Source organism: Pseudomonas sp. SST3, assembly GCF_003325755.1.
On record NZ_QORI02000005.1, the window covers coordinates 114,309 to 169,771 of the forward strand.

54 protein-coding genes, 1 pseudogene and 1 riboswitch (2 of these 56 cut by a window edge) are annotated in these 55,463 nt (G+C 60.8%); of the genes and pseudogenes, 29 read left to right on the forward strand and 26 right to left on the reverse strand.

Translation table 11 applies throughout. The features are described 5' to 3' along the window. On the reverse strand, positions 1 to 1,173 hold the 5' portion of the coding sequence (locus DQ405_RS06935) for a DUF1329 domain-containing protein (RefSeq protein WP_168423503.1). It extends 204 nt beyond the left edge of the window; only the first 1,173 of its 1,377 coding nucleotides appear in the window; its start codon is at positions 1,171 to 1,173; the stop codon falls past the left edge of the window. Between the two features lie 429 nt (positions 1,174 to 1,602). Between DQ405_RS06935 and DQ405_RS06940 the strand changes: the two genes are divergently transcribed. Further along, positions 1,603 to 1,881, forward strand: a complete 279-nt coding sequence (locus DQ405_RS06940; RefSeq protein WP_241729854.1) for a hypothetical protein — start codon at positions 1,603 to 1,605, stop codon at positions 1,879 to 1,881. 22 nt (positions 1,882 to 1,903) lie between these two features. On the opposite strand, the gene DQ405_RS06945 is transcribed toward DQ405_RS06940, so the two are convergent. Beyond that, a complete protein-coding gene (locus DQ405_RS06945) occupies positions 1,904 to 3,067 on the reverse strand; it encodes a 1-acyl-sn-glycerol-3-phosphate acyltransferase (RefSeq protein ID WP_174824656.1) in 1,164 nt (387 codons plus the stop codon). Between the two features lie 241 nt (positions 3,068 to 3,308). Between DQ405_RS06945 and DQ405_RS06950 the strand changes: the two genes are divergently transcribed. From DQ405_RS06950 to DQ405_RS06965, 4 genes are all read left to right on the forward strand, one after another. Continuing rightward, a complete protein-coding gene (locus DQ405_RS06950; RefSeq protein WP_168423505.1) occupies positions 3,309 to 3,491 on the forward strand; it encodes a CPXCG motif-containing cysteine-rich protein in 183 nt (60 codons plus the stop codon). Next, entirely contained in the window at positions 3,492 to 3,752 is a 261-nt protein-coding gene (locus DQ405_RS06955; protein ID WP_168423506.1) for a putative signal transducing protein, read from the forward strand. Positions 3,753 to 3,826: 74 nt separating this feature from the next. Next, the gene (locus tag DQ405_RS06960) at positions 3,827 to 4,447 is read left to right on the forward strand and encodes an SOS response-associated peptidase (RefSeq protein ID WP_168423507.1); all 621 of its coding nucleotides are present in this window, start codon (positions 3,827 to 3,829) and stop codon (positions 4,445 to 4,447) included. A gap of 181 nt (positions 4,448 to 4,628) precedes the next feature. Beyond that, positions 4,629 to 5,438, forward strand: a complete 810-nt coding sequence (locus DQ405_RS06965; RefSeq protein ID WP_168423508.1) for a M48 family metallopeptidase — start codon at positions 4,629 to 4,631, stop codon at positions 5,436 to 5,438. A 21-nt stretch (positions 5,439 to 5,459) separates the two neighbouring features. Here DQ405_RS06965 and DQ405_RS06970 read toward each other — a convergent pair whose 3' ends face one another. The 4 genes from DQ405_RS06970 to DQ405_RS06985 form a co-directional block, all read right to left on the reverse strand. After that, a complete protein-coding gene (locus DQ405_RS06970) occupies positions 5,460 to 5,903 on the reverse strand; it encodes an ester cyclase (RefSeq protein ID WP_168423509.1) in 444 nt (147 codons plus the stop codon). Between the two features lie 84 nt (positions 5,904 to 5,987). After that, positions 5,988 to 6,575, reverse strand: a complete 588-nt coding sequence (locus DQ405_RS06975) for a TMEM165/GDT1 family protein (RefSeq protein WP_168423510.1) — start codon at positions 6,573 to 6,575, stop codon at positions 5,988 to 5,990. 12 nt (positions 6,576 to 6,587) lie between these two features. Beyond that, positions 6,588 to 6,799: riboswitch (yybP-ykoY riboswitch) on the reverse strand. Positions 6,800 to 6,839: 40 nt separating this feature from the next. Next, the gene (locus DQ405_RS06980; protein WP_168423511.1) at positions 6,840 to 7,838 is read right to left on the reverse strand and encodes a class I SAM-dependent methyltransferase; all 999 of its coding nucleotides are present in this window, start codon (positions 7,836 to 7,838) and stop codon (positions 6,840 to 6,842) included. A gap of 48 nt (positions 7,839 to 7,886) precedes the next feature. Beyond that, positions 7,887 to 8,849, reverse strand: coding sequence for a 2-hydroxyacid dehydrogenase (locus DQ405_RS06985; protein WP_168423512.1), 963 nt, complete (start codon positions 8,847 to 8,849; stop codon positions 7,887 to 7,889). A 63-nt stretch (positions 8,850 to 8,912) separates the two neighbouring features. Here DQ405_RS06985 and DQ405_RS06990 point away from each other — a divergent pair, with 63 nt between their 5' ends. Together DQ405_RS06990 and DQ405_RS06995 are read left to right on the forward strand one after the other, a co-directional pair. After that, positions 8,913 to 9,542, forward strand: coding sequence for a LysE family transporter (locus DQ405_RS06990; RefSeq protein ID WP_168423513.1), 630 nt, complete (start codon positions 8,913 to 8,915; stop codon positions 9,540 to 9,542). A 159-nt stretch (positions 9,543 to 9,701) separates the two neighbouring features. Further along, a complete protein-coding gene (locus tag DQ405_RS06995) occupies positions 9,702 to 11,384 on the forward strand; it encodes a fatty acid--CoA ligase (protein WP_168423514.1) in 1,683 nt (560 codons plus the stop codon). A 13-nt stretch (positions 11,385 to 11,397) separates the two neighbouring features. Here DQ405_RS06995 and DQ405_RS07000 read toward each other — a convergent pair whose 3' ends face one another. Next, positions 11,398 to 13,503 (reverse strand): ATP-binding protein, encoded by a 2,106-nt coding sequence (locus tag DQ405_RS07000; RefSeq protein ID WP_342030401.1) that lies wholly within the window; start codon positions 13,501 to 13,503, stop codon positions 11,398 to 11,400. A 475-nt stretch (positions 13,504 to 13,978) separates the two neighbouring features. Here DQ405_RS07000 and DQ405_RS07005 point away from each other — a divergent pair, with 475 nt between their 5' ends. The 3 genes from DQ405_RS07005 to DQ405_RS07015 all read left to right on the forward strand — a co-directional run bounded on the left by DQ405_RS07005 (position 13,979) and on the right by DQ405_RS07015 (position 20,737). Beyond that, a complete protein-coding gene (locus DQ405_RS07005) occupies positions 13,979 to 14,635 on the forward strand; it encodes an OmpA family protein (protein ID WP_168423515.1) in 657 nt (218 codons plus the stop codon). Positions 14,636 to 14,787: 152 nt separating this feature from the next. Beyond that, the gene (locus tag DQ405_RS07010) at positions 14,788 to 18,498 is read left to right on the forward strand and encodes a CHASE domain-containing protein (RefSeq protein WP_168423516.1); all 3,711 of its coding nucleotides are present in this window, start codon (positions 14,788 to 14,790) and stop codon (positions 18,496 to 18,498) included. A 97-nt stretch (positions 18,499 to 18,595) separates the two neighbouring features. Then, a complete protein-coding gene (locus DQ405_RS07015) occupies positions 18,596 to 20,737 on the forward strand; it encodes a putative bifunctional diguanylate cyclase/phosphodiesterase (RefSeq protein ID WP_168423517.1) in 2,142 nt (713 codons plus the stop codon). Here the strand turns inward: DQ405_RS07015 and DQ405_RS07020 are convergent. The 3 genes from DQ405_RS07020 to DQ405_RS07030 form a co-directional block, all read right to left on the reverse strand. After that, complete coding sequence (locus tag DQ405_RS07020; protein WP_168423518.1) at positions 20,734 to 21,672, reverse strand: acyltransferase; 939 nt, start codon at positions 21,670 to 21,672, stop codon at positions 20,734 to 20,736. The genes DQ405_RS07015 and DQ405_RS07020 overlap by 4 nt on opposite strands. Positions 21,673 to 21,798: 126 nt before the next feature. Beyond that, on the reverse strand, positions 21,799 to 23,895 hold the full coding sequence (pta, locus tag DQ405_RS07025; RefSeq protein ID WP_168423519.1) for a phosphate acetyltransferase: 2,097 nt from the start codon (positions 23,893 to 23,895) through the stop codon (positions 21,799 to 21,801). A gap of 95 nt (positions 23,896 to 23,990) precedes the next feature. Continuing rightward, positions 23,991 to 25,178, reverse strand: a complete 1,188-nt coding sequence (locus DQ405_RS07030; protein ID WP_168423520.1) for an acetate kinase — start codon at positions 25,176 to 25,178, stop codon at positions 23,991 to 23,993. 237 nt (positions 25,179 to 25,415) lie between these two features. On the opposite strand from DQ405_RS07030, the gene DQ405_RS07035 reads away from it, so the two are divergent. From DQ405_RS07035 to DQ405_RS07050, 4 genes are all read left to right on the forward strand, one after another. After that, the gene (locus DQ405_RS07035) at positions 25,416 to 25,901 is read left to right on the forward strand and encodes an FKBP-type peptidyl-prolyl cis-trans isomerase (RefSeq protein ID WP_168423521.1); all 486 of its coding nucleotides are present in this window, start codon (positions 25,416 to 25,418) and stop codon (positions 25,899 to 25,901) included. 103 nt (positions 25,902 to 26,004) lie between these two features. Then, the gene (locus DQ405_RS07040; RefSeq protein WP_168423522.1) at positions 26,005 to 26,487 is read left to right on the forward strand and encodes a glutathione peroxidase; all 483 of its coding nucleotides are present in this window, start codon (positions 26,005 to 26,007) and stop codon (positions 26,485 to 26,487) included. Positions 26,488 to 26,642: 155 nt separating this feature from the next. Beyond that, entirely contained in the window at positions 26,643 to 27,239 is a 597-nt protein-coding gene (locus tag DQ405_RS07045) for a TetR/AcrR family transcriptional regulator (protein ID WP_174824657.1), read from the forward strand. 63 nt (positions 27,240 to 27,302) lie between these two features. After that, complete coding sequence (locus DQ405_RS07050; RefSeq protein ID WP_168423524.1) at positions 27,303 to 28,412, forward strand: NADH:flavin oxidoreductase; 1,110 nt, start codon at positions 27,303 to 27,305, stop codon at positions 28,410 to 28,412. Positions 28,413 to 28,527: 115 nt separating this feature from the next. On the opposite strand, the gene DQ405_RS07055 is transcribed toward DQ405_RS07050, so the two are convergent. From DQ405_RS07055 to DQ405_RS07070, 4 genes are all read right to left on the reverse strand, one after another. Beyond that, positions 28,528 to 29,139, reverse strand: a complete 612-nt coding sequence (locus DQ405_RS07055; RefSeq protein ID WP_168423525.1) for a flavodoxin family protein — start codon at positions 29,137 to 29,139, stop codon at positions 28,528 to 28,530. Positions 29,140 to 29,194: 55 nt separating this feature from the next. Next, positions 29,195 to 29,953: a sulfate transporter CysZ gene (gene cysZ, locus DQ405_RS07060; protein ID WP_168423526.1), complete on the reverse strand. Its 759-nt coding sequence runs from the start codon at positions 29,951 to 29,953 to the stop codon at positions 29,195 to 29,197. Between the two features lie 222 nt (positions 29,954 to 30,175). After that, entirely contained in the window at positions 30,176 to 30,535 is a 360-nt protein-coding gene (locus DQ405_RS07065) for a HopJ type III effector protein (protein ID WP_168423527.1), read from the reverse strand. Beyond that, positions 30,532 to 30,825 (reverse strand): DUF1244 domain-containing protein, encoded by a 294-nt coding sequence (locus DQ405_RS07070; protein ID WP_168423528.1) that lies wholly within the window; start codon positions 30,823 to 30,825, stop codon positions 30,532 to 30,534. The genes DQ405_RS07065 and DQ405_RS07070 overlap by 4 nt, the downstream gene beginning before the upstream one ends. A 148-nt stretch (positions 30,826 to 30,973) precedes the next feature. On the opposite strand from DQ405_RS07070, the gene DQ405_RS07075 reads away from it, so the two are divergent. After that, positions 30,974 to 31,345, forward strand: a complete 372-nt coding sequence (locus DQ405_RS07075) for a sensory rhodopsin transducer (RefSeq protein WP_168423529.1) — start codon at positions 30,974 to 30,976, stop codon at positions 31,343 to 31,345. Between the two features lie 9 nt (positions 31,346 to 31,354). On the opposite strand, the gene folX is transcribed toward DQ405_RS07075, so the two are convergent. The 3 genes from folX to DQ405_RS07090 all read right to left on the reverse strand — a co-directional run bounded on the left by folX (position 31,355) and on the right by DQ405_RS07090 (position 33,260). Beyond that, positions 31,355 to 31,729 (reverse strand): dihydroneopterin triphosphate 2'-epimerase, encoded by a 375-nt coding sequence (gene folX, locus DQ405_RS07080; protein ID WP_168423530.1) that lies wholly within the window; start codon positions 31,727 to 31,729, stop codon positions 31,355 to 31,357. A gap of 16 nt (positions 31,730 to 31,745) precedes the next feature. Then, on the reverse strand, positions 31,746 to 32,456 hold the full coding sequence (gene folM, locus DQ405_RS07085; RefSeq protein WP_168423531.1) for a dihydromonapterin reductase: 711 nt from the start codon (positions 32,454 to 32,456) through the stop codon (positions 31,746 to 31,748). A 156-nt stretch (positions 32,457 to 32,612) separates the two neighbouring features. After that, positions 32,613 to 33,260, reverse strand: a complete 648-nt coding sequence (locus DQ405_RS07090) for a PilZ domain-containing protein (protein ID WP_168423532.1) — start codon at positions 33,258 to 33,260, stop codon at positions 32,613 to 32,615. A 240-nt stretch (positions 33,261 to 33,500) separates the two neighbouring features. Between DQ405_RS07090 and DQ405_RS07095 the strand changes: the two genes are divergently transcribed. Continuing rightward, a complete protein-coding gene (locus DQ405_RS07095) occupies positions 33,501 to 33,953 on the forward strand; it encodes a flavodoxin (protein ID WP_168423533.1) in 453 nt (150 codons plus the stop codon). A gap of 22 nt (positions 33,954 to 33,975) precedes the next feature. Here DQ405_RS07095 and DQ405_RS07100 read toward each other — a convergent pair whose 3' ends face one another. The 3 genes from DQ405_RS07100 to olsB are packed head-to-tail and all read right to left on the reverse strand — an operon-like array spanning position 33,976 to position 36,132. Continuing rightward, complete coding sequence (locus DQ405_RS07100; RefSeq protein WP_168423534.1) at positions 33,976 to 34,578, reverse strand: acyl carrier protein phosphodiesterase; 603 nt, start codon at positions 34,576 to 34,578, stop codon at positions 33,976 to 33,978. 39 nt (positions 34,579 to 34,617) lie between these two features. Beyond that, a complete protein-coding gene (locus DQ405_RS07105) occupies positions 34,618 to 35,385 on the reverse strand; it encodes a lysophospholipid acyltransferase family protein (protein WP_168423535.1) in 768 nt (255 codons plus the stop codon). Beyond that, positions 35,386 to 36,132, reverse strand: coding sequence for an L-ornithine N(alpha)-acyltransferase (olsB, locus tag DQ405_RS07110; RefSeq protein ID WP_168423536.1), 747 nt, complete (start codon positions 36,130 to 36,132; stop codon positions 35,386 to 35,388). It abuts the gene before it with no gap. A gap of 192 nt (positions 36,133 to 36,324) precedes the next feature. On the opposite strand from olsB, the pseudogene DQ405_RS07115 reads away from it, so the two are divergent. The 4 genes and pseudogenes from DQ405_RS07115 (at position 36,325) to DQ405_RS07130 (ending at position 39,546) form a co-directional block, all read left to right on the forward strand. Then, positions 36,325 to 37,226: pseudogene (locus DQ405_RS07115) on the forward strand (acyl-CoA dehydrogenase). Between the two features lie 217 nt (positions 37,227 to 37,443). Further along, a complete protein-coding gene (locus DQ405_RS07120; protein WP_168423633.1) occupies positions 37,444 to 38,604 on the forward strand; it encodes a phospholipase D-like domain-containing protein in 1,161 nt (386 codons plus the stop codon). Positions 38,605 to 38,656: 52 nt separating this feature from the next. After that, positions 38,657 to 39,238: a DJ-1/PfpI family protein gene (locus DQ405_RS07125; protein WP_168423537.1), complete on the forward strand. Its 582-nt coding sequence runs from the start codon at positions 38,657 to 38,659 to the stop codon at positions 39,236 to 39,238. Positions 39,239 to 39,324: 86 nt separating this feature from the next. Further along, positions 39,325 to 39,546: a VF530 family protein gene (locus tag DQ405_RS07130; protein WP_168423538.1), complete on the forward strand. Its 222-nt coding sequence runs from the start codon at positions 39,325 to 39,327 to the stop codon at positions 39,544 to 39,546. A gap of 107 nt (positions 39,547 to 39,653) precedes the next feature. Here the strand turns inward: DQ405_RS07130 and DQ405_RS07135 are convergent, their stop codons facing one another. Further along, the gene (locus tag DQ405_RS07135) at positions 39,654 to 41,177 is read right to left on the reverse strand and encodes a fumarate hydratase (protein WP_168423539.1); all 1,524 of its coding nucleotides are present in this window, start codon (positions 41,175 to 41,177) and stop codon (positions 39,654 to 39,656) included. A gap of 345 nt (positions 41,178 to 41,522) precedes the next feature. Here DQ405_RS07135 and DQ405_RS07140 point away from each other — a divergent pair, with 345 nt between their 5' ends. After that, positions 41,523 to 42,653 carry a GGDEF domain-containing protein gene (locus DQ405_RS07140; RefSeq protein WP_168423540.1) on the forward strand — a complete coding sequence of 377 codons (1,131 nt, stop codon included), beginning with the start codon at positions 41,523 to 41,525 and terminating at the stop codon, positions 42,651 to 42,653. Then, on the forward strand, positions 42,646 to 43,587 hold the full coding sequence (locus DQ405_RS07145) for an iron-sulfur-binding ferredoxin reductase (protein ID WP_168423541.1): 942 nt from the start codon (positions 42,646 to 42,648) through the stop codon (positions 43,585 to 43,587). The genes DQ405_RS07140 and DQ405_RS07145 overlap by 8 nt, the downstream gene beginning before the upstream one ends. A gap of 106 nt (positions 43,588 to 43,693) precedes the next feature. Here the strand turns inward: DQ405_RS07145 and pyk are convergent, their stop codons facing one another. Beyond that, entirely contained in the window at positions 43,694 to 45,145 is a 1,452-nt protein-coding gene (gene pyk / locus DQ405_RS07150) for a pyruvate kinase (protein ID WP_168423542.1), read from the reverse strand. Between the two features lie 173 nt (positions 45,146 to 45,318). Between pyk and DQ405_RS07155 the strand changes: the two genes are divergently transcribed. From DQ405_RS07155 to sbcB, 4 genes are all read left to right on the forward strand, one after another. Further along, entirely contained in the window at positions 45,319 to 45,696 is a 378-nt protein-coding gene (locus DQ405_RS07155; protein ID WP_168423543.1) for a tetratricopeptide repeat protein, read from the forward strand. Positions 45,697 to 45,735: 39 nt separating this feature from the next. After that, a complete protein-coding gene (locus DQ405_RS07160; protein ID WP_168423544.1) occupies positions 45,736 to 46,164 on the forward strand; it encodes a DUF4124 domain-containing protein in 429 nt (142 codons plus the stop codon). 49 nt (positions 46,165 to 46,213) lie between these two features. Then, positions 46,214 to 46,648: a PilZ domain-containing protein gene (locus DQ405_RS07165; protein ID WP_168423545.1), complete on the forward strand. Its 435-nt coding sequence runs from the start codon at positions 46,214 to 46,216 to the stop codon at positions 46,646 to 46,648. Positions 46,649 to 47,029: 381 nt separating this feature from the next. Then, the gene (sbcB, locus tag DQ405_RS07170) at positions 47,030 to 48,457 is read left to right on the forward strand and encodes an exodeoxyribonuclease I (RefSeq protein WP_168423546.1); all 1,428 of its coding nucleotides are present in this window, start codon (positions 47,030 to 47,032) and stop codon (positions 48,455 to 48,457) included. An 84-nt stretch (positions 48,458 to 48,541) separates the two neighbouring features. Here the strand turns inward: sbcB and mvaT are convergent, their stop codons facing one another. Continuing rightward, positions 48,542 to 48,919 carry a histone-like nucleoid-structuring protein MvaT gene (gene mvaT, locus DQ405_RS07175; protein ID WP_168423547.1) on the reverse strand — a complete coding sequence of 126 codons (378 nt, stop codon included), beginning with the start codon at positions 48,917 to 48,919 and terminating at the stop codon, positions 48,542 to 48,544. A gap of 386 nt (positions 48,920 to 49,305) precedes the next feature. On the opposite strand from mvaT, the gene purU reads away from it, so the two are divergent. From purU to DQ405_RS07190, 3 genes are all read left to right on the forward strand, one after another. Next, a complete protein-coding gene (gene purU / locus DQ405_RS07180; RefSeq protein WP_168423548.1) occupies positions 49,306 to 50,157 on the forward strand; it encodes a formyltetrahydrofolate deformylase in 852 nt (283 codons plus the stop codon). A 25-nt stretch (positions 50,158 to 50,182) separates the two neighbouring features. Further along, positions 50,183 to 50,380, forward strand: a complete 198-nt coding sequence (locus DQ405_RS07185) for a hypothetical protein (protein ID WP_168423549.1) — start codon at positions 50,183 to 50,185, stop codon at positions 50,378 to 50,380. 71 nt (positions 50,381 to 50,451) lie between these two features. Further along, entirely contained in the window at positions 50,452 to 51,918 is a 1,467-nt protein-coding gene (locus DQ405_RS07190; protein WP_168423550.1) for a helicase HerA-like domain-containing protein, read from the forward strand. Between the two features lie 66 nt (positions 51,919 to 51,984). Here the strand turns inward: DQ405_RS07190 and DQ405_RS07195 are convergent, their stop codons facing one another. From DQ405_RS07195 to yaaA, 3 genes are all read right to left on the reverse strand, one after another. Further along, positions 51,985 to 52,194, reverse strand: coding sequence for a hypothetical protein (locus tag DQ405_RS07195; protein WP_168423551.1), 210 nt, complete (start codon positions 52,192 to 52,194; stop codon positions 51,985 to 51,987). 399 nt (positions 52,195 to 52,593) lie between these two features. After that, complete coding sequence (locus DQ405_RS07200) at positions 52,594 to 54,039, reverse strand: mannose-1-phosphate guanylyltransferase/mannose-6-phosphate isomerase (RefSeq protein WP_168423552.1); 1,446 nt, start codon at positions 54,037 to 54,039, stop codon at positions 52,594 to 52,596. Positions 54,040 to 54,733: 694 nt separating this feature from the next. Further along, positions 54,734 to 55,463 carry the 3' portion of a peroxide stress protein YaaA gene (yaaA, locus tag DQ405_RS07205; RefSeq protein ID WP_168423553.1) on the reverse strand. Its footprint extends 47 nt past the window's final position, so 730 of the gene's 777 nt are visible here — the last part of the coding sequence; the start codon falls outside the window, past its right edge; the stop codon is at positions 54,734 to 54,736.

The following is a 55,463-nucleotide window of genomic DNA, read 5'->3' on the forward strand; positions in this document are numbered from 1 at the left end:
CAGTGTGTCACGGCCGTCATAGTGGTCGATGACCGCAGCTTGCCAAGTGTCTTCGTCGATGAAGAAGTTGCGCTTGGCATAGATATGGCGCTCGCCGCTCTTCAAGGTCGCCTCGACTTCCCAGACGCGGTGCAGCTCGTAGCGGGTCAGGTCCTGATTGATGTGGCCCGCCTTGATGATGTCGTCATATTTCAGCTGCGGCGAATCCAGGCGGTAGGAGTTGTAGGGAATGTACATCTCCTTCTTGCCCACCAGTTTCCAGTCGTAGCGATCCGGTGCGCCGTTGAACATGTCCAGGTTGTCGGAGGTGCGCAGGCCATCGGCTGCGGTACCCGGGCCGTCGTAGGCTACCTGCGGGGCCCGGCGCACACGGCGCTGGCCTGCGTTGTAGATCCACGCCATGCGCGGCTCCTTCACCTGGTCCAGGGTTTCGTGGACCAGGAGGACGTTACCGGCCAGTCGCGACGGCTCGGTGACTTGCTGCTTGAAGTAGAACAGGACGTTGCCGTGTTTTTCGGCGTTGTAGTCGCGCAGAGTGTCGGTGTAGACCACCTCATCGACGAACTTGACCAGGTTGTAGCTGCCATTCACCTGTGGAGTGGCCTGGGCAACGATTCGACGGGCTGAGCCACCCCGGTAGCGGGTGATGTGGTTCCAAATCACTTCCAGGCCATCCTGGGGGAGCGGGAAAGCGACCGCAGTGTCGAAATTAGCCAGCCCGTTGCCGCCGCGGACCAACTCGGTGTGGGTCGCATTCTTTTTCGCCGCGTCGTAGATCCGCTGGGGTACGGCGGCACTGCGGCGGGTCTCGAAGACCGGCAGACGATAGGTTTCAGGGTAACGCTTGAGCATGGCGATCTGGCCGGGGCTCAGGTTGTCCTTGTACTGCTCGAAATTCTGCGCGGTGATGGTGAATTTTGGCTTGTCGTTCGGATACGGATCGCTGACGAAGCCATCGGCGCTGACGCTGGCGGCATCCTGCGGCAAGCCGCCTGTCCAGGCGGGAATCGTGCCGGCGGCGTTACCAGCCTTTTCGGCGCCGATGGGCGTCAGGCTGTCGCCCAGCTTAGCCGCTTCCGACTCGGACACCGCTGCCTGGGCTCCGCTTGCCAGCAGAGCGCTTGCCAGCAAAGAGAGTGTGAGGGCCCCCGTCTTTAACTTGTTTTTATTCATTGTTCGGTCCTGTTGATTCGGTAACTGGTTCCCTGCAAGCGATGCCGTAAGCGCGGCACTTGCAGGTGGCGACTTCCACGAAAAAGGTGGCGGGCCGCAGGCCCGGTAAAAATCACGTCACAGACGCAGCGATCACAAGTTGCCGTTTGCTCGACTCCGCGGCAGTCCCGTCTGGTTGCTCAAGCCAGGCGCACGCTCTATTTCGGTTGTTCGAGGCAAGATGAGGGTGAAGCTGGAAGGGACTATAAGTCAACAATCGAGACGGCACCTATCTGCATAAATGGCGCAAATACCCGGCAAATTGCCATCTCTTGGTTACGTTCCGCTTGGTCGGGAAACGGCTGAATCCGCTGGCGCGTTTCGGTAGACTCCGTTGCCGATTTTTGGCATTTCAAAGGCCGGTGTTTCTCGGTCTTCGTGGAGGTTCGGTTGTCACTGAGTATCGATTTATCGGGGCTGGCCAGCTTCGGCCCTGTGCTCAACTCGATGGCGTTGCTGATCGCGCTCGGCGGTGCCTGGTTGCTGCTGGCGACGCGCTGGCGTCAGCAACTTGCGAGTCAATCAGCGCATCCGATCGGCACCCGCGGGCCGGTCGTCGAGCTGATTGGCGCGGCGGCAACCCAGCGAATCGACCGGTTCTTCTATGGCTTTGGTTTCAGCAGCCTGGGGCTGGCCTGGCTGCTTTCCTCGCTCACCCGGCTGATCTAGCTGCCTGCCGGGCATCGCTTCCTCAGAGGCTCAAGCCTGCCTTCAATCGGTGCTGATTACGTACCGGTGTGGCGTACTGCTGGATCAGGTAAGGCTGTTGCACGCTCGGGCAGGCGGCCAGGCGCTTGCTCCATTCCGCCTCGGCACGCGCGATTTCCTCCGTGCTGAACAGTTCGGTGAGCTCAGGTATCGCCAGCCCTGGGTCGCGTCCGTCCCAGATCCGGTACGCCAGATAATTAACCGGAAACAAACGGTAGTCACAGAGAATCTGCTGGTCGATGGCGCTTGCGAGCTGCTTGGGATCATCCGGGACGTCGGTGATAGGGGTGCCGAAGTTGACGTGAACGCGGCCTTTATAACCGGTGATACCGAGTGCGATGCTGGTGTCGTCTTCTCCCGGCGCCTTGGTGTAGGTGCCGGTGCTGGACCGGATGTAGAGCTCTCGAGCCTTGGCTTGGTCGCAGGGGTCATATTCGTAGCTGATCGATACCGGGGTGGGCCGCAGCGCTGCCATGGCTTCAGCGAAAGGCTCGTCCTTGCGGCTCATGTGGAGCATTTTCAGGATCGCCGAGTCGGTGCGGTCGTCACCGTCCTTCGCGCGGCCCTCGGCCTGGGCGATCCAGATCGATTCGCCATCATTGCGAATCGAGTGGTTGATGTAGGCGGAGAGCACCTGGTAAGCCGCGAGCTTCTCGCGTCGGCCAGTGACCGAACGGCGTACGATGAAACTTTTGTTCAGCCGCATCAGGTCGCTGACGAATGGCCGCTGCAAGAGGTTGTCGCCAATGGCGATGCGCGGCGTGCGCATCTTTGCCTGGAACACCGCGTAGTTGACAAAAGCCGGATCCATCACGATGTCGCGATGGTTGGCCAGAAACAGATAGGCACAGCCGGGCTGCAATTTTTCCAGCCCTGAATAGGTGATGCCATCGGTGGCGCGCTCAATGGTCCGGTCGAGGTACATCTCGATCCGTGCCTGCAGCGTGTCGATCGAATGAATGCTGGCGAACTCACGTTTAAGGCGTTGCGCTATAAGCGGCTTAAGCATCCAGCCCATCGGGCCGGCCAGCCGTGGAAAGCGAAAGTGCGCCAGAATGTCGAGGAACTCCCGGTCGGCGAACAACCGCGCCATCACGGCAGGGACTTCAGCGTCGGCATAGGGTCGGATGGCTTCGAATTCGTCCATCATGTTCTCTGTAAGGGGAAACTGAATAACCCCAAACGTTTCGGGGTCGAAGTTAGGTCTGTTGACGTTTCAACGCGGCGCACCGCACAAGCGGGTAAGCGCAGGGCAATAGCGAGCCGTCATTCGCAATGCGAGTCACGCGGTTGCACCATCAGGCTTGTCCCTGCGGTGGCAACGCGCCGGGACGACACCAACAGACTAAGGACGGCGATTATAGCGGCAAGTCACGCAGGAGACGCTGATGCTGGAATCACAGGATTATCAATGCCCCTATTGCGGCGAAGGGGTTGAGGCACTGCTTGATCTGAGTGGCGGTGATCAGCGCTATATTGAGGATTGTCCAGTCTGCTGCAGGCCGATCGTGTTCGATCTGCGAACTGATGGTATCGACTGGCAGCTCGACGTGTTGCGGGAGGATGACTAGATGCAGCGCGTATATGAACCTCGTGACTTGCTCGAAGCTGAAATGTTATGCGGCATGCTGACCGCCGAGGGCCTTGAGGTGTTTCTGACTGGACGGCATTTGATCGGCGCGGTCGGCGAGCTACCGGCGGCCGGTCTGCTCGGGCTGATGGTCGCCGATGACCAGGTCGAGCGCGCACGACAGCTGATCGCTGAGTACAATGGCGCCGAACCGCTGCCCGGCGACGAGCCGGAAAGCTATCCAGGCGAGCTCATCTGCTGATTCGGGCCGATGAGCGCCTGCCGCCCGCGCCAATAGGCCGCTGCTTTCGATCCGCCTCCCAACGAGTTCCCTCCATGTGTGGCCGCTATGCCCTGTTTCGCTGGAGCCCTGCCTTCGCCGCGCTCCCCGGTTTCCCTGCTGATCAGCAACCGCATTGGAGTTTGGCGCCCGGCGCTTCCGTGCTGCTGCTTCGCCAGACGGACAGCGAGCTGCAACTCAGCAGCGTGCGCTGGGGGCTGACCCCAGCCTGGCTCACCGACCTGACCCGGACTCCGGCGCAGGCGAGGGCGGAAACGTTGACCGAGCAGCCGATGTTTCGCGACGCCTTCCGCTTGCGCCGGGGCGTGCTGCCAGCCAACGGCTTCTATGAATGGCGCGGCACCGCGCGCAAACGGCCCTATTGGATGACCGGGGAGGACTCGCTGATCTATTTCGCGGCTATCTGGGAAGCCTATCCAGTGCCGGGCCATACCTACCTCAGCGCAGCCGTAGTGACCTTGCCGGCAGCAAACCAGCGGCGACCATTGATGCTGGATCAGGCCGGAATGACCGCGTGGCTCGATCCGCAGACCCCGCCCGAAGCGCTGCAGGCGCTGCTGACCACGCCGCAGCCGGCGCTGCGCGAGCGCCCCTTGGCAACTTTCGTCAACGACCCAAAGCTGGATGCGCCGGAATGCTTGACGCCAGTGAACTAGCCGTTGGCGGTGGCTATCGAAAGTGTGAACGTGCGGCGGCCGTACCGGGTCGACGCCTGTCTTGCAGAGGAAGACGGGAAGCCATCTGTCAAACGGCGTTGCATTGGCGACATGTTGCAGCCGGTTGCCGGGCAAGCGGGCTCGCTCTAGCATACGGCGCAGAACCCAAGGGAGACGCGACATGCTCAAGCCGCATTCTTTAATGCTTTTTTTGGCGGCCTCGGCGCTCGCCGGTTGTCAGGCGGTCAATACCACCAGTGGCGGCGCTGTCGGAGTCGACCGCAAGCAGTACATGTTCAGCATGCTGTCGACCGAACAGGTCAATCAGATGTACGCGCAGTCCTATCAGCAAACGCTGAGCGAGGCGTCGCAAAAGGGCATGCTTGAGAAAAGCAGCCCGATTACCAAGCGCGTCAATACCATCGCCCAGCGGCTGATCGCCGAGGTGCCGGCATTTCGGCCAGATGCGGCGCAGTGGGATTGGGCGGTCAATGTCATCGACAGCCCGGAGCTGAATGCCAACTGTGGCCCTGGCGGCAAGATCATTTTCTACACCGGGCTTATCGAGAGGTTGAACCTGACCGACGATGAAATCGCCGCGGTAATGGGCCATGAAATTGCCCATGCGTTGCGCGAGCATGGCCGCGAGGCGATGTCCAAGGCTTATGGTGTGCAGATGGCGACGCAGATCGGCTCTGCCTTTGGCGTAGGCACTGGCAGCCTGCAGCTGGCGAACATGGGCGTCGAGTACCTGATGACGTTGCCCAACAGCCGCAGTAACGAAAACGAGGCTGATCTGATCGGGTTGGAGTTGGCAGCGCGCGCGGGTTACAACCCGAACGCGGCGGTCAGTCTATGGAAAAAAATGGCCGCCGCCGGTGGTTCGGCGCCACCGGAATTCCTCAGCACGCACCCGTCATCGGGGAGCCGCACGGAAGCGCTGCAGGAAAACATTCCGAAGGTGATGCCGCTGTACCAGCAGCGCCGCTGATACCGGCAGCTGCCGCCGGGTTCAGATCGGTGGCAGCGTTACCGGGATCGGGCTATCCATGCCCAGCTGTGTGCGGGCGCTTTCAAGGTCGAACAATGTGTTGATTTCCTCAATGTCGCCACCTGGGTTGAGCGTCCAGATGGACATCGCGGCGACCGTGAGGATCTTGCCGCTCGGCGCATGTCCGAACACGGTTTTCTCCAGGGTGCCAAACAGGGTGCTGGAGGTCACCACGCGATTGCCTTCGCTGAGGCATTCATCCACCACCACGTCGAGGTCTGGCATCGCTTTGCGAATTTCTCGCACGATCAGGCCGAAGGCGCCGCTGTTGACGGGTTGCGTGATGAATGAGCTTTTGTAGCTGAAGTAACGGCTCTGTAGCTGTTCGGCCAGCGCCAGGCGACCCTTGCACCAGCTCAGATCGATATGCTGCCGAACGCGCCGTTTTCGTTCCTCCGGTGACATGCCGCCTGCTCCCCTCAAGTGCCGCCAGAACGCGGTAAGTTCGCACTCTACCAGCACCGGCGGCGCGTCAATTTGCGCTGCGTATCAGACTGGAAGCGAGCTGCTCAAACTCAAGGCCTGATAGACGGCATAAAGTGCCAAAGCAGCAAAACCGATAGCTGCGACTCGGCGAATCAGCGTGAGTGGCATGCGGTCTGCTGCGAAATTGCCGGCCAGCACTACCGGCACGTTGGCGATAAGCATGCCCAGCGTGGTGCCTATGATCACCAGAATGAAATCGGGATACTGCGCGGCGAGCATGACGGTCGCCACCTGAGTCTTGTCGCCCATCTCCGCCAGAAAGAAGGCGATCAGCGTGGCGACGAAGGGGCCGAAGCGGCGACCGCGCGCGGCTTCGTCCTCCTCCAGTTTGTCCGGCACCAGCGTCCACAACGCCACGGCTGCAAAGGATGCGGCCAGGATCCAGCTGAGGATAGCCGGTGAGACCAACGACGAAACCCAGTTGCCGATGGCCCCTGCAGCGGCATGGTTGGCCAGCGTGGCGATAACGATGCCCCAGATGATCGGCTGCGGGCGCCGATAGCGGGCGGCCAGCAACAGTGCGAGCAGCTGTGTCTTGTCGCCAATTTCGGCGAGCGCAACGATCAAGGTGGGGATATAGAACGATTCCAAACGAACTTCCTTGCGGGGGCGGGTCGACAAAAATCACCATGACACGCACCGCCTGCCCGCCCCGGGTCAGGTGTACGTGTCATGGGTCTTGTCAAACCGAGCGCGAGCTGCAGGCAGGTCGCGCGGGTCGCATGCACCATGGTCTGCGGACCAAGTATGTTGACGCATGCCGGGCGAGCAGGGCGCTCGCCGGAGACTACTCCCCCAGGATGGGCGCGAGTTTGCCCAAGCGCGGCGCGTTGTGCAAGTCAGCCCCGTGAACGTTCATGAGCGTTGCGCACGATAAACGCGAAAGCCGTCCGCAGTGACCAGGGTCTCGCAGGCGCCCAGATGGGCCTCGATCAACGGTGGATATTTGAGAAAGGAATTGGCCACCAGACGCAGCTCGCCGCCAGGCCTCAGGTGACTGGCGGCGCGTTGCAACAACGTCTCGCTGGCGGCGTAATGGGTATGTACGCCTTGATGGAACGGCGGGTTGCTAATGATTGCGGCACAGTCGTCAGGTGCCGCGTCAATGCCATCCCCGGCGATGACCTCAGCATCCAGGCCGTTGGCGGCCAGCGTCATGCGGCTGCTTTCGACCGCGAACGCGTCAACATCCAGCAGTACTACTTCATCGCTCGGATAACGCCGTTTCAGTGACGCTCCAATGATCCCGGCACCGCACCCGAAGTCCAGCAGCCGCCCGGTTGGCAAGTCGTCGAGCTGTTCCAGTAGCAGCGCAGTGCCGCGGTCGAGGCGGCCATGGCTGAATACGCCGGGTAGGCTGATGACTTGCAACGGGCCGTCCGCCGACTCGAGCTCGAAGCGTTGAGCGAGGGTCCGCAGCTCTGGCGCGGGCGGGCTGTTCTCCACCTTGAGTTGCCACAGCTGGCAATGGCGGGCGCTATCGAGCTTACGCGCTTCGCCGAACGGCGCCAGCTGTCGAGCGGCTCGCTCGATCCCGGCACGCTTTTCGCCCACCAGATACAGCAGACGGCCCGGCAGGCGGGCCGCTAGCGCGCTCAGCAAGTAATCGGTCAGTTCGCGTGACTTGGGCAGGAACAGCACCGCTGCGTCGAAAGCGGCGGCAGGCGGCTCGACGCCGAATGTGCAGCGCCCAGCGAAGCGAGCCTGCAGCTGATTATACTCACCGGCGTGCCAGCTCCAGCCCCTGGCGCTAGGCAACTGGCCGAGCAGATCGTCGGCCGGCAAGCCGGCGAGCAGCAGGCCACCATTGAACAGGTCGGCCTGGCGCAGCAGTACTTCGCTTCGGGGGTCCATGGAGTCTCCGGGCAAAGCTGGCGAGCTTAGCAGTCTGACCGCAGGGCGTCAGCCGACCTGTCGCCGCGGCGTGCCGGCAAAAAACGCCTCGGCGTTCTCGCACAGCTGGCCAACAATGCGCTGCCTGGCTTCGCGGCTGCCCCAGGCGCTGTGCGGCGTCACGATCAGGCGCGGTACGTCTGCGGCCAGCAGCGGGTTGTCATTGGCCGGCGGTTCGCTGGTGAGCACGTCGGTGGCAGCACCGCCCAGGTGGCCGCTGCGCAGCGTATCCGCCAGCGCCTGCTCGTCGATCAGGCCGCCCCGAGCGGTGTTGATGATGAACGCGGAGGGTTTCATCAGCTTCAGCTCGCGGGCGCCGATGAGGTTGCGTGTCTGTTCGGTTAGCGGGCAGTGCAAGGTCAGTGCGTCGATCTGCGGCAACAGCTCGTCGAGGTCCAGGCGATCGGCGCGCGAGGGCCGCCCTGGCAGATTGCCGGTCAGTACGCGCATGCCCAATGCCTCGGCCAGTCGTCCGACGGCGCTACCCAGCTCGCCATGACCGAGCACACCGAGGCTCTTGCCGGCCAATTCGACGATGGGAAAGTCCAGCAGGCAGAACTGCCCGCTTTCCTGCCAGCGGCCCCGGGCCACTGCGCCCTGGTAGTCGGGTAGTCGCGTGGCCAGTGCGAGCAGTAGCATTAGCGTGTGCTGGGCTACCGTTGCGGTGCCATAGGCTTGGCAATTACTCACCGTAATGCCGCGCTGTTTGGCGGCGGCCAGATCGATGTTGTTGACGCCGGTGGCGGCAACCAGAACCAGTTTCAGGTTCGGGCAGGCGGCGAATACCGCGTCGCTCAGGGCGACCTTGTTGACGATGGCGATTTCCGCGCCTTGCAGCCGATCGATGATCTGAGTGTCGCTGGTCTGCACATGGCAGATCAGTTCACCGAAGGCTGACTGCAACGGCGTCAGATCCAGGTCGCCCTGGTCGAGAGGAGATAGATCGAGGAATACAGCGCGGCGATTGCTCATGGACTTTACTCGTATGAATCAGCGGGCGGATGTTCCGCCCTGGAAATAGCGGAGTGGCTAAAGATGTACTGGATGGAGTTTCTTACCGTGGCGCTGGTTCACTTGCTTGCCGTCGCCAGCCCTGGACCGGACTTCGCCGTGGTCGTGCGTGAAAGCGTGTCTCGCGGCCAGCGAAGCGGCAACTGGACAGCCATCGGTGTGGGCAGCGGCATTCTGTTGCACGTGGGTTATTCATTGCTCGGGATTGGCCTGATCGTCTCGCAGTCGATCGTGCTGTTCAACCTATTCAAGTGGCTGGCGGCCGGTTATCTGTTCTATCTCGGCTTTCAGGCGTTGCGCGCCCGACCCGTTGCGGGCGGCGATCTCGCTCCGTCCGGTGCAGGGGTGGAGCACTCTCGCCGAAAAGCTTTTATGGTGGGGTTCGTCACCAATGGCCTGAATCCGAAGGCCACGCTGTTTTTTCTTTCGCTATTCACGGTGGTTATCGACCCCCATACGCCGCTCGCCGTTCAGGCGGGCTATGGGTTATATCTGGCGTTCGCTACTGGCATGTGGTTTTGCCTGGTGGCCTGGCTGTTCAGTCGCGAGCGCGTGCGGGCGGGGTTCGCCCGTATGGGCCACTGGTTCGATCGCGTCACCGGCGCCGTGCTGATCGGTCTTGGCATCCGTCTAGCCGCAAGTGAAATCGCTTGACCAGCGGTCTGTTGGCTCGATGCACACCGAAGGCCTTGGTGCGCTGAGCGGTTGCCAGCTGGGTTGTCGAAGTGGAGCGCCGCGCGCTGGGTTGCGCGGCGAACGTCCAGTGCCAGAGCTAGAGTGCGTCTCATAACATCAATAACAACAGGAAGCCCTATGTTGCAGACCCGAGTGATCAAACCCGCCGCGAACGCCTACCAGTACCCTCTGCTGATCAAGAGCCTGTTGTTGTCGGGCCGGCGCTATGAGCGCACGCGTGAGATCGTCTACCGCGACCAGCTGCGCTTCGATTACCGCACGCTCAACCAGCGTATCGCTCGGCTTGCTAACGTGTTGACCGCGGCAGGGGTCAAGGCCGGCGACACCGTGGCGGTGATGGATTGGGACAGCCATCGCTATCTCGAATGCATGTTCGCGATCCCGATGATCGGCGCGGTGGTACATACCATCAACATACGGCTGTCACCCGAGCAGATCCTCTACACCATGAATCATGCCGCGGATCGCTTCGTTCTCGTCAACAGCGAATTCGCGCCCCTGTACCAGGCGATCGCCGGGCAGCTCACCACGGTCGATAAAACCCTGCTGATCACCGATGCAGACGACAAGGAGTGCCAATTGCCGAACTGCGTCGGCGAATATGAAACTCTGCTGGCGGCCGCCGAACCACACTACGACTTCCCGGATTTCGATGAGGATTCGGTTGCCACGACCTTTTACACCACAGGCACCACGGGTGACCCCAAGGGCGTCTACTTCACCCATCGTCAGCTGGTGCTGCACACCCTCGCCGGCGCGGTAACGGTCGGCTGTCGTGAGAATCCCCAGCTGATGGCGGCCGGAGACGTCTACATGCCGATCACACCAATGTTCCACGTGCATGCCTGGGGGCTGCCTTACGTGGCGACGATGATGGGGCTCAAGCAGGTTTATCCGGGGCGTTACGATCCAGAGCTGCTGATCGAGCTGTGGCGTCGCGAAAAGGTGACCTTCTCCCATTGCGTGCCGACGATCGTGCAGATGCTGCTCAACGCCAAAGGCGCGCAGGGCACGGATTTCAACGGGTGGAAAATTACCATCGGCGGCAGCGCGTTGACTCGCGGCCTTTACGAGTCGGCGCGTGCCTGCGGCATGCAGCTGGTGGCTGCCTATGGCATGTCAGAAACCTGTCCGCTGATATCCGGCGCTCATATCAACGACGAGTTGCGTCAGGCCAGTGAGGACGTGCAGACCAGTTACCGGCTCAAGGCCGGGGTTCCGGTGGTGCTGGTCGATGCTGCCATCCAGGCGCCGGACGGCAGCTTTCTGCCAGCCGACGGCACGTCCCAGGGCGAGCTGGTGCTGCGCGCACCATGGCTGACTCAGGGCTACGCCGGCAATCCGGAGAAGAGCGAAGAATTATGGGCGGGCGGCTGGTTGCATACCGGTGACGTGGCCACCATCGACGAGAGGGGCAATATCGACATCCGCGATCGCATCAAGGACGTGATCAAGACCGGCGGCGAGTGGATATCTTCGCTGGCGCTGGAGGGGCTGATCAGCCGCCACGAGGCGGTACGTGACGTGGCGGTGGTCGGCGTCCCCGACGAGCGCTGGGGTGAAAGACCTTTCGCTCTGGTGGTGCTCGGTGCGGGTAAACAGCTCGATGCGCAGACGTTGCAACGTTTCCTTGAGCCTGCGGTAGAGCAGGGGCAGATCAACAAATGGGCCATCCCGCAGCAGATTGCGGTTGTCGCTGACATCCCCAAGACCAGTGTCGGCAAGCTCGACAAGAAGCGCATTCGGGTCGATATCGCCAGCTGGCTGCGAGAAGGCAACAGCGCCATCTCCTCGGTCTAGGGCCAGCGAAAACTCAGCAGGCCCTGGGTTTTCCTTGCTCAGGTTCCAGCATGCCGCGGACCTTTTCTTCGAGGTCCGTGATGGTGAATGGCTTGGTCAGGACTTCGTAATCGTACATGGCGGTGCTGCGCTGCAGCACCGAGCTCTCGGCATATCCGGTGATGAACAGTACGTGCATGGCGGGACGCTTCTCCCGTGTGGCATCAGCGAGCTGGCGGCCGTTCATGCCGCCGGGCAAGCCGATGTCCGAAATAAGCAGGTCCAGATGCACATCGCTGTCGAGGATGCGCAGGCCGCTATGGCCGTCGGCGGCCTCCAGCGTGTTCAGGCCCATCTCCTGTAGAACTTCCATCACCAGAGCGCGCACGTTGGGTTCATCATCCACCACCAGGACGGTCCGACCCTCGACGGATGCGGGCGCCAGGTCGGCAGCCGCCGGGGCGTGCTCGCTAGCCGATTGTCCGTGGTGGCGGGGCAGGTAGATCCAGACGTGGGTCCCTTCGCCCACTGTGCTCTCGATACGTACGCCGCCGCCTGATTGCTTGGCGAACCCGTAAACCATGGACAAGCCGAGGCCGGTGCCCTCACCGAGGGGTTTGGTGGTAAAGAACGGATCGAAGACGTAGCCGAGCTTCTCTGGCGGGATACCGACGCCCGTATCCTGGACCCCGAGCGCGACATACTCGCCGGTCTGCAGCCCCAGCTCCTGGGCGAGGGGGCCATCGAGCCAAAGATTTTCGCTGACTAGGGTCAGCTGGCCTCCATCAGGCATGGCATCGCGGGCGTTTATGGTTAGATTCAGCAGCGCGTTTTCTAGCTGGTTGGTATCGCACAGGGTCAGCCAGAGATCGTCGCACAGTCGCGTCGAATAGCTCACCATGGGACCGATGGTGCGCTGCAGCAGCTCCATCATGCCTTCGATCAGGGCGTTCACCTCGGTGGGGCTGGGGTCAAGCGTTTGCCTGCGTGAAAACGCCAGCAAGCGGTGAGTCAGAGCGGTTGCCCGAGTCGCGGATGTGAGTGCGCTGCGGATGTAGCGTTGCAGGTCGTTGGTGCGGCCTTGCTGTAGGCGAAGTGATAGAAGCTCCAGCGAGCCGATCACCCCCGCCAAGAGGTTGTTGAAGTCGTGGGCGAGGCCGCCGGTCAGTTGGCCAACTGCTTCCATCTTCTGTGACTGACGCAGTGCTGCCTCGGTCTTGGCGCGTGCGGCGACCTCTGCATTGACGCGCTGTTCCAGGGTCTCATTGAGACGGTGCAATGCGCGTTCGGTACGTTTGTGCTGGGTAATATCGAGACAGGCCCCGACCATGTAAGAGGGCCTGCCGTTGGCATCGGTGAATGTCTGGCCCTTGTCGAAGATCCAGCGCTCGTTACCGCCTGGCAGTCGGACCCGAAACTGCATTTCGAAGTCATCGCCGTAGCGCGCACAGCGCTCGCACTGCTGAGTGATGCTGTCTCGATCGTCTGGATGGATCGTGTCGAGCAAGTCGTCGAGCCAGCCCGAGGTGAGGCCCTCCAGGCCGACCAGCCGCTGCATGGGCAGATCCATGTCCAGGCGGTTGTTGCGCAGGTCCCAATAGAAGGTACCGGTTCCAGAGGCCAGCAGTGCGGCATTCAGACGCTCGTCGCTCTCGCGCAGGCGCAGCGCTGCCGACTCCTGTTCGAGCAGGCTGTCGGTGACGTCTTCGGCCTGATGAATGATGAAGCAGACCCGTCCCTGTTCATCCAGCACCGGGACATTGACGACGTCCCAGTATCGATTTTCATAGCTATCGCCCTGCGGGCGCCGCAGCGGATAACCGACCGTCTTCATCTCTTGGGGACGACCCGTGCGCGCCACTTCGGCCAGTGACGCGCGCAGCAGGCTGACGCCCGGCGGGTTAAACGATTCGCCGCCGTTGAAAACCTCGAACAGCGGGCGGCCAATGACGTCCTCACGTTGCGTCATGGTTGCCCGCAAGCGCTCATCGCTCGCGGCGACCATCGTGTAGTCGGCGTCATTGGCAACCACAAGAAAGATTCCAGGCAGGGCATCGAAGATACGCTGCAGATCCGCTATGTCGATGGCTCGGCTCCCCGGCTGAATGGCACGCTTGTACGTGTTGTATAGGTTACTGATAGCTGATGCGGAAAATCGATCTATGAAGATGGAACGTCGAGGTACAGACGTTCGCCGGTTAGTGAACCTTTCTCATCGATCCGCTGCAATGTATTGCATGATCATTGGCGATCCGTTAATCGGCAAGGCGATTCATGCAACCCCGGTGTACAGGTATGACCCTTCACCCGGCTCGGCGCGTTGGGATTGAACAATCGTCGGCGACGTTCACACCCTGTGCTGGGTGCCCGCCCAGCAACGATCAATCCGGAGCGCTGTATCGTCTGGACGAGAAAGGGCCAAGATCGAGCGGTTTGGACTGCCGATGTGGTTGGATGTTGAGAGACAACAGATGCTTTACCACCAGTGAACCGCGCCGGGTTTCGTCGGCGCGTTCCGGTTCTGCCCCGGGCTCGGTGTTAACCTAGCCATGCATTTCAGTCTGCTAACGGATCGTCTCCGGCAGGCTGGCGTCCCTGAGATTAAGGAAGTAACCATGAAAAAGCTCAGTAACCTGACCGCATTCGCCGCCACCATCGCCCTGCTGGCCGGCTGTACCACCAATCCTTATACCGGCGAGCGAGAGGCCGGCAAAGCAGGCATCTACGGCGGTATCGGTGCGGTCAGCGGCGCAGTGATCGGCGCCGCGACCTCCAGCAAGAAGGATCGCGCCAAAGGCGCTTTGATCGGCGCGACGGTCGGTGGCGCCGCCGGCGGCGGCTATGGTTACTACGTCGATACTCAGGAAGCCAAGCTGCGTCAGACGTTGCAGGGAACTGGCGTCCAGGTTCAGCGCGACGGCGACAACCTGACGCTGATCATGCCGGGCAATATCACTTTCCCGAGCAACTCGGCGGATATTTCCAGCAGCTTCTATCCGACGCTGAATTCGCTGGTCCAGGTGTTCAAGGAATTCAACAAGAACGGCATTGATATCGTCGGTCATACCGATAGCACCGGCTCGCAGCAACTCAATCAGGACTTGTCCAACCGGCGTGCACGTAGCGTTGCAGCCTACCTGGAAGGCAACGGCGTCGCCGCTTCGCGGATATCGTCCTACGGCGCCGGCCCGAACCAGCCGATCGCCAGCAACGATACCGCTTCCGGACGGGCTCAGAATCGCCGTGTAGAGATCAACCTGCGTCCGCTTTAATCCGTTACGAACAGACGAGCCTGCAATGGGCTCGTCTACGCCATTTAAGTGGCGTCATATTTACATCTTTCCCATTGGCTATTGAACCTCCCGGCGATTTGCGACTCTGAAGCTGGTGACAGCGAGCCATGTAGTGGCACTGAGGAGGTCGAATGGATGATCGTTCCGCTCTCCATTCTCGTAAGCCTTGGCTGCCATTGGTAGTGACGTTGGCCTTGATGGCCGGGCTCGGGGGATGGGTCGTCTGGCAGTGGCATGCGCAGGAAACACGCATCCGTGCTGAGCAGGCGCAGCGGTTCAACCTGGCGGTCAATGACGTCGAGAGTAATCTGCGTGAGCGCATGCGTGCTTACGAGATGGTCATGCGCGGCCTGGCCGGGCTTTTTGTCGGCAGTGACGACGTCAGCCTCGCGGACTGGAACCGGGCGGCGGACCAGTTGCAGCTTCAGGATTTCTACCCGGGTATTCAGGCGATTGCTCTGGCGCGCTACGTGCGCGCGGACAACCTGTCGACGATCATTGCCAGGATGCAGGAGAACGGCCGTACCGATTTCCGCATGTACCCGCCCGGGAAGCGCGACGAGTATCTGATTACGGACTACATCCACCCAGTCAATTGGCGTAACCGTCGGGTGCTGGGCTTCGACATGTTGAGCGAAGAGACCCGTAGGGAGGCCATCATCGCGGCGCGCAACATCGGCACGCCGATGCTCACCGGTCCTCTGCGTCTGAAGCAGGAAACAGAGCAGAACGCCCAGGTCGGTATATTGCTTTACCTTCCGCTCTACCGCGTTGGCGTACCCATTACAACCCTGGAAGAGCGTCAGAGCGCCTTTGCCGGGACGCTGCATGGTGCTTTCCGACTTACCGATCTATTGGAAGGCGTGCTGGGTTCGCGCAGCAAGTTGTTCCAGCTGCAGTTGTTCGATGCCGCGGCCCCGGATGAGCCCTTGTTGGTGGGGCGTGCGCCGGTGAGCAGCGACGCGAGCTTCCATCGCACCCGAAATATCTACCTGTACGGCCGCAGTTGGCAGTTGGAGGTGGCCAGTACACCCGAATACGAAGCCATCCTGGAACGGACCAGCGGAGCCTTCGATCTGGCGGCGGCATTGACCGCAGCATTGCTGTTTTCGCTGCTGATTGGCGGTTATCTGTACCTGCGTGAACGGGCCCTGCGCAGTAGTCAGGCACTTGGTGTCCAGCTTCAGGAGCGTGAAGCACGGTTCCGTCAGCTGATCGAACAGCTGCCGGTTGCGACACTGTTGTGTAATGACCAGGGCCGAATAGAGTTGGCCAACCAGAGCGCCGCGGCATTGTTTGGCAGCAGCGCCGGCTTGCTTGCCGGTGAGCGTCTCAATCGTTACGTACCCGGCGCCCTGGGTGATTCTTCTGGCGTGCAGCGGCTGGAAGCCAGCCATGAGGAAAGCCAGGCACTACGGGAGGATGGCACGCCCATACCGGTCTCGCTGAGTCTGACCAGCTTCAGGCGTGATGACGGTGTTCACCATTTGCTCAATCTGGTCGATCTGCAGCAGCGCAAGCGGGACGAAGAGCGCTTCCGTAATGTGGTCGAAGCCTCGCCGAACGCCTTCCTGCTGTTCGACCATGACGGGCGTATCGTCATGGTCAACCGGCAGACCGAGCTGCTGTTCGGCTTTAGCCGACAAGAGCTGCTCGGCCAACCGGTCGAGCTGCTGATTCCCGAGTCGATGCGCAAGACGTACCACGAGGTGCGCCATCGTTTCGCACAGGAACCTGAGTCGCGCCGGTTGGGTGATAACCGCGAGCTGTTCGGTCGGCATCGAGACGGCCGCCTGTTGCCGGTGGAGATCGGCCTTTCGCCGCTGCGCAGCGGCGAAGAACAACTGGTGCAGGCCGTGGTGATCGACATCGCACACCGCAAGGCTGCGGAGCGGCGTCTGCGGGATCAAGCCAATGAGCTGATCGTCGCCAATCGCTACAAGTCCGAGTTCCTCGCGAACATGTCCCACGAACTTCGAACACCGCTCAACAGCATCCTGATCCTGAGCGATCAGCTGAGACAGAACGCCGCGAGCAACCTGACCGACAAGCAGGTTCGTCATGCCGATATCATTCATCGTGCCGGACAGGATCTGCTGCAGCTGATCAACGACGTACTCGACCTGGCCAAGATCGAGGCCGGTCATATGCAGATCAAGCCGGAGCCGCTGGATGTGGCCGAGCTGCTGGCGGAAGTCGTGATCGGGCTCGAGCCGATGGCGGAGCAGAATGGGCTGACTCTCAAGTCGCGGATCGATCCTGATGTGCCCGCATCCATCATCAGTGACCGGGCCCGGCTGCAACAGATCCTGCGAAATCTGGTCACCAACGCCTTGAAATTCACCGAGCAGGGCTCTGTGGATATTCATGTTGCGCGCAGAGCGGCCGAGCAACCTGCGGATGAGGACACGCTGCAGATTTGCGTGACCGATACCGGCATTGGCATCGCCGAGGATCAGCACGAACGAATCTTCCAGGCGTTCCAGCAGATCGACGGCTCGATCAGTCGGCAATACGGCGGAACGGGACTGGGCCTGGCGATCGCACGGCAACTGGCCGAAGTGCTGGGCGGCGGTATTCAACTCAGAAGCGCGCCGGGCCAGGGCTCGAGTTTCACCGTCGAGGTCCCGCTGAAGCTGGCTGCGACAACCGAAGTCAGAACGCTGCGGACGTCCCATCGCCGCGGTCAGGGCGCCGGTCTGCTGATTGTTGAAGACGATGCCGATTTCGCCTCCGTAGTGGCCGAGGTTGGCCAATCCCATGGCTTTTCCAGCGTCATCTGCGGCTCGGGGCAGGAAGGGCTCGACGCGCTCGAACGGGACCGTTTCGCAGCGGTCATTCTCGATATCCTGCTGCCCGATATCAGTGGCTGGCAGCTTCATCGGGTGCTGCGAGCCGAACCACGGCACCGGGACACGCCGGTATACATCATTTCCTGCGTGCCGCAGCCGCAAGGCTGGTCCGATGATAATTCCCGTTACCTGCTCAAGCCCGTCGCTCAGTCGGAGCTGGAGCGCCTGTTCGTTGATCTGGCGAGACAGGAAGGCAGCTCGACGCGATTGCTGCTGGTCGAAACCGATTCGGAACGGCGCCGGCAGCTGCGTGAGCATTTCGAACGTCTCGGCTACCGGGTCACCGACTGCGAGCGTAGCGAAGAGGCTCGGCTAGCCTATGCGGAACACACCTTCACGGTGTTGGTCATCGACTTCGACCTGGATGGCGAAGATGGCCTCGATCTGCTCGAGGCGCTCGACCGTTTGCGCTCGTTGAAGGATGTACGAGTGGTGCTGAATAGCCGTGAACCGCTTTCGGAAAAGAATCTACAGCGGCTTCGGCGCTATTCATCAGTTGCGTTGTCAAAAACAGAAGGATTGGAGCATATGGAAGATGCATTGAAGCCTCCCGCGGCAGAGCCCGCGGCGCTGGGCATCGAAGAAATAGGGCACCCGCTGCTGGGGCAGCGGGTATTGCTGGTAGATTCCGACGTGCGGGCGATCTACGCCATCAGCGCGATGCTCGATGAACAGGGCCTGCAGGTGGTTCCCGCCACGACGAGTACCGAGGCGCTAGAGCGTTTCGATGACGACGCGTTCGATTTGGCCTTGGTAGACATGGCATTGGCGAACAATGACGGCCCTGCACTGATTCGCCAGCTCCGAAACGACTATGGTTGTCAGGTGCCGATCGTGGCACTGGCGGCAGGTGCCGATCCGGCCATTCGAGCGGAGAGCATTGCCGCTGGCGCCGACGATTTTCTCTTCAAGCCGATTGAGCGCGTCAAACTGGTCGAGTTGCTGCGACGTTGCCTGGGGCGAGATGACGGCTCCCGTGAGAGTCTATAAGGAGAGGTTTGTGACGTATCGTTCATGTCGAATTGGCGTTCGTGCCGACGCCGTCGAAGTCGGAATCAATCGCGCGTCGGGCCGGGGAGTCGGATAGATGGCGCGGGCACAAGCCAAATCCCAGCCTCGCACCCGCACCCTGTTGGTGGTCGATGATCGCGAGGCGAATCTGGTAGCGATGGAAGCTCTGTTAGGCGATGGCGACTGGCAGGTGCATACGGTCAATTCCGGGGAGGCGGCGCTGCAGGCGCTGCTTGATCTGGATGTGGAGCTGGTGCTGCTAGACGTGCAGATGCCAGGCATGGATGGCTTCGAGGTCGCGCGCCTGATGCGCGGTAGCCCCCACACGCGCTACACCCCGATCATATTCGTCTCGGCCATCGCGCATACACGGGAGTCGGTGTTGCGCGGTTACGCGACGGGGGCGGTCGACTTCATCCTGAAGCCCTTCGACCCGCAGGTGCTCAAGCACAAGATCAACACTCTGCTCAGCCACGAGCACAACCGGCGCGATCTGCAGCTACTCACGCAACAGCTTGACAGTGCACGAGCGTTCAATGCCTCGGTGCTGAACAACGCCGCCGAGGGCATCTTGGTGGTGGGCGAGGATGGCTATATCAGCTTCGCCAATCCGGCGATCGCGCAGATGCTGCATACCAGCATCGATGCCCTGCAGGGCACGGCTCTGGTCGATCATCTCGCCGCGCCGCAGATGCCCGAGGCTTGGCGCGACACTGACTTCTACAAGCAATGGCGTAGTGGCAGTACATTCCGTCTGCACGAAGCGCAGCTATACACCGCCAATGGCGGCACGCTGCCGGTGGCCTTGTCCTCTTCGCCACTGCCTCGACACCAGCGATCGATGGTGGTCATCGCGCTGGATATGTCGGTGGTGCGCAATCTGCACACGCAGCTGGAAACCCAGGCGGTCACCGATTCGCTGACCGGGCTGCTGAATCGCCGAGGCTTTCATCAGGCGCTGGACTCGGCTTTGGCGCGGGTCGACCGGAACGGCAAGCGCATGGCCATCCTGTATATCGACCTCGACGGGTTCAAGCGCATCAACGATTCGCTGGGGCACGATGCGGGCGACGAGATTCTATGCCGTGTGGCGCGGGTTCTGGAAACCTGTATGCGTCCCTACGACATCATCGCGCGCATGGGGGGGGACGAGTTCACCGCGTTGCTGGATTCCCTGGAGCATCCTGAGGACGCCGCCAAGGTGGCGGAAAAGCTCATCGAGCTGATCTCGGTTCGGCATACCATCGAGGGAACCGATGTCACCCTCGGTGCCAGCATCGGTATCGCGCACTTCCCGGATTGCGGCCAGAGCGTTGAAGAGTTGCTGCGCTCAGCGGACATGGCGATGTATGAAGCCAAACGCAACGGCCGGCAACAATATCGTTTCTTCTCCAGTGAAATGAACGGGCGTGCCCACGCACGCCTGATGATGGAGGAGAACCTGCGCAATACTATCGAGCGCAACGGTTTCGCCCTGGCTTATCAGCCGCAGGTAGTACTTGAAACAGGCGAATTGCGAGGGTTCGAGGCCTTGCTGCGTTGGGATTACGCCGGTAGTGGCGAGGTCGAGCCCAACGTGTTTATTCCGCTGCTGGAGGAAACCCGGCTGATCGAGCGTGTTGGCGAATGGGCGCTACGCGAAGGGCTGGCGCAATGTCTCGACTGGCGCGAGCGATTCGGTGACAAGCTGGTGCTGAGTTTCAACGTCAGTCCCGTGCAGTTCAGCCGGTCCGGACTGATAGACGAGCTGCGCCGTCTGCTCGACGAGTACCAGCTCGATCCTCGCCAGCTCGAACTGGAGGTGACAGAAGGTGCGCTGATGCAAGACCTCGAGCAGAGCTGCGACAAGCTCCGGCAGCTGCGGGAACTGGGCGTGAGAGTGGCGGTGGACGACTTCGGCACGGGCTATTCATCGCTGGCCTACTTGCGCCATTTCGATCTGGATACGCTGAAAATCGACCGGTTGTTCATCGCCAACATGCTCGAATCGCCCCGTGATGCCGCGGTCGTCAGCACCATCATCGACCTGGGGCGCAACCTTGGGCTTGAAGTCATTGCCGAGGGGGTCGAAACCCTCGCCCAGCGCGATTGGCTGATTGCCCACGATTGCCAAGTGATGCAGGGTTTTCTAGTGGCACCGGGGCTGGCGGTCGAGGATGCCTTGGCGTTTCCGCGGACAATCGACTGGCAGCAGCTGAATCATCAAACGGTCGGCTAGCGCCGACCGCTCCCGTCAGCGGCGCGTCGGTGATTCGGCGGATACTGGCGATGCAACGCCTCGAGTTGCGCGTCCTTATCGCTCCAGAGCTCGTTGACCCACTCTTGGAAGCTCAGTCGATAGCGCTCGTCCTGGTCGTAGCTGCGATGCAGGAACTCGGCGGGGATCGGCTGCGAGTCGATCCGCATCACCACGCGGCCGATCCGGCCACAGAGCAGATCCCAGAAGCTCGGATTACCGTCCGGGTAGTGAATGGTGATGTTTATCAGTGCCGTCAGTTGCTCGCCCATCGCATCGATCACGAAAGCGATGCCACCGGCTCTGGGTTTGAGCAAGTAACGATAGGGCGAGGTCTGCTCGGTGTGCTTGTCTTCCGTGAAGCGTGTGCCTTCGAGAAAGTTGAACACCGACACCGGGTTGGTCCGATAGCGCTCGCAAGCCTTGCGAGTGGTCGCCAGGTCCTCGCCACGCTTCTCTGGATATTTGGTCAGATATTCCTTGCTGAAGCGCTTCATGAACGGAAATTCCAGCGCCCACCAGCATAAGCCGATGACCGGAACCCAGATCAGCTCCTGCTTGAGGAAGAACTTCAGAATCGGCATGCGCCGGTTCAGCTGATACTGCAGCATCAGGATATCGGCCCAGCTTTGGTGGTTGCTGGTGACCAGATAGGAATGCTGCATGTCGACCTTCTCCAGGCCCTGCACATCCCATTGCGTACGCCGCACCTGGTTCATCCAGAAACCATTGACGGCCATCCAGGATTCGGCAATCCAATGCATACCGAAGCGCAGCGCGCGCTGTATCCGGGGAATCGGCAGGGCGAGCTTGAGCAGCGAGAGACCGAAAAGCGGCCAGCACCAGAATAGTGTGTTCAGCGCCAGGGTCAGGCCGGCGAGGATGCCCCGCAGTGGGGCTGGAAGGACGCTCAGCATCGATTGGCTCGTATACCCGTCAATAAAGGCGGCAAGAGTACCGATTGTGCGCTGAACTGCAAGTGATGTACTTGCGGGTTTGATGTCCCGACATGCCCGGCCTCGGCGGGCCGGGCGTGTCGTGTATCAGACCTTTTGGCTGTCGGCCTGCAAGGCAGTGAGAGCGATGGTGAAGACGATGTCGTCCACCAATGCACCACGGGACAGATCGTTGACCGGCTTGCGCAGGCCCTGCAGCATCGGCCCAACGCTGATCACGTTGGCGCTGCGTTGCACTGCCTTATAGGTCGTGTTGCCGGTGTTCAGATCGGGGAAGATGAACACGGTCGCCTGCCCGGCCACCAGGCTGTTCGGCGCCTTCTGCTTGCCGACACTGGCGACCGAGGCGGCGTCGTATTGCAGCGGTCCATCGATTGGCAGATGGGGTGCCCGCTCCTGGGCGATGCGCGTGGCTTCGGCGACCTTTTCCACCTCGGCGCCGCTGCCTGATGTTCCGGTGGAGTAGCTGATCATCGCCACCCGTGGGTTGACGCCCAGCGCAACGGCCGACTCGGCGCTTTGCAGTGCGATCTCCGCCAGCTCGGTGGCGCTCGGGTTGGGATTGACCGCGCAGTCGCCGTAGACGAGTACCTGATCCGGCAGCAGCATGAAGAACACCGAAGACACCAGGCTGTAGCCGGGCGCGGTCTTGATCAACTGCAGCGCCGGGCGAATGGTATTGGCGGTGGTATGCACGGCACCGGACACCAGACCGTCCACTTCGTCCAGCGCGAGCATCATGGTTCCCAGCACCACGGTGTCCTGAAGCTGTCCGCGCGCATCTTCGGGCGTCAGACCCTTCGCTTTGCGCATCTCGCACATGGGCTCGACGTACTGGTTGATGATCAGCTCTGGATCAAGGATCTCCAGGCTGGAGGGCAGACTGATGCCTTGCTCACGGGCGACGGCCTGAACCTCGTCCGGTTTGGCCAGCAGCACGCAGCGGGCAATGCCGCGCTCCTGACAGATGGCCGCGGCGCGAATGGTGCGTGGCTCGTTGCCTTCCGGCAGCACGATACGCTTGTTTGCCCGCTGGGCGCGCTTGACCAACTGGTAACGGAACGCCGGAGGCGACAGGCGCAGTTCACTGCGCGGCACGCTGAGGCGCGTATGCAGCAGTTCGGGCTGCAGGTGCTGAGCGATGAAGTCGGTCACCTGGCTGGCGCGTTCGATGTCGTCTGCCGGCGTTTCCTTGTTCAGGGCGAACAGGTTGGTGGCCGTGTCGTAGGAGCCGGTTTGCACTGTCATCACCGGCAGGCCGCCATCGAGCGCCGCCTTGCACAGTTCCAGGATGCGCGGATCTGGCGCGAAATCGCTGCACAACAGCAGGCCGGCGAGCTCGACGCCGTTGAGCGAAGCCAGGCTTGCCGCGAGGATGATGTCGTCGCGGTCACCGGGGGTGACCACCAGTACGCCTGGCTGAAGCAACTGCACGGTGTTGGGAACCGCACGGGCGCACAGGACGATTTTGTTGACCCGGCGGTGCTCGGCTTGGCCGGCATGAAGAACTTTGGCGTTCAGCAGCTGGGCGATATCACGGGTGCGCAGGGCGTTCAGCTCTTCGGCGTAGGGAATGGCACCAAGCAGTTGGAAGTCCGGAGTACCCAGCAGGGGAAGCTGGGCCTTGATGCGCTCGACGAAAGCAGGCACACCGTCGTCGCTCTTGACCTTGTTGAGAATCAGACCGAGCACCTTGGGATCCTTGGCACCACCGAACAGTTGCGCCTGGATCTCGATGCGCTCAGCCATGCGTCTCAGCGTATCGCTGCCCTGCGCGGCGATCAGTATGACCTCCGCATCCAGGCTCTTGGCCAGATGGGTGTTGATTCGCGAGGTGTGGTTGAATTCCCGCGTCGGCACCATGCCCTCAACGATCACTACGTCCTTGCCTGCGGCGACCTCCTGATAGCGGCTGACCACATCTTCCAGCAGCAGATCAAGCTCGCCATCGGCCAGTTGGCGCTCCACCTGTTCCAGCGGCAGCGGCTCGGGTGAAGCAATATTCAGCGTCTTCTCCACCAGAACGCAGGACCGCTCGAGGCCCTGGTCGAGTGGGAAGGGCTGGGCTATCGGCTTGAAAAAACCGACTTTCAGCCCCGCACGTTCGAGCGCGCGAATCAGGCCGAGGCTGATGGAATTGAGACCGCCGCCATAACCGCTAGGGGCGAGGAAGAGCGTGTGCATGAGGATCTCCTGTCGAGCGAAGGGCGATGGCGTTGGCGAAATCCGACGCCATCACGACGTCGGATTGTGCGTTGCGTAAACGGGGCGGGGTGTTGTCAGGCGTCAAGCAAAGCCAGCGTATCCAGTGCGATCTGCCGCTCTTCATTGGTTGGCACGACCAGGACACGAGGGCTGCCTGCCGCCTGGATTTCCCCACCGACGCCGCGGGTGCAGCGTGCGTTGGCTTCTTCGTCGAGCTCGAATCGGAATAACTTCAGGTGCTCCAGCGTGCGGCTGCGGACCGCTACTGAGTTCTCGCCGATGCCGCCGGTAAAGATCAGACCGTCGAGCTTCGGCAGGGCGCAGGCCATTCCAGCCAGCGATTTTGCCAGGCGATAGCAGAACACCTCGAAGGCCAGATTGGCGCCCGGATGGCCAGCAACGCGTGCCTCGTAGAGGGTACGCATGTCGTTGGACAGCCCTGACAGCCCCTTCAGGCCGCTGTCGTGGTTGAGGACCCGGTCGATCTGCTCAAGGCTCCAGCCCAGGGTTCGGTTGAGGTAGCTGTGCAGGTTAGGGTCGACATCGCCGCTGCGCGTGCCCATTACCAGGCCTTCCAGCGGGGTGAGGCCCATGCTGGTGTCCCGGCTTTCTCCATTGACGATGGCGCAGGTCGAGCAGCCATTGCCCAGATGCGCAGTCAGCCAGCAGCTGTCATCCACTGCAAGACCGGTCATTTCGGCGGCGCGCCGGCTTACATAGTTATGGCTGGTGCCGTGGAAGCCGTAGCGGCGGACGCTGTGCTCCTTGTAGAGGAACTCTGGCACGGCGTAGCGGAATGCATGTTCGGGCATTGTCTGGTGGAAAGCCGTGTCGAACACGCTCACCTGCGGCAGGCCGGGGAACAGGGCGATGGCGGCATCGATGCCGACCAGATTGGCAGGGTTGTGCAACGGTGCCAGCTGCGCACTGTCGCGAATCGCCTTGAGTACATCCTCGTCGATCAGGCTGGAACCGGTGAAATGCTCGCCGCCATGGACCACCCGGTGGCCGATACCGTCGAGTTTGCCGCCTGCGGCTTCTTGTGCGAGAGGGAGCAAGCGCTCCAGCGCGGCGCGATGATCGGCGCCGGGCATATCCAGGCTTTGTTTGGCGTCGCCTAGTTGCCAATGCAGTACGGCTTCAGGACTGCCCAGACGTTCGGCCAGGCCTTGCAGTGGGAAGGCTGCTTGCGTTTCGTTGACCAGGGCGAATTTGATCGACGAACTGCCGCAGTTAATCACCAGGATGTTTCGAGCCGACATCGGTGCTCCTCGGGACGCTAGATATTATTGGAATACAGCACTGGATTGCGCTCCGGATTCTGGCATAGGCCATAGAGAACCGATGTTCTCCAAAGGTTGTACATGGCACCGTCCCAGGCAGAGGTTACGGAAGTTCGTCATGTCCGAGGTTGACCCCGTTTATCTGGGCTCGGTTCGCAATCGGCGGAGCTCGCGGTTAAACTTTGGCATCACATTCCCCAGCAAAGGTTTTGCCTCATGCAAATTGCCGCGAACAAGGCTGTGTCAATCGACTACACACTCACCAACGACGCCGGTGAGGTGATCGACAGCTCGGCCGGCGGCGCGCCGCTGGTCTACCTGCACGGTGCAGGCAACATCATCGCCGGGTTGGAAAAGGCCCTGGAAGGCAAGCAGGGCGGTGATGAAGTGAAGGTTGCCATCGAGCCCCAGGATGCCTACGGCGAGTACAGCCCGGAGCTGGTCGCTACCCTCAATCGCGCCATGTTCGAGGGCGTCGACGAGCTGGAAGTCGGTATGCAGTTCCATGCGTCCGGTCCGGACGGTGGTATGCAGATCGTCACCATCCGTGACGTTGAAGGTGATGACGTGATTGTCGACGGCAACCATCCGCTGGCCGGCCAGCGTCTGAACTTCGAGGTCAAGATCGTCGACGTACGTGATGCCAGCGAAGAAGAGGTCGCTCATGGCCACGTCCACGGCGAAGGTGGCCACCAGCACTGATCCGCTCGCCGCAAGGCGGGTGGCAAGGCTCGATCGAGATGATCGGCCGATGGAAGCGCTTCGGTAATACCGGAGCGCTTTTTTACCCTCTGGAGAAGAGAGAATGAGCGCGTTCCACGAGTTGGTTCTACCCGGCCTCGCTGGCCAGGAGCTGCCCCTTGCGGCGCTGAAAAATCAGCTGACGCTGGTGGTCAATGTGGCGTCTGAATGCGGGTTGACCCCTCAGTATGCGGGCCTGCAAACACTGCATCAGCGTTATCAGGATCGTGGTTTCGGAGTGCTTGGCATTCCATGCAATCAGTTCGCCGCGCAGGAGCCCGGCAGCGACGCGGAGATTCTGCAGTTCTGCAACGAGAACTATGGCATCAGCTTTCCGCTGAGCGGCAAGCTCGAGGTCAACGGCCCGCAACGTCATCCGCTGTACCGTCTGTTGGCAGGCGAGGGCGCTGACTTTCCTGGCGACATCACCTGGAACTTCGAGAAGTTTCTTGTCGACAAGGACGGTCGCGTGCTGGCGCGCTTTTCGCCTCGGACTGCTCCGGATGATCCGGCGTTGATCCAGGCGATCGAAAGCGCACTCGCCTGATATCCTCCTCGCGTCGCGCAGCGGTACTCACCGCTGCGCCTGCTCCCTCCTTCCTACGCACTCTGCCGCACCTGGTATCGCCGTAATCGTGGCGCAGCCATAAGCGTCATGGATGGTGCTGTTCGCACGAGACGACCGGTCATATGCTCGGTTTCATGAATAGCCGAGCTCGAATCGACAAGCGTGAACTGATCCTGGCCAAAGGCTCGCAGGTGATGACGCGTCGTGGTTACCACGGCACCGGTGTGCTGGAAATCGTGCAGGCCGCTGGCATTCCTAAGGGCTCCTTCTATCACTACTTCGCCAGCAAGGAAGATTTCGCCCTGCAGGCGCTGGAGCATCTTTATACGCCTCGTCTGGAGCGTTACCAGGCTGCGCTCGCCAATATCGCGCTGAGCCCACGTGAGCGAATCCTTAGTTATTACGCCGAGCTGATCGCTCATTTCGCTCGCCAGGCATGTCCGGAATATCACTGTTTCATTGGCAGCCTCAGTTTCGAGATGGCCGAGCTGTCGCAGCCGATCGGGCGTCAGGTTGAAGCCATCCTGATGCGCTCCGTCGAGGTGCTGGCTGCGTGTCTCGAGCACGCTCAGGGTGCCGGTGAAGTCGACCCGAGCACCGATTGCCAGGCGCTTGCCGAGTTCATCGGCAACGCGTGGGAGGGTGCGCTGCTGCGCATGAAAGTAGGTCGCAGTGTCGTGCCGCTCGAAATCTTCCTGACCCAGCTGGAGCGTCTTCTGACGCTTCGCTGATTTTTTGTGGCGGGCGGTGAGATGACCGGACGCTTTAAACTCGCGATCAATAAGGAGACAACCATGACCGCAGCCGTAAACGCCCTGTTTCAGCCTTTCCAGCTCGGCAGCCTGCAATTGCCGACGCGTGTGGTAATGGCGCCGATGACCCGTTCTTTCTCGCCGAAGGGCGTGCCAACCGCAGACGTCGTCGAGTATTACCGTCGGCGTGCCGCTTCAGGCGTCGGATTGATCATCACTGAAGGAACGACGGTGGGTCATGTGGCCGCCAACGGCTACCCGCAAGTGCCGCGCTTTTATGGCGACGACGCCCTGGCCGGCTGGAAGGCAGTGGTCGAGGCCGTACATGGCGCAGGCGGCAAGATCGTTCCGCAGCTCTGGCACGTAGGCAACGTGCGCCGTAAGGGCACCGAGCCGGAGCCGGAGGTGCTGGGATACGGGCCGATGGAGAAGTGCAAGGACGGCCAGGTCGTCGTGCATGGTATGACCAAGCAGGATATCCAGGACGTGATCGCCGCGTTTGCCCAGGCCGCTGTCGATGCCAAGACCATCGGCATGGATGGCGTCGAGATCCATGGCGCTCATGGTTATCTGATCGACCAGTTCTTCTGGGAAGGGAGCAATCAGCGCACCGATGAGTATGGTGGCAGCCTGGCCAATCGTTCACGCTTCGCGATCGAGCTGATCGAAGCCGTGCGGGCAGCGGTGGGCCCGAATTTCCCGATCATTTTCCGTTTCTCGCAGTGGAAGCAGCAGGACTACACCGCGCGCCTGGTAACCACACCGGAAGCATTGGGTGACTTCCTCGCGCCGCTGTCGGCGGCGGGTGTAGATATCTTCCATTGCTCCACGCGCCGCTTCTGGGAGCCGGAGTTCGAAGGCTCGGACCTCAACCTGGCAGGCTGGACCCGCCAGCTGACCGGCAAACCGACGATTACCGTCGGCAGCGTAGGCCTGGACGGGGAATTCCTTCAGTTCATGGTCAAAACCGACAAAGTGGCACAGCCGGCCAATATCGAAGGCCTGCTTGAGCGCCTGAACAAGGAGGAGTTCGATCTGGTCGCGGTGGGGCGTGCTTTGATCTGCGATCCCGATTGGGCACTGAAAGTTCGCGAAGGGCGCATGCAGGACATCCTGCCGTTCAGCCGTGAGGCGCTGAAGACCCTGGCCTAATCGGCGCGGGCAAAGATCCATCCGATAGCCGCAACCGGCCCGCTGGTCGAGTCGCTGTTACCGGATGGGTTTGCAACCCTGATGAAGCCTGGCATGGCATCGGCTATCCCGGGCACTACTCCGAGGCGCCGGGATAGCCGGATTGCTTGAGCAGCGTCGCCAGATGCACCGCGTTGCGTGCCAGCATCGCGTTGGTCTTGGCGATCTTCTCGCCGGGATCGTCGACATCCTTGTAGTCGATCGAGCCCATCGCCTGCCCAACCCAGTAGGTACAGCCATTGGCGGGAATGGTGAAACCCACGTCGTTCAGCCCCTGATACAGCTCGGCTACCACATGGTGGGCGCCATCCTCATTGCCGACTACGGCAACGCAGGCAATCCGACCGTAGGAGACCATCCGCTGCTGGTCGTCCACTTCGCCGAGAAATGCATCGAGTCGCTCGAGCACGCGCTGGCAGACGCTGGATGGGTGTCCCAGCCAGATGGGCGTGCCCAGCAGGAAAATGTCGGCCGCGAGGATCTTTTCACGAATCGCCGGCCAGTCGTCGCCCGCTCCCTCGTCAGACGTCACGCCCGGTTTTATGTTGAAATCCACGGCGCGTATCTGCTCGCAGGTGACGCCGAGCTTTTCCAGCTCACGTTCGGCCTGGCTCAGTAGTAGCCCGCAGGAAGAGACGTTGGAGGATGGTTTGAGTGTGCAGTTGATAGCCAGGGCGGAAAGCGCCATTGCGGGGACTCCTGAACCAAGGTGTCCGAATCTAGACACCCCTGTGGTCCGCAGTTCACTGGTTGGCGACGGGCACCGGGTACTTCCTGCCGCCTTCGCGTACCCAGAACAGGGTTGCGCCTGCCACCGCCGCCGGCATGATCAGCAAGTTCAGCACCGGGATGAGTAGCGCGGCATAGGTCACCGCACCGAAACTCAGGCTCTTCCAACGCCGTTGACGCAACCAGACCATCATCTCGGCCCAGCTCATCTTGTTGTTGTCCGCTGGATAATCGATGTATTGCACCGCCATCATCCAAACGCCGAACAACAGCCACAGCGGCGCTGCGAAAAGGTTGACCACTGGGATGAAGCTGAGAATCAGCAGTGCCAGCGCCCGCGGTGCGAAATAGGCCAGTTTGCGTGCCTCGCGCCCGATGGTGCGCGGCAGCATCGCCAGCAATTCGGCCCAGCTGAACGGTGGCGAGCTGTCCTCGCCCCGCGCGACCGTTTCGACCTTCTCGGCAAGAAAGCCGTTGAATGGAGCGGCGATGATGTTGGCGAGCATGGTGAACGAGAAAAACACCATCAACACCACCAGGATCACGAACAGCGGCCAGAGGATATATTCCAGGAACATCAGCCACTCGGGCAGGTTCGGCATGAAGGCATTGACCCACCCACCGAACTGGCGCAGGGCGAGATAGATGAGCCCGCTGAACAGCAGCAGGTTGACCGTCAGCGGCAAGATGACGAACAGTCGTAATCCCGGGCTCAGGATAAGCTTCAGACCTTCACGCAGGTACTGCGGGCCGGAAAGGGCGGCGATGGGCATAGGCATACTCGAAGGAGACCGGTCCGGACCTTACCGGCTTTGTTGCGGTGGGAAAAGCCCGGGGGCGGCCAGAATCGCGCGATAGTAAACGCCTATCCTGGCGATCGAGACTTCGCAATGGCCGACGTTTCGCCAGATGATCAGACTTGGCCTGGAAAACGCCTCTTTGGTTTAGGGCCGTCCACTATCAAGCCTTCCCCAAGTGCCTGGCCGGCCCTCTTTTTATTTCTCGTCGAAGTTGATCGGTTTGCGCCGCAACGGCTGCTGATCGAAGCGCACACCCGGCAGCCCCGTTTCCATCAGGGCGCGGATGTTGCGATGGTCGGTTCCGCTGGGGTTCTCCAGGACCGATTGATAATGCTCACCGAAGGCCAGTAGCGCCTCCTCGGTGGTGAATCCTTCCAGCACGGCCAGCCCGAGCGCCTTGCACGAGCCTTCGTTTTCTCCGGCGGCATTTTCTACGTTGCCATTGAAGAAGCGACTCGGCTGATAATCATAGGCGTTGGCGATGAACGCCAATGTCTCGCTGAAGTGGTGGTTACGGTTGCGCAGGCTGGCGCGAAAATCCCTGAGATCGGTCATGGTTTCTGACTCTTGTCGAAGGCGGCCTGCTGCTCCGGCGTCGCTTCCTTCTGGTAGCGCTTTTTCCATTCGGTGTACGGCATGCCATAGACCTCTTCGCGTGCTTCGTCGATGCTCACTTCGATATCCAGGTCATCGGCGGCGGCCTTGTACCACTTCGACAAGCAGTTGCGGCAGAAGCCGGCCAGATTCATCAGATCGATGTTCTGCGCGTCCGGGCGGCTACGCAGATGCTGGACCAGGCGGCGAAAGGCGGCGGCTTCAAGTTCGGTGCGTTCTTGATCATTCATTTTGCTGGGTCTCGGCGTTGCAGACGTGGACGGGATCATAACCTTGACGCGTGCCCTGAGCCAGATGGCGGCGGGGAACTTTATCGCGCCTGCCCGTCTCCGCTGAAAGGGATGACCAACCGGTCGTTTACAGCCGAGGAGACGGGATGTGATCGGAAAAAGACATTGGGTAATTGCCGAAGGCTATCTTCCCGCGCTGGGGCCTAAGCCCGACGAACCAGCGCTGCGCAGCCACGAGACCGCCTGCATTCTCAATACCGGACCGCTGGAGGCGGAAATCGAGCTGACGTTGTACTTCGCTGATCGCGAGCCGGTCGGTCCGTACGAAATACGGGTACCTGCACGGCGAACCCTGCACCTTCGTTTCGATGACCTGAACACCCCGGAGGCGGTGCCGCGCGAGACCGATTACGCCAGCGTGTTCGTCTCCAATGTGCCGGTGGTTATCCAGCACACCCGACTTGATGCCCGCAACGGCGATCGGGCGCTGATGACCACCCTGGCGTATGGCAGCGACTGATGCAGCGATTCAGTCGCGGTGCGCGGCCAGGGTGATCGACACCGATTCGGCGAAGCGCAGGGCGTGGGGCTTGTCGACTTCGACTTCGGCGTAGCGTACTTGCGGATGCGCCATGACCAAGTCGAGGATCTCCTGGGTGAGCCGCTCGAGAAGGGCGAAGCGATTGTCTTCGACGTGCTGGATGATCGCCTTGGTGATGGTGCGGTAGTTCAGCGCATGCTCGATGTCGTTGTCGCGCACGGCGTCGGCTGCGGGATAGAGCATCGTCAGATTGATCAACACATCCTGTCTGTTGAGAATTTCCTCTTCCTTGATGCCGATGAAGGTACGTAGTCGCAGGTCTTTGACGCGGATGCGCGCCATAGCGGGTTCCAATCGGGGCATGGGGTTCCTTCGCGTATCAGATCAGGTGACGGCCACCATTGACGGCCAGCGTGGTGCCGGTGACGTAGGGATTATCCAGCAGATAGCGCAGACTCTGGTAGACCACTTCAGCGCCGGGTTCGATACCCAGCGAGGATTTCGCCAGCGCCTTGCGTCGATATTCTTCATCGTCGCCTTCGTTGAACTGTATCAGGGCCGGGGCTATGCCGTTGACCTTGATCGCCGGCGCCAGACGGGCCGCAAATGAAAGCGTGAGATTGTCCAGCCCGGCTTTGCTGGCGGCATAGGCGATGTGCTTTTTGCTGCCGACACGGGTGACATCGTCACCGATGTGGATGATGTCCGCCGGGCCACCGTGTTGCAGCAGCTCGGCGCAATGAAGGTTGATCAGGTAGGGCGCGAGCATGTGTACCTCGAACATGCGCTGGAACACCTCGGCTTCCTGCCCCGGCGTCTCGACATGCCAGTCCGATGCGTTGTGAACAATCGCACGCAGTGTGTGGGTCTGCTGTTTCAGTGCAGCGATAAAGGCATGAATGCCGGGAGCGCCGGACAAGTCCGCCGGTAACGTCACGGCGCCGCGCTCGCGCAGCCGATCGAGGCTTGCCCGCGGTGTGCGGTAGCTGATGATCACGGGCTGCCCTTCATCAAGCAGGCGCTCGGCGCAATGCAGGCCAATGCGCTGGCTGGCGCCGGTAATCAGGATCGGGGCCGTTGGCTCGGTCATGGGCTTCACAGGGGATCGAAGGTTAATGTTGTACACGGCTCATCCGAGGCCGGAAGACCTAGCCTGCCAGCTTACACCAGGTACTCGCCACGGCACTTACTGGTCGCAGCGCGTCATGGCTTTCGCTTGGTTCGCGCAGCTGAACAAATCATCTCGCTAGGGACGCTCGGATGCGTCGGCGGGCACCTCGTCGGGCAGTTCTGGCCGAAGCTCCGGGTGTAGTCGTTGATGCTGCTCATACAGATACGAGCGGATGCGTTCGGCATCCTTGTCCTGCGGGTACTCGACCTCGTAGGCGGTCATTCCGTCTTCGGTATCGCGGACCCGGTGCGCATCGACTTCAAGTGAGGCCTCGCCCGGGAGCGCCAGGCGCAGGTGAAGATGCTTGGGCGCCTTTCGCTTGGGACCGGGGTCTACCAACAGGCCGTTGGGGGATAGTTCGTGGACGCTCAGCGCCGTCTCGTTGCCGTCGTTGGACAGCAGCGGCAACGGTTCATCGAGATGCAGGCGCCAAGCACGGAGAACCGGTCCGCGTTCGTAGATGGTCGGCGGTGCGAGTTGCAACCGGATCGTACGGAACTCGTCCTGGTTCAGCTGGAGTGGGAACGACATGCAATAGTCGTCGAGCTCGGCTTCGAGTGTCAGGTTGGCTTTTGCGGCCAGTTGCAACAGCAGTTCATTGGCTTTTTCGCCACCGTCCAGATTGAAGCCGGCCCGCGTTTCCCGCGGCTCGACCGGCGAGCCACTCACGAGCTCGTTGATATACGCCAGCTCGGCGCTGGTGAGAACAGTTTTCTTCGGCATCTCGATGTCCCTCTCAAGGGCAGCAGGACAGGCCTACCCATGCCTTTTGTCGATCCGGTGCGCTCTGCGAGGGGATGCGTCCCTGAGAGCCTCTGTTTGGATCGCCTTTGCGACAACGCTGATGCTGCGTAATTCCCTGTTCCCACGTCGCAGCACTCATTGCAGTGTAGAACTGTGCACGCGGGGACGATGTGCGCAATGCGGCATAATGGTCCGCTTCAATTCGCAACGGAGTTCACCATGAAAGTTGCCATCCTTTCCGGTACGGTCTACGGCACAGCCGAAGATGTCGCCCGCCATGCTGCCACCGTCCTGAAGGCGGCCGGCTTCGATACCTGGCATGACCCGCGCGCGCAACTCGACCAGGTCATCGGGTTTGCGCCGCAAGCGCTGCTGGTCGTGACAGCCACCACTGGCATGGGTGAGCTGCCGGATAACTTCGTCCCGCTGTATTCAGCCATCCGTGATCAGTTTCCGGACTGGCAAGGATTGCCAGGCGGCGTCATCGCGTTGGGCGACGCCAGCTATGGCGACACGTTCTGCGGTGCCGGTGAACTGGTTCGTGAACTGTTTGCCGAACTCGGCGTGCGTGAAGTACAGGACATGCTGCGTCTCGATGCGAGTGAAACGGTCACTCCCGAAACTGACGCCGAGCCCTGGCTGGAACGCTTCGCTTCGGCTCTGCGGGGCTAAGCGATAGCGAGGCGGGCACCGTTTACGCCAGCCGATCGTCGATTCTCGGACCGTTGCCGGCGCCTAGTGCAAAAGCCTGCAGCTGTGGGTAGAACTCGCGGAAATCTTGCTGGAGTGGCACATATAATCGTTCCAGCTCGGCGACACCGCCCACCAGCCCTTCCGGGCGAGAGAGCCGGCGGCTCATGCCGGCCACGACCTGTTCCATGACGGCAAACTCCCGATAGCTGCCTAGCCAGTCCTGAGCGGTCATGCGTGGCACGATCAGCGCCAGCTTGGCCGGCAGCTCGGGTTCCTCACGCAGCACCTGATACACCCGGGCGGTAAAATCCGGCAGAGGTTCGGCGGCATAGTCGAGCCAATGCGCGGCCAGGCAATGATCGAAAAACAGGTCGATCAGGATACCTGCGTACCGCCGCCGCTCGCGGGGGAAACGCTGTTTGGCCTGTAGCACCAGTGGGTGACTGTCGGTGAACGCGTCGATCTGGCGATGCAGGCGAATGCCGGCTTCGATGTCGGCGGGCCAGCGGCCGTTCAGGGGGCCCTTGACGAAATCGCCGTAGAGGCTGCCGAGTAGTGCGCCAGGCTGCGCGCCGCCGAGATGGAGATGTGCAAGATAGTTCATGTGACGAGTCTAGCAGCGCTTCCTTGCGTTCAGCTTGCATCAGGCCGCAGCGCTCACCGAGGAATTGCCGTACAGCGCCTCGGCGATCGCGGCGTGGCAGGTGCGGCAGAGTTGATTGCGCGCCATGTCGCGGCTGTCGATGGGCGAAAGCAGCTGTATTTCCACTACCGCAACGTCAGCCTTCAACAGCCTGAACAGATGCGAGGGCAGATCATCCTCACCGATGAAAGGGGCGATGGAGTCAACCTGGCCGTCGCGCAGATAGCGGATTGCTACCGGCTGGATCGGAGTGCCGGTCTCGATCGCACACGACAGTAATCGGGAATGAAAGGTACCTAGGGTCGCACCGTTGGACGTGGTGCCTTCGGGAAAGATCAGGAGGCTGCGGCCCTGCTGCAGCTCGGCGCTCAACAGCCGATTTAGCGCACCAATATCACCGCTGCCACGTCGGATGAAGTGGGTGCCGGCCTCGGCGGCGAGCCAGCCGAGCAGCGGCCACTGGCGCACTTCGGACTTCGCCAGGAAAGCCATAGGCTGTAGCATTCCGAGCAGTGGAATGTCCGTCCAGGACTGGTGGTTGGCGAGCCATAGCATCGACTGAGTGGGTTGGCTGCCGAGCAGTCGAATCTCGAACGGCAGCGCGGCGGCCAGTCGGCCCAGAAACCAGCGGCAGAGCCGATGGCGCATCGCGGGCGACGTGCCCAGCCCGAGTAGCGCCTGGAGCTTCAACCCGCTCGCCAACGACAGGCCAAGTGCGAGCACCCCGCCCAGCCGGAGCACCCGCCCGTAGATCCGCAGCCTGGCCATTCAGACGGCAGCCTTGAAGTGCCTTGCGTAGCGTGGGCAGAGCTCGTCTCGTTTGAGCAGAATGAAGACATCGGCGACCTGAAAATCAGGATCCCAGCAAGGCTCGCCGCAGATCTTTGCGCCAAGCCGCAGGTAGGCCTTGAGCAGCGGCGGCGTTTCCGCAATCACGTTCTCAGGTAATTCCAGCACTGGCAGCGGTGTTCTCGGATTGGCATGCAGCAGTTCGGTGCGAAGGTATCGCTCGCGCAGTCGCTGCATGATGGCTTGGGCCTGAACGCCACCGTCGCGCATGGGAATGCTGGCGCAGCCCATCAGGTAGCGATAACCGCCCTGGTTCAGCGCTTCCGCCAGCTCGCCCCATAGTACGGAGATGGTCGCCCCGTTGCGGTAGGCCGGATGCACACACGTGCGACCAATTTCCAGAATCGGCGCGTCCAGCTCCGTCAGACCGTGCAGGCTGAATTCCCCTTCGCTGTAAAAGCGCCCGAGCCGAAGCGCCGCCCGGTTATCCAGCAGGCGCGTGGTAGCCACAAGCTCGCCGCTGTCGAGATCACGCACGCCGATGTGGCTGCAGTGCGCGTCGAATTCGTCGCAATCCAGGCCGGCTTCAGCGCCTTCCAGCCGAGCGTCGAATTCGCTGCTGAAAACCCGGTAGCGCAACGCCTGGGCTTCGTGCAGCGCGGTTTGCCCGTACAGGCGTTCCGCCCGCAGGCGCCGCGTAATGCGAGGAAAAGCGATGGTGGTCATGCTCTGTCTCCTGGTCAGCCGTGGCGTGGCAATGCATTCGGAGCGCTTGATTGTTATGGTTGGCGTTCCGTCAATCAGTGATGCCGGCTCAGGCTAGGCAGCGGCGGTGTCACCTCTGTTACGGATCGGTGATGCTTGGATGACGGCGTGTGCCATTGCCTTACTCTTCGCAAATCCATAGGAGATCGATCCATGTCCTGGCATGAGTTGCTTGGTCCGTTGCAACGCCTGCCTGCCCCCGCTGCGCTGGACGACTGGTTCGCCGAGCTGCTGTCGCGTTGCGCGGGCGGATCCTTCGAGCTGGCCGTGTTGGGTGGGCGTCTGGCGGCGACACCTGGGCTTGCGTTTCTGGCGGGGTATCAGTCTGCGCTACGTCGGCTCTGGCCCGCCGCGCCCGAGGGGCTCGGCGCGCTATGTGCCACCGAGAACCGCAAACTGCGCCCGGCCGATATGCAGACCCGGGTGGATGAGCTGACAATTACCGGCAGCAAGGACTTCGTCACGGCGCTGCGGCGGCCTGGTTATTGGTGCCGGCACGCGACGAGGCTGCGAATGACCGCCCCAGGCTGAGCCTCTGTGTGGTTGGCTGCGGCGAGCGCGGCGTGCACATTGAAGAAGGCCAGCGGTTACCGTTGATCCCGGACATCGCGCATGGTCGCCTGCGTCTGGAACAGGCGCCCTGTCGGCGTTTGGCCGGCGATGGCTGGGACGACTACGTCAAGCCCTTCCGCACCCTGGAAGATCTGTATGTCCTGACGGCGCTTGCCAGTTGGCTCTACGGGGTGGGGCTGGATTGCGGCTGGCCGCAGCGATTGCAGCTTCTGCTGCTGGGTGTGCTGGGTGGGGCGGCGGAGGTTTCGCGATTATCGTCGGCAGAAGCGGCCACGCACCTGCTGCTGGCTTCGCTCAATCAGCAGTTCGAGGCCTTGGAGAACGATCTGGATGCGGCGCTGGCCAGCGGCCCCGAATCATGGATGTGCCTATGGCAACGTGACCGTGGTGTGCTGCAGCTGGCGCGCAGTGCCCGCCTCACGCGGCAGGCCAGGGCCGCTGATGTGTTTGGCCTGAGCCCCGAAGAAGGATTGCGTCCCTGAGCGCAACACGGAGGATCGGCACGGGAACTCTGTGCCGTCGTACGGGACCTATAACAGGCGTGTCGCAACGGCACCGGCAATCACCCCCAGAGGGTTAGTGCCGTTTTCAAGAATCACGCCACCGAGTGTTCATCAGGACAGGGAGTTCAATGTCTAACCGCTGTATCGAAATCCGCACCCTGAGCGCAGCGCCGGCTGCTCGGAGGCGCTTACCGTGATGCTCGCGGGGGAGGTGTTCCCTTGGCGAGATGGTAATCGCTTTCGGTTGCTGATCGACGGCCCGGCATTCTTTCCACGAATCCTGCAATGCATTGAGGCGGCCGAGCGGCGTGTGGACGTCGAGCTCTATCTGGTCGAGGATGGGCAATGTGCGGATTGTCTTATCGATGCGCTGGCGGCCGCTGCCAAGCGGGGCGTGCGAGTGCGCTGTCTGTTCGATGGGTTCGGCTGTTTGGGGTTGGGTCAGAAGGCGCGACAGCGCTTGACGGACGCCGACGTCGAGCTGCGTCAATACAACCCGTTGAAGCTCCGGCTGAAATTTCGCAACCTGCACCGCGATCACCGGAAACTGATATTGGTGGACGATGCGTGCTGCTTTGTCGGGGGCGCGGGTGCTACGGATGAGTTCTGGAGCCCAGACAGGCCAGACGAGCACTGGCACGAAGCAATGGTGGAAATCGCGGGGCCATTGATCGAGGACTGGCGTCGGCTATTCGACGCCCAATGGGCGCTGTGCCTGAAGCGTCGTATCTGGCAGCTGCCACTGCCACAGCGGCTACCGAAGATTCCAGCCAATCCAGATGCGGGTGAAGGGCTGGGACGGGTTGCCTATTCGGCGGCGCGGCAGCATCGCGACATCCTGCACAGCCTGTTGAGAAATCTGCAGCGTGCGGAGCGGCGGATCTGGCTGGCAACACCTTATTTTCTGCCCACCGGCAGGGTCCGTCGGGAACTGATGCGTGCGGCAAGGCGTGGCGTCGAGGTGCGGCTGCTTCTGACCAGCCGCAACACCGATCATCCCTCGGTGCGCTACGCGGGCCAGCGCTACTACCCGAGACTGCTACGGGCCGGCGTGCGTATTCACGAATATCAGCCACACTTCCTGCACCTGAAAATGGTGCTGGTCGATGACTGGGTGAGCGTGGGTTCCTGCAATTTCGATCATTGGAACCTGCGCTGGAACCTCGAAGCCAATCTCGAGGCACTGGACAGCTCGTTCAGCACCGCTGTAGCAGAGTGTTTCCAGCGAGACTTTTCACAGAGTCTCGAGATCGATCTGCAGCAATGGCACGCTCGACCGTTACATCAGCGCATGTATCAGCGAATGTGGGGGCTGCTCGATCGACTGGTGATCAATATATTCAACCGAAGCGGCTGACCGGCGCTGGCTGATCGGCTGTGGACCATCCACTGACTGGGAGTGTGTTTCGATGGCTGCGAAGAAGATCCTGATGTTGGTCGGCGATTACGTCGAAGATTACGAAACCATGGTGCCGTTCCAGGCGCTGCAGATGGTGGGTCACACGGTACATGCCGTCTGCCCCGACAAGAAGGCGGGTGACACGGTGCGCACCGCGATTCACGACTTTGAGGGCGATCAGACCTACAGTGAGAAACCTGGGCACAATTTCGCGCTGAATTTCGATTTCGCAGCGGTGCGTGCCGAAGATTACGATGGTCTGGTCGTTCCAGGCGGCCGAGCGCCGGAATACCTGCGCCTGAACGAACAAGTGTGCAACTTGGTGCACGCCTTTGATGAGGCGAAGAAGCCGATTGCCGCGGTTTGTCACGGTGCTCAGTTGCTCGCCGCTGCGGGTGTACTCGAAGGGCGCGCCTGCAGCGCGTATCCCGCCTGCGCGCCGGAAGTGAAGCTGGCAGGCGGTGAGTTCGTCGACATCCCGGTCGACCAGGCGCATACCCAGGGCAATCTGGTCACCGCCCCGGCGTGGCCGGCCCATCCTGCCTGGTTGGCGGCATTTCTGGAGCTGCTCGGTACGCGTATCAGCCTGTAACATAGCGCTCCGCTCGAAGGCCCGCCTTTCGGTGGGCCTTTTTTCATCCCATCAATCACTGCTGGCGTCTAGCCGCCGAGACCACCATGACCCAAGCCAAAGACCCGCTGCACGGCATGACTCTGGAGTCGATTCTTGTCGCGCTCCAGGCGCACTATGGTTGGGATGGCCTGGCCGAGCGAGTCGATATCCGTTGCTTCAAGAGCGACCCGAGCATCAAATCGAGCCTGACATTCCTGCGCAAGACGCCGTGGGCGCGGGCGAAGGTAGAGGAGCTGTTCGTCCAGCTGTGCCGCTCGAAGGCTTGAAAAACTATACATCGCGCCGCACGGGATGCTTGATGGACCTTTGAGAGTGGCACTGAACGCAATAAAAAAGCCCGGCACTGAGCCGGGCTTTGTCGTTCAACAGCCGGTTACTGCACTTCGACCGCCAGGCTGTCGGCGATCTTCTTCTGCCAGATCGCCGGACCGGTGATGTGCACCGACTCGCCGTTGGCATCCACCGCGACGGTGACTGGCATGTCCTTCACTTCGAACTCGTAGATGGCTTCCATGCCGAGCTCGGCGAAGGCTAGCACCTTAGACTTCTTGATCGCCTGGGCGACCAGGTAGGCGGCGCCGCCGACGGCCATCAAATAGACGGCCTTGTTGTCCTTGATCGCGTCGATGGCGATCGGGCCGCGCTCGGACTTGCCGATCATGCCCAGCAGGCCAGTGCTTTCCAGGATCTGCCGAGTGAACTTGTCCATGCGGGTGGCGGTAGTCGGACCAGCCGGACCGACCACTTCGTCACCGACCGGATCGACCGGGCCGACGTAGTAGATGAAGCGGCCCTTGAGGTCTACCGGCAGCTCTTCGCCCTTGTTCAGCATATCGACCATGCGCTTGTGCGCGGCGTCGCGGCCGGTGAGCATCTTGCCGTTGAGCAGGACGGTTTCGCCCGGCTTCCAGCTCTGCACGTCTTCCGGGGTGAGGGTGTCGAGGTTGACGCGGCGCGCGCTTGGGCCGGCTTCCCAGACGATTTCCGGGTAGGCATCCAGCGGCGGCGGGGTGAGCTCGGCAGGGCCGGAGCCGTCCAGCACGAAGTGTGCGTGGCGGGTGGCGGCGCAGTTGGGGATCATGCACACCGGCAAGGATGCGGCATGGGTCGGGTAATCCATGATCTTCACATCGAGTACTGTGGTCAGGCCGCCGAGGCCCTGCGCGCCGATACCCAGCTGGTTGACCTTCTCGAACAGCTCCAGGCGCAGCTCTTCGATGCGGTTCTGCGGGCCGCGGGCTTTCAGCTCATGAATGTCGATGGACTCCATCAGCACTTCCTTGGCCATCACCGCGGCCTTTTCGGCGGTACCGCCGATGCCGATGCCGAGCATGCCCGGCGGACACCAGCCAGCCCCCATGGTCGGAACGGTCTTGAGCACCCAGTCAACGATGGAATCGGACGGGTTGAGCATGGCCATCTTCGACTTGTTCTCCGAACCGCCGCCCTTGGCTGCCACGTCCACTTCGACCTTGTCGCCGGGAACGATGGAGTAGTGGATCACCGCTGGGGTGTTGTCCTTGGTGTTCTTGCGGGAACCGGCGGGGTCGGCCAGGATCGAAGCTCGCAGGACATTTTCCGGCAGGTTGTAGGCACGGCGAACGCCTTCGTTAATCATGTCGTCCAGACTCATGGTTGCGCCGTCCCAGCGCACGTCCATGCCCACGCGCACGAATACAGTGACGATGCCTGTGTCCTGGCAGATCGGCCGATGGCCGGTTGCGCACATCCGCGAGTTGATTAGGATTTGCGCCATGGAATCGCGCGCTGCCGGCGACTCTTCGCGCAGATAGGCCTCGTGCATGGCCTGGATGAAGTCGACAGGATGGTAATAGGAGATGAACTGCAAAGCGTCTGCAACGCTTTGTATCAGGTCGTCTTGCTTGATCACGGTCATGCAGCGCGTCCTCTTGGCGGGGCGGAGACAAGGCGCGCCGAGAAGGCAACCGACGCGCTCAGGTTAAAAAGGCGCGGCAGTATAACCCGCCGTGACGCAGTGGACACAGGCGGACCAAGGTGAAGGGATGCAGACAAAAACAGACGCGGCCCAACCGTTGGGGAACGAAGATGCCCGTGAGCTTTGCGCTGGCGCAAAGCTCATGAAAGCCGCTGTGGTGGAGATCGACAAAGCGGCCGCCATCGAGCGTGCTGAGAATTTGCGGCCGTACCGATGTGGCTGCTTATGGGCTTTTTTCGACGGTCGGCGTAAAGTGCGTCGAATTGCCACTATGGGATGGATTCCATGCGCATGATTCGTGACGAGAGCGATCAGCAGGCGCTTCAGCAGTTGGTGATGAAACGTTTTGGCATGGCTGCCGGAACCTACTGTCTTGCCTTGTTGCTGACCTGGGTCACGGTTGCCGGTGGCTTCTACCTGGCCTCGCTAGACACCGCGGTAATCGGCTCGGTGTTGATTCTGGCGTGCCAGTTGGTGTTCTTCGGAATCTTTTATCAGGGCTACAACCTGCGTTTTCGCGATCCCAGCCTGACCGAGCCGCAGGTGCTGGTGGCGCTGGTCTGGTTGACCTTTTTTCTGTTCAATCTCGGCGATAATCGCGGCTCGCTGCTGGTGCTTTATGTGCTGGTGCTGATGTTTGCGGTGTTCCTTCCGCCGAAGATCTTCGTCCGCTACGCTGTGCTGGCGCTGCTCAGCTTCGTCGGCATGTCGCTGTTCGATGCGCAGCGAGGGCATCTGGCGGATCCGCAGGCCGCGCTACTGCAGACCGGTGTGTTGCTGGTGACTCTGCTCTGGATGTGTCTGTTTGTCGGATATGTATACAGGCTGCGTCAGCGCATGCGTCAGCGGCGTTTCGCGCTGCAGGCACATCAGGAAACGCTGCGCGGAATGATGCGGCAACTGGAAGATCTGGCCTCCACCGATGAGCTGACAGGTTTGTACAACCGACGATATTTTCTCCGGCGGGCCGAGGCGGAACTGAGTCGGCTGCGAGCGGGGCACCAGTCTGGCCTCGCCCTGATCGACCTCGACCATTTCAAGCGGATCAACGATCAGCATGGTCACGCCACCGGTGATCGAGTGTTGCAGGCCTTCGCTTCGGTGGCTCGGTCATGCCTGCGCGACGGCGATATTCTTGCGCGCTATGGCGGTGAGGAATTCGTCCTGCTGTTGCCGCACACCGATGCCGAGCAATTCAGCGCCTGTTGCGAGCGGCTGCGTGAGGCGTTCGCCGCTGCCCAGCCGCTGGACGTGCAGCTGCAGGCGGGGCATCTCAGCTTATCGGTGGGCCTGACGCTGCTCAATGCCGGCGATGGGCTGGACGAGTCCCTGCAGCGCGCCGACGAGGCGCTGTATCGGGCCAAGGACAGTGGCCGCAATCGCTGTGAGGCGAGCTGGGCGATGGCCGATGCCTGATATCACCCATGGGGCTCGGTGCTGGACAGTGGGAGAGGGCAGCAATCTGCTCGATGCGCTCAACGGCGCAGGCCTGAATGTGCCTTACAGCTGCCGAGCGGGCAGCTGTCATGCCTGTCTGGTGCGGTGCTTGGAAGGTGAGCCGCAGGACGCTCGACCAGATGCACTCGAAAGGGGCCGGCGAATGCAGGGCTGGAGACTCGCCTGCCAATGCCGAGTGACCGAAGACCTCCGCGTTGCGGTATTCGATCCCGAGCGAGAGGGGCTTCCGGCGCGAGTGGAGGCGCTCGACTGGCTCGGCGAAGAAATATTGCGATTGCGGCTGATGCCCGAGCGGCCTTTGCGCTATCGCGCCGGCCAGCACGTGCTGTTATGGAGCGACGGCGGCGTCGCGCGGCCATATTCGCTGGCGAGCTTGCCGGTCGAGGAGGCCTGGCTCGAGTTCCACCTCGATTGTTCCCGGCCCGGTGCCTTCAGCAAGGCAGCGCGCGAATTGACCATCGGCGATAGCCTGCGTCTCGGACCGCTGCATGGTGGTGCCTTACGTTACGAACCAGAGTGGCAGGGGCGACCGTTATTGTTGTTGGCTGCCGGCACCGGGCTTGCGCCGCTCTGGAGCGTTCTGCGAGAAGCGTTGCGGCAGGGACATACCGGGCCGATTCGGCTGCTGCATTTCTGTCGAGGCGAGTCTTACCTGCGCGCGCCGCTGGAGCATCTCGCCGGCTTGTACGCAAACCTGAGCGTCGAACTGATCGACCGGCACCAGATGCAACATCGTCTGCAATCGCTGCGGATAGCGTCGCGTCAGGAATTTGCCTTGGTCTGTGGGTCGGGCGCCTTTGTCGATGACTGCGCCAAGCGCCTGTTCCTGGCAGGTATCTCCAGGGGGCAGATACTGAGCGACGTCTTCGTGGCGCGCGATACTGGAGCCTGACGAGGCGCAGGACGCGCCGGCTCGGTGAAGGGAATCGATAGTTCGGGAATACACCGGATCGCTAGAAAGCATGGCCCATGCAGGCCATGCCCTCCGGCACTCACTGTCAGGTCAGTGAATCGCCAACGCGCAGGATCTTCATGGTGTTGGTGCCACCGGTGCCGTGATAGGTGTCGCCCTTGGTCAGGATCACCCAGTCGCCGATGTTGACGATGTTGCGCTTGAGCAGCTCATCCACCGCCGCCTGGCTAACCTTGTCGGCGGGCAATGAGGCCGGGTCGAACGGGATGGTCTGCACGCCGCGGAACATGGCGACGCGTGCCTGGGTCTCGCGATGGGGAGAGTAGGCGAAGATGGGTACCGAGGAGCGAATACGAGACATGATCAGCGGGGTATAGCCGCTTTCGGTCAGGCTGATGATCGCCTTCACGCCGGGGAAATGGTTGGCGGTGTACATCGCTGCCAGCGCCGTGCTCTCGTCACTGCGCTCGAAGCGCTGGCCCAGGCGGTGACCGGACTTGATGCTGGTCGGATGCTTCTCGGCGCCGACGCAGACGCGTGCCATCGCCTTGATTGCCTCGATCGGGTACTCGCCGGCGGCGCTTTCGGCCGACAGCATGACCGCATCGGTGTAGTCCAGAACGGCGTTGGCTACATCGGAAACCTCGGCGCGGGTCGGCATCGGGTTCTGGATCATCGACTCCATCATCTGGGTGGCGGTGATCACTACCTTGTTGTTGCGGCGTGCATGAAGAATGATTTTCTTCTGGATGCCCACCAGCTCGGCATCGCCAATTTCAACGCCCAGATCGCCACGCGCGACCATTACGCCGTCGCTGGCACGGATCAGGCCGTCGAGCGCCTCATCATCGGCGACCGCTTCGGCGCGCTCGATCTTGGCGATCAGCCAGGCGCTGGAGCCAGCTTCGTCGCGCAGGCGGCGGGCCAGTTCCATGTCGGCGGCATCGCGCGGGAAGGAGACGGCGAGGTAGTCCAGGTTCATTTCAGCAGCCAGCTTGATGTCAGCCTTGTCCTTGGCGGTCAGTGCTGGCGCGGTCAAACCGCCTCCGCGGCGGTTGATGCCCTTGTTGTCCGACAGCGGTCCGCCTATCAATACCGTGCAATGCAGTTCGTCTGCCGTGGTGCTGTCGACGCGCATGACCACGCGGCCATCGTCGAGCAGCAGCTCATCGCCCACGCTGCAGTCCTTGACCAGGTCGGGATAATCGATGCCCACCACCTCTTGCGTACCGGCATCACGCGGGTGGGTGACGGAGAAGCGGAAGTTGTCACCTTCGGCCAGTTCAATGCGCTTGTTGGTGAACTTGGCGATACGGATCTTTGGCCCCTGCAGGTCGCCCAGCAACGCGACGAAGCGGCCATGCTTTGCGGCGATGTCCCGTACCAACTGGGCCCGGGCGCGGTGCTCGTCCGGTGCGCCGTGGGAAAAATTCAGGCGCGCTACATCGAGCCCGGCCAGAATCATTTTCTCCAGCACGTCCGGCGAACTACTGGCAGGCCCCAGAGTGGCGACGATTTTGGTACGGCGCGAGATCATTAAATGCTCCTTTTTCAGAATGGTCCGGAGGCTACTATGCCGTGCGGCTGTAGTCATCGTTGGCCTGCACTACTCTTTTGCGTGGCTCGAAGGGTGCCAGTTACCGTCCATGCGGCGAATGGGTTGCAGTTTTTGCGACCGTGGTCGATAAGCCGATATCGGAGGATCTACCCATGCGCACCCTTGTCATTCTTTTTCTGGCCATCTTCAGCGTAGGTTGTAGCAGCAGAACTGCACTCGACCGTCACCTGGACGCCGCCTACCGGCATTACCAGGCCGACGACTGCGACGGGGTGATGCTCGAGCTATCCCAGGCAGAACGCCGCAGCCGACCACGCGACAATGTCCAGCCGGAAATATCGTTGTTGCGTGGTCAGTGCCTGGAGCGTCAGGGACTGTTCGTCGATGCAGCGCAGACCTATCGCTTCATTCAGGCTCGTTATCCGGCCAGTGAATATGCCTTTCGTGGTCGCGCCAGGCTGGAGACGTTGCGTCAGTTGGGGCACTATCAGCCGGAGGAGCGGGTGGTTACCCACGCCGTCAAACCCTGAAGCAAAGCCGGTTGTTGATGACCGGACGGGAAGGACCCCATGCGCATCGCACCGTTACTCTTTATGGCCTTGTTGGTCTCGCCGTCGGCAACAGCGGAGATTTACCGCTGGGTCGATTCCCAGGGGAATGTGCATTTTGACGCGCGGCCGCGTCCCGGTGCCGAGCCGGTCGAGGTCCGGCCACAGGTTATCGAGCGCGACGACGCGACTCGCGAACGAGAGGTGCGAACCGAACGTTTCTTTGAAGCCCGCCGGCAAGAACAACAAGCAGCCAATCAGGCGGCTAGCGAACAGCACGCCAAGCGCGAGCAGACGTGCCGTGAGTTACGCCAGGAGTTGTCGGGTCTGTCTCGTGGCGGGCGCTACTTTCGTGCCGATGCAAATGGTGGACGGGTCTACTACAGTGATGAAGAAATAGGGGCGGCGCGGCGGCAGTTGGCCAGTCGTATCAGTCAAAACTGCAGCTGAGCGGCCGGTAACGGTCGCAGCCATCAAACTGGCGACAGGCCCGGAATCGATGAACATGCTCAATCAACGCAGTATCCAGCGGCACCAGCTGCCGTATTACCTCAATGTTTTCAACCGGTTCACCGATAAGCCATTGGGTTTCATCGGCAACTTATCGGAGACCGGGCTGATGCTCATCAGCCCGTATCCGATGATGACGGACGCGCGTTTCGAGATGCGCCTGAAGATCCCCGGCCAGCACGGCCAGCTGCGTTACATTGACTTCAGTGCGATCTGCCGCTGGTCCCGAGAGGATGTCACCCCCGGCAGCTTCGACTCCGGATTCGTGCTGGATACGGCACCCAGCGAAATCCGCGACATGATCGACGCGCTGCGCCATTACTTCAGTTTTCGTCCCTTGCTCAGTATTCCTCCGGCTCGTCTGCCGCTCAGCGATGCGCCGCCCAGCAGGGCCACCGATGAGGATCGTTGCCACGGGACCTGAACGGCCCGGTGCCGGCAATTTTTCGAGCCCTCTCTATATATAGCGCCGCCGTTTCGTTGCATAAGCGGCCGCTTGCTATCTGATCACCTTTCTTCGAAGGGCCAATAGCGGCGAAAAACAGCAGCAGAGCGCCCGCGCTCGTAGCGAGTTTGCCCAACGGGTCCCTGGCCAGCGCGAAATAAACGACAGCGCCCAAGCATCAGCAGATCCAGAGCAAGCCCCAGTGCACGGGGCACCGGGCCAGCTCGGCTCGGTTCGAGCGCGGATCAGGCCGGTCAGAACGCTGGATGATCCCCTTCGAGTGGGGCCTATCGCACAGAGTGGGCAGGCCATTGCTCCGGCGCGCTAGACTGGCGCCTGAAGACCCAAAGAGAGGCTCCCGTGACATCCAGCATCTTCTGGTACGACTTTGAAACCACAGGTATTTCCCCGCGTTGCGACCGGCCGCTGCAGGTCGCCGGGATTCGCACCAACGAGGCGTTGGAGGAAATTGGCGAGCCGTTGAATATCTACTGCCGCCTCAGTGATGACATCCTGCCGCATCCAGCCGCGTGTCTGGTGACCGGCATCACGCCGGCGACGCTGATTGAAAAGGGACTATGCGAAGCCGAGTTCATCGCCCGGCTGCATCAGGAACTGGCGCAACCGGGTACCTGTAGCGCCGGCTACAACACCCTGCGTTTCGATGACGAGGTACTGCGCTACAGCCTGTATCGCAACTTTTTCGACCCCTATGCGCGTGAGTGGCAGGGTGGCAATAGTCGCTGGGACCTGATCGATCTGGTCCGCACCGCTTATGCGCTGCGTCCCGAAGGGCTGGTCTGGCCGGAAGAAGATGGCCGGGTATCGCTCAAGCTGGAGCGCCTCAGTGTGGCCAACGGGCTTGAGCATCTGCAGGCGCATGACGCCTTGTCGGACGTTCGGGCGACCATCGCCCTGGCTCGGTTGATTCGAGAGCGCCAGCCGAAGCTCTATGAATATTTGTACAAACTGCGCCGCAAGAATGCGGTTGTCGAACAGATCGAGCTGCTGAAGCCGATGGTGCATATCTCTGGACGCTTCTCCGCCGCCCGGCATTACTTGTCCGTCGTACTGCCGCTGGCCTGGCATCCTCGCAACCGTAACGCACTGATCGTTTGCGACCTTAACGCTGAGTGTTCGCCCTTATGGGAGGACGCGGCTGAGGATCTTCGTGAACGGCTGTATACCCGCCGGGAGGATCTTGGCGAGAAGCTTCCGACGCCGCTGAAGTTGGTGCATGTCAATCGCTGCCCTGTACTGGCGCCAATGAATGTCTTGCGCAAACCGGATATCGATCGGCTGGGGCTGGATATCCAGTGCTGCGAATCCAGAGCCCGCGGCCTACGCAGCCGGCAGGCAGAGTGGCGCGAGAAACTTGCCGATATATACGAGGAACAGGCTTTTTCCGGCTCGGCAGACCCGGAACAGCAACTTTATGAAGGTTTTCTGGGTGAGCGGGATCGGCGCCTGTGTGAACAGGTCAGGAACCATGTGGCATTACAAAGTTCGGGCGGGATGCCTCCGTTTGATGATGCCCGTCTGCCAGAACTTCATTTTCGTTACCGTGCGCGCAATTTCCCTGAATGCCTTTCGGCAGCAGAACAGCTGCAATGGGCAGAGCTCTGTCGGCAACGTTTGACTTCCCCCGAGTTTGGCGCGCCAAACACCCTGACACAGTTCGAGGGGGATTTGCAGGTGCTCTTGGAATCAGCCAACCTGAATCAGGTTCAGCTACTGCAGCAATGGGCCGAGCATGCACGCGAATTGCGTAAACGCTACATTCGCTGAGGTTAATCAGAAGTAACGAAAAAGCCATCTGATGCGACATGCCAGGCATGGCGCATCAGATGGCTTCAGGAGTACAGCGATAAATTAGCCGAGCAGGGTGGCCCAGCTTTCAACTTCATCGGAACCCCACTGTGCTTTCCACTCTTTCAGAGTTTTGTGATTGCCACCTTTGGTTTCAATCACTTCGCCGTTGTGCGGGTTCTTGTATTGCTTAACACGGCGGGCACGCTTGGTGGCGGCCGGCGCCTTTGCGGTGCGCTGTGTTTTGCTATTTCTGGCATCCGGATCGAGCAGAGCAATGATGTCGCGAAGCGACTTTTGGTATTCACCCATCAGCTCGCGCAGTTTGCCTTCGAATTCAAGCTCCTTTTTCAGCTTATCGTCTGCAGAAAGAGACTTCAGGCGTTCCTGGAGTTCCTTGATAGCTTCTTCAGTGGCGCGGTATTCGTTGATCAGCGACATGTCACTTCCTTGGTATAGGTTTGAACGCAAGTGTTAGCAATCATAGACAGGCGCAATGCACAAGTAAATATCACTTGATTAAAGATTAGTGAGTTTTCTCCGGCTTCGTTTGGCTGCTGATGTCGTTCAGTTAGTTCATTGCCGACAGATGAAGGAGATAAGCTCTTTGGCGAAAAACACACTGTTTATCTGCCGAAGACGCTCTGGCGCTTTCCTTGGCTTTGTCGTGTCGGCTAGCCGTTCTGTCAGCAAATGAATCAGGGCGTTGCTCCTCTCGTTGTGCGTTCTGCAGCGGCGGGCCAGGGGTGTCTGATCGGGAATTATGTGGTTGTCATTTTCAGCGCTGCGCTAGAATGCGCGACTTTAATAATGCGGAGTTACCTTTAATGCGCACGTTCAGGCTGGTTATTGCCTGCCCCGATGGCGTTGGCATTGTCGCCAAGGTCAGCAATTTCCTGGCCACTTACAATGGCTGGATCACTGAAGCCAATCATCACTCTGATCACCAGAGCGGCTGGTTTTTCATGCGCCATGAAATTCGTGCTGACTCGCTGCCTTTCGACCTCGAAGGGTTCCGTCAGGCGTTCGCGCCGATAGCGCGAGAATTTTCCATGGAGTGGCGCATTACCGATTCGGAACAGCGCAAGCGTGTCGTGCTGATGGCCAGTCGGGAATCGCATTGCTTGGCCGATCTGTTACATAGGTGGCACAGCGGTGAACTGGATTGCGATATTCCCTGCGTAATATCCAACCACAACGATCTGCGTAGCATGGTCGAGTGGCATGGCATTCCTTACTTTCATGTACCAGTCGAGCCGGGACGCAAGGATCAGGCGTTCGCCGAGGTGTCGCGTATCGTGCGTGAGCAATGCGCCGATGTAATTGTGCTTGCCCGTTATATGCAGATACTTCCGGCCGAACTGTGCGAAGAGTTCGCGCAACGCGTGATAAATATTCACCACAGCTTCCTGCCTTCGTTCGCCGGCGCCAAGCCCTACCACCAGGCATCTCTGCGAGGCGTCAAGCTGATCGGTGCGACTTGCCACTATGTGACCGAGGAGCTGGACGCGGGGCCGATCATCGAGCAGGACGTGGTGCGTGTCAGCCACCGCGACAGCATCGAAGACATGGTTCGGTTGGGCAAGGATGTGGAAAAGATGGTGCTATCGCGCGGGATGCGCTATCACTTGCAGGAGCGCGTGCTGGTGCACAGCAACAAGACCCTGGTATTCAACTGACCGTCGCCCGGCGCAGGAGGGATGCATGACGGATCCATTGGCAAAAGCTGGTGCGAGCGCGCCACCTATCATTGGTAGCGGATGTACGCAGCGCTACGATCCGGAGCATCTCACCCCACAGCTCGGCACCGATTTTCCAGGTGCCGAGGCGCTGTGGAAGCATCTCCGGTGCGCGGCCGAGGCGACTGAAGGTCTAGCTTCGCCGGGTTCGGATAACGATTGAGCCAAACATAGACGAGGCATCTGGTTGGTGCCGCTCGTTCCCGCAGTGTCCCCCGCTCTGGAGACGGCCAGATGGCAGATAACGAACACTTCGTGCTGGGCGCTGAGGCGAACAGCGAGCCTAATACTCAGCCGCTCCGGCTGGTCAATCGCCACGGTTTGGTCGCGGGCGCGACGGGGACAGGCAAGACGGTAACCCTGCAGCGGCTCGCAGAGCAGTTCAGCGAGGCGGGCATCGCCGTTTTCGCGGCGGACATCAAGGGAGACCTGTGCGGGCTGGGTGCCGCGGGGGCACCTGAGGGGAAAATTGCCGAACGTATTGCCAGCATGCCTTGGCTCGGCCACCAACCGCAGGCGTATCCCGTCACGCTATGGGATGTATACGGCGTAAGCGGCCACCCGCTGCGCACGACGCTTACCGAGATGGGCCCGCTTCTGTTAAGCAGTCTGCTCGAATTGACCGATAGCCAGCAGGCTGCACTTTATGCAGCGTTCAAGGTGGCTGATCGCGAAGGGCTGCTGCTTCTGGATATCAAGGACCTCAAGGCCTTGCTCGGTTATCTCAGGCAGAGCCCCGAGATGTTGGGCGACGATGCGGCATTGCTGACGAGCGCTTCATCCCAGGCGCTCTTGCGGCGCCTGGCAACGCTGGAGCAGCAAGGCGCGGAAGCGCTGTTCGGCGAACCGTCACTGGTACTGGAAGACCTTCTGCAACCTGCATCTGATGGGCGCGGCAGAATTCATCTGCTCGACGCAAGTCAGCTGGTGCATCAGGCGCCCAAGGTTTACGCGACATTCCTGCTGTGGTTGCTGGCCGAACTGTTCGAGCAACTGCCCGAGCGTGGCGATGCGGACCGACCGCTGCTGGCGTTGTTTTTTGACGAGGCGCACCTGCTCTTCAATGACACCCCGAAAGCATTGCAGGATCGATTGGTGCAGGTCGTTCGGTTGATTCGCTCGAAAGGCGTTGGCGTCTATTTCGTCACTCAATCGCCGGCCGATTTGCCGGATGAGGTCCTGGCCCAGCTGGGCCTGCGCATTCAGCATGGGCTGCGGGCTTATACGGTCAAGGAACAGAAGGCGTTGCGTGCGGTCGCTGAGGGCTTTCGGACCAACCCTGCATTTTCTGCGCTGGATACTCTGGTCGATCTTGGCATCGGTGAGGCGCTGGTCGGTGGGCTCGAAGAAAAGGGCACACCTGCCATGGTGCAACGCGTGGCCGTCGCTCCACCGCAGTCGAGGGTAGGGCCCCTTGATGAAAGCGAACGGCGGGCGTTGATCACGAATTCACCGTTGCGCAATCGCTACGATAAGGCGGTTGATCGCGAGTCAGCCTACGAGATCCTGCTCGACCGGGCGAAACAGGCGACGAGGGTCGAGTCGCAGGAGAAAGCAGCGCCAGAAGAGAATGACGCGGGAGGCGCTTTCGCGGATCTCGCTGGGCGAGTATTCAAGAGCGCGATGCGCCAGGCGGCTTCCCAGTTGGGCCGGCAGCTGGCGAGGGGGTTGATGGGATCCCTGCTCGGTGGGAAGCGCTGATTCGAACCGCAGATTACGAACAGGCCGTTCATATCAAACATTCGCAGTAGCAGTGGCAGCGTCTGTTTACCGGCCTTCGGAATCCTGTTCTGCCAGCTCTTTCTCGATCTTTTCCAGTTCTTTCTTGAAAACCTGGTCGTGGACCGTCTCTTTTTTGCGCCACGGTTTCCGTTCAGGGTCGGGTTGTGCGGCATAGGTGGTTATTTCACCGCCGTATACGGTTTTGAATCGATTGGCCTGTCGTTCCAGTTCGGCGCGTAGTTCTTCTTTGGTCACTCTTGGTCTTTTCCTTTCTTGGAAATTCGACGTCAGTTGCCAGCAAGCGGCAATGCCGTAAGCAGCACGATGATGGAAATTAGACGATTGCTTATTTAATGGCTTGAGTGATGCCATTGCAAGCAGGCGGGGAGAAACAAAGTGTATGCGGAAGTTATCACTTGGTGGGCGCGGCCATGTTCCGTACGGCCCCGGTCTGGCGTCAGATGAGCTTTTTAATGAAGCACAGATCACAGGTTGCGGCTGTCGAAAAGCAGCAGAAACCGAGGTTCCTTGGTTGTTGTCGCAGTTGGCTGCCGCAAACTATTCGCGAGCGTTCATCGTAAGCCCGCCGCGTCTTTCTTCCTTAAATAAAAAAACCGCGTCGGATTTCGGCGCGGTTTTTCATTTGCCGCCTAATCAGCGGACTGAATGGCTTGCAACGTTATCAGGTGCACGACCATAGACATCGTCCAACCGTTCGATGTCGTCCTCACCGAGATAACTGCCTGACTGAACTTCGATGATTTCCAACGGAATCTTGCCGGGGTTGGCCAGGCGGTGGATGGAAGTCACCGGGATGTACGTCGATTGGTTCTCGGTAAGTAAGAACGTCTTGTCATTGCAAGTGACCTGGGCGGTACCGGATACAACGATCCAGTGTTCGGCGCGATGATGGTGCATCTGCAGCGAGAGCTGGGCGCCCGGGTTGACGCAGATGCGCTTGACCTGGAAACGGCCACCCATATCGACCGAGTCGTACCAACCCCAGGGGCGATACACGGCACAATGGTTCTGCGTTTCGGAGCGCTTCATGTCGTCGAGCTTGTTCACCAGCTTCTTGACGTCCTGGACCTTATCCTTATGGGCGATCATGGTCGCGTCCTTGGTTTCGACCACAACGATGTTGTCCAGGCCCACCACGGTGACCAGCTTCCCATTGCCATGAACCAGGCAGTTACGGCTGTCTTCGACGATCACATCGCCTCTGGTTACGTTGCCGTTCTCGTCTTTTTCCAGCACATCCCAGAGCGACGACCAGGAACCCACATCGCTCCAGCCAGCCGACATCGGCACTACGCAGGCCAGCTCAGTCTTTTCCATTACCGCGTAGTCGATCGAGTTGTCCGGGCAGCAGGCGAAGGTCTCGGGGTCGATCAGTACTTCGTCACCATTCTTGGCGCTGCGCTCCAGCGCGACCCAGCAGGTGTCGTAGATGTCCGGATCATGCTTTTTGAGTTCTTCCAGAAACACGCTGGCGCGGAACAGGAACATACCGCTGTTCCAGTAATAATCACCCGACTCAACGTACTGCTGGGCGCGCGCTTCGTCAGGCTTCTCGACGAAGTTGGTAACGCGGTTGACGCCTTCTGGCAACCCATTGCGCTCGTTATGGTCGCACTTGATGTAGCCGTAACCGGTTTCAGGGCTGGTGGCCGGAATGCCGAACAGCACCATTTCACCGTTTTCCGCAGCATTGGTGGCCAGAGCCAGCGAGCGCTGGAAGGCTTTGTGATCTTCGATCACATGATCCGCCGGTAGCACCAGCAGCAGTTCATCACGTCCGTCCTCGATCAGTTTCATCGCGGCGATCGCAATTGCCGGGGCGGTGTTGCGGCCGAAGGGCTCGAGCAGAAGACCCTGGATGCCTAGCTTGCGTGCTGCCAACTGCTCTTTGACGATAAAGCGATGTTCCTTGTTGCAAACCAGCAGAGGCGGCTGCATGCCTTCGAAAGCGAGCCGCTCAATGGTTTGCTGGAAGAGCGTCTGCTCAGCTGTGAGGGCTAGAAATTGCTTTGGGAACGCTTTGCGCGAAAGAGGCCAGAGTCGGGAACCGCTGCCGCCTGAGAGGATGACCGGAATCATGCTGTATCTCCTGAATCGTTGAGAAGGGGGAGTTCTTCTTGTCCATTTCGGCGACCAGAGATCTGTGCTCGCCGTACTAATTTGGTCGGGCCTTCAGGTGCCGCGTGCCGTCAAGCTCCGTTTTCCAGCCGAAAAACTGCCCTCGGGGCGAATTACGCGCTCCGAGCCTGAATGTTGGGGTACTGCCTGATGGTCGACTGCCGCTGCACGGTAGGCTGCGGGATCGATTGCCGGTCTGAAACGAGTGCCTGCAAGCCCTCTATCGGTCTGGCTCGAGCGGGTCTGCTGCGCTCCGCCTGGCTGCCGTTGGCGCGGGGTGGCGAGTGCCGACACTGCGCTTATCCGGCCTGTCTGCCCTCGGCTTGCCATGCCCGGCGACCCTGTCGGGCTGCCCTGGCTGGCAATTTGGAAACTGATTTGTGACTTCCACTGCACGTTCATGTGCGACGTCCCTTTCCTTCTGGAAATGCCGGTACGCGCTTATGATTGCAAGGGCCTTCGGATAGTTCCCTCGGTGGTCGCCGCTGATCGGTTTTCTAAGACTAAGGGCCAGCCCGCATCGCAGAGCGCGTTCGCTGGTATGCAGTAAGGGGCAGCGGCGAGCGTGGCGCCCAATGTAAGGCAATGGTGGGACAAGCAGGCAGGAGGGAAGGAGGCCCCCTCGGTTCATAAGCGAGGGGGCGTCAGAATTGCTTCAGGCTTGAGCGTCGCGAAGGAACACCAGGTGATCGGTTGACGAGTCATCCGGGCTGTAGCGATAGCCGTCGTAAGCGAACGCCTTCAATTGTTCAGGCTGCTCGATGCGCTCCTTGATCACGTAGCGGGTCATCAGGCCGCGTGCTTTCTTGGCGTAGAAGCTGATGATCTTGTACTGACCGTTCTTCATGTCCTTGAAATCGACATCAATGACTCGGGCATTCAAGGCGTTGCGCTTGACCGCGCCGAAGTATTCGTTCGACGCCAGGTTGAGCAGTACATCGTCGCCCTGTGCCGCCAATGCATCGTTAAGCCAGTTGCTGATGCGTTCGCCCCAGAACCCGTAAAGATCCTTGCCGCGTGCGTTGGCCAGTTTGGTTCCCATTTCCAATCGGTAGGGCTGCATCAGGTCAAGTGGACGCAGGATGCCGTACAGGCCGGAGAGCATGCGCAGGTGGGTCTGCGCGAAATCGAGGTCTTGCTCGGAAAAGTCGCTGGCATTTAGCCCGGTGTACACATCGCCTTTGAAGGCTAGAAGTGCCTGCTTGGCGTTGTCCGGGGTGAATTCCGGTGTCCAGCTTCCATAGCGGGCGACGTTCAGTGCTGCGAGCTTGTCCGAGAGATGCATCAGTTCGCTGACCTGCTGTGGCGACAGGTTGCGCAATTGATCGATCAGCAGTCGGGCGTGGTCGAGATGTTCGGGTTGAGTGAAGCGTTTGGTCGTCGGG

Coding starts and splice junctions, on each gene's coding strand:
- DQ405_RS06945 (WP_174824656.1), bottom strand. CDS start 3,067: ATGGACGAATTCGAAGCCATCCGACCCTATGCCGACGCTGAAGTCCCT.
- DQ405_RS06950 (WP_168423505.1), top strand. CDS start 3,309: ATGCTGGAATCACAGGATTATCAATGCCCCTATTGCGGCGAAGGGGTT.
- DQ405_RS06955 (WP_168423506.1), top strand. CDS start 3,492: ATGCAGCGCGTATATGAACCTCGTGACTTGCTCGAAGCTGAAATGTTA.
- DQ405_RS06960 (WP_168423507.1), top strand. CDS start 3,827: ATGTGTGGCCGCTATGCCCTGTTTCGCTGGAGCCCTGCCTTCGCCGCG.
- DQ405_RS06965 (WP_168423508.1), top strand. CDS start 4,629: ATGCTCAAGCCGCATTCTTTAATGCTTTTTTTGGCGGCCTCGGCGCTC.
- DQ405_RS06970 (WP_168423509.1), bottom strand. CDS start 5,903: ATGTCACCGGAGGAACGAAAACGGCGCGTTCGGCAGCATATCGATCTG.
- DQ405_RS06980 (WP_168423511.1), bottom strand. CDS start 7,838: ATGGACCCCCGAAGCGAAGTACTGCTGCGCCAGGCCGACCTGTTCAAT.
- DQ405_RS06985 (WP_168423512.1), bottom strand. CDS start 8,849: ATGAGCAATCGCCGCGCTGTATTCCTCGATCTATCTCCTCTCGACCAG.
- DQ405_RS06990 (WP_168423513.1), top strand. CDS start 8,913: ATGTACTGGATGGAGTTTCTTACCGTGGCGCTGGTTCACTTGCTTGCC.
- DQ405_RS06995 (WP_168423514.1), top strand. CDS start 9,702: ATGTTGCAGACCCGAGTGATCAAACCCGCCGCGAACGCCTACCAGTAC.
- DQ405_RS07005 (WP_168423515.1), top strand. CDS start 13,979: ATGAAAAAGCTCAGTAACCTGACCGCATTCGCCGCCACCATCGCCCTG.
- DQ405_RS07010 (WP_168423516.1), top strand. CDS start 14,788: ATGGATGATCGTTCCGCTCTCCATTCTCGTAAGCCTTGGCTGCCATTG.
- DQ405_RS07015 (WP_168423517.1), top strand. CDS start 18,596: ATGGCGCGGGCACAAGCCAAATCCCAGCCTCGCACCCGCACCCTGTTG.
- DQ405_RS07020 (WP_168423518.1), bottom strand. CDS start 21,672: ATGCTGAGCGTCCTTCCAGCCCCACTGCGGGGCATCCTCGCCGGCCTG.
- pta (WP_168423519.1), bottom strand. CDS start 23,895: ATGCACACGCTCTTCCTCGCCCCTAGCGGTTATGGCGGCGGTCTCAAT.
- DQ405_RS07030 (WP_168423520.1), bottom strand. CDS start 25,178: ATGTCGGCTCGAAACATCCTGGTGATTAACTGCGGCAGTTCGTCGATC.
- DQ405_RS07035 (WP_168423521.1), top strand. CDS start 25,416: ATGCAAATTGCCGCGAACAAGGCTGTGTCAATCGACTACACACTCACC.
- DQ405_RS07040 (WP_168423522.1), top strand. CDS start 26,005: ATGAGCGCGTTCCACGAGTTGGTTCTACCCGGCCTCGCTGGCCAGGAG.
- DQ405_RS07045 (WP_174824657.1), top strand. CDS start 26,643: ATGAATAGCCGAGCTCGAATCGACAAGCGTGAACTGATCCTGGCCAAA.
- DQ405_RS07050 (WP_168423524.1), top strand. CDS start 27,303: ATGACCGCAGCCGTAAACGCCCTGTTTCAGCCTTTCCAGCTCGGCAGC.
- DQ405_RS07055 (WP_168423525.1), bottom strand. CDS start 29,139: ATGGCGCTTTCCGCCCTGGCTATCAACTGCACACTCAAACCATCCTCC.
- cysZ (WP_168423526.1), bottom strand. CDS start 29,953: ATGCCCATCGCCGCCCTTTCCGGCCCGCAGTACCTGCGTGAAGGTCTG.
- DQ405_RS07065 (WP_168423527.1), bottom strand. CDS start 30,535: ATGACCGATCTCAGGGATTTTCGCGCCAGCCTGCGCAACCGTAACCAC.
- DQ405_RS07070 (WP_168423528.1), bottom strand. CDS start 30,825: ATGAATGATCAAGAACGCACCGAACTTGAAGCCGCCGCCTTTCGCCGC.
- folX (WP_168423530.1), bottom strand. CDS start 31,729: ATGCCCCGATTGGAACCCGCTATGGCGCGCATCCGCGTCAAAGACCTG.
- folM (WP_168423531.1), bottom strand. CDS start 32,456: ATGACCGAGCCAACGGCCCCGATCCTGATTACCGGCGCCAGCCAGCGC.
- DQ405_RS07090 (WP_168423532.1), bottom strand. CDS start 33,260: ATGCCGAAGAAAACTGTTCTCACCAGCGCCGAGCTGGCGTATATCAAC.
- DQ405_RS07095 (WP_168423533.1), top strand. CDS start 33,501: ATGAAAGTTGCCATCCTTTCCGGTACGGTCTACGGCACAGCCGAAGAT.
- DQ405_RS07100 (WP_168423534.1), bottom strand. CDS start 34,578: ATGAACTATCTTGCACATCTCCATCTCGGCGGCGCGCAGCCTGGCGCA.
- DQ405_RS07105 (WP_168423535.1), bottom strand. CDS start 35,385: ATGGCCAGGCTGCGGATCTACGGGCGGGTGCTCCGGCTGGGCGGGGTG.
- olsB (WP_168423536.1), bottom strand. CDS start 36,132: ATGACCACCATCGCTTTTCCTCGCATTACGCGGCGCCTGCGGGCGGAA.
- DQ405_RS07120 (WP_168423633.1), top strand. CDS start 37,444: ATGCTCGCGGGGGAGGTGTTCCCTTGGCGAGATGGTAATCGCTTTCGG.
- DQ405_RS07125 (WP_168423537.1), top strand. CDS start 38,657: ATGGCTGCGAAGAAGATCCTGATGTTGGTCGGCGATTACGTCGAAGAT.
- DQ405_RS07130 (WP_168423538.1), top strand. CDS start 39,325: ATGACCCAAGCCAAAGACCCGCTGCACGGCATGACTCTGGAGTCGATT.
- DQ405_RS07135 (WP_168423539.1), bottom strand. CDS start 41,177: ATGACCGTGATCAAGCAAGACGACCTGATACAAAGCGTTGCAGACGCT.
- DQ405_RS07140 (WP_168423540.1), top strand. CDS start 41,523: ATGCGCATGATTCGTGACGAGAGCGATCAGCAGGCGCTTCAGCAGTTG.
- DQ405_RS07145 (WP_168423541.1), top strand. CDS start 42,646: ATGCCTGATATCACCCATGGGGCTCGGTGCTGGACAGTGGGAGAGGGC.
- pyk (WP_168423542.1), bottom strand. CDS start 45,145: ATGATCTCGCGCCGTACCAAAATCGTCGCCACTCTGGGGCCTGCCAGT.
- DQ405_RS07155 (WP_168423543.1), top strand. CDS start 45,319: ATGCGCACCCTTGTCATTCTTTTTCTGGCCATCTTCAGCGTAGGTTGT.
- DQ405_RS07160 (WP_168423544.1), top strand. CDS start 45,736: ATGCGCATCGCACCGTTACTCTTTATGGCCTTGTTGGTCTCGCCGTCG.
- DQ405_RS07165 (WP_168423545.1), top strand. CDS start 46,214: ATGAACATGCTCAATCAACGCAGTATCCAGCGGCACCAGCTGCCGTAT.
- mvaT (WP_168423547.1), bottom strand. CDS start 48,919: ATGTCGCTGATCAACGAATACCGCGCCACTGAAGAAGCTATCAAGGAA.
- purU (WP_168423548.1), top strand. CDS start 49,306: ATGCGCACGTTCAGGCTGGTTATTGCCTGCCCCGATGGCGTTGGCATT.
- DQ405_RS07185 (WP_168423549.1), top strand. CDS start 50,183: ATGACGGATCCATTGGCAAAAGCTGGTGCGAGCGCGCCACCTATCATT.
- DQ405_RS07190 (WP_168423550.1), top strand. CDS start 50,452: ATGGCAGATAACGAACACTTCGTGCTGGGCGCTGAGGCGAACAGCGAG.
- DQ405_RS07200 (WP_168423552.1), bottom strand. CDS start 54,039: ATGATTCCGGTCATCCTCTCAGGCGGCAGCGGTTCCCGACTCTGGCCT.